The sequence below is a fragment of the Streptomyces sp. NPDC051662 genome (assembly GCF_040681655.1).
Lineage (GTDB): Bacteria > Actinomycetota > Actinomycetes > Streptomycetales > Streptomycetaceae > Streptomyces.
On record NZ_JBFAZD010000035.1, the window covers coordinates 1 to 57,671 of the forward strand.

The window sequence follows — 57,671 nt, forward strand, 5'->3', positions numbered from 1 at the left end:
GGAGGGTCTCCCCAGTACTGGACGTACTGGGGTGATCCGACAACGCGGCGAGCGTGCGTGCCGGGCGTCGCCGGGCAGGCGGGACTTTGAAGACACGCCCTAGATCCCGTTCGTCACACGGAGGGGGATCAGACCTGGGCCACGGGGCTTCAGACGGTGGCCCGGTCCCACACCTCGGCCGTGCCACTGACGTCGTGCGCGTCCCAGACCTGGATCAGGTCCCAGACGGTGAGCTCATCCCAGACCTTCAGCTCGTCCAGGTCCTCAAGCCGGTCCCAGACGGGACGTGCTGTGCTGTGCGTGTCGTGCATGTCATGTCCTTCCGAAGAGTGCGGTGGTCCGGTCCACCCAGGAATCACCGCCTCGCGTGGGGCCGGTGGGCATGTGCCGTATGCGCTCGGGCGGCGAGGCCGCTCACAAGGAGAGGAGCCATTCCTGGCCATGGCCGGTGAGGGCTTCGCTTCCGCCCCCGGTTCGGTGAGTGTCGCAGAGCGGTCCGACGCGCGTCTTCTCCCAGGTTGCTCGGACGGCGAGACGGGTCCCGCGGGCAGGGACGACCGTAGAACCGCAGGCCGAAGGGGCGGAGCTCGGTACCGCGACGTCCCGGCGACGGGACTCGGGCACCGGCCGCGACGCGTGGGACGTCAGGTCCTCCCGGCCCCGAAGGCGAGGACCACGTTGTGCCCTCCGAAGGCGAAGGAGTTGGAGAGGGCGGTGGTGAGCCGAGCCGCTCTCGGTTCCGCGCCCACCACGTCCAGTCCGAGTCCGGGGTCCACCACATCCAGGTTGACCGTCGGTGGTACGAGTCCGTGCAGCAGCGCCTCCACACACACCACCGCCTCCACGGCGCCGGCCGCTCCCAGGCTGTGGCCGGTCATCGACTTGGTCGCGGAGACCGGTATCCGTCCGGCGGCCTCTCCCAGGACGGTACGCAGCGCCTTCGCCTCCGACGCGTCGTTGTACCGCGTCCCCGTGCCGTGCGCGTTGACATACGAGATTCCGGAGCCCGACCAGCCGGCCGAGCGCAGGGCCCGGCGCATCGCGCGCGCGGCCCCCACCCCCTCCGGGTGCGGGCTGGTCACATGGTAGGCGTCGGACGAACGCCCGTAGCCGCTCAGGGTGGCGAGCACATCGGCTCCCCGGGCACGCGCGTGCTCCTCCGATTCGAGGACCAGCACCGCCGCTCCCTCCGCGAGCACGAAGCCGGCCCGGTCGGCGCTGAACGGACGACTGGCGCGCTCGGGCTCCTCGTTGAGCGTGGACAGCGCCTTCGTCCTGGCGAATCCGGCGACCAGCAGACGGGTGACCGGTGCTTCGGCGCCACCGGCCAGGACCACATCGGCCTCGCCGGAGACGATCATCTGGTGGGCACCGATCAGAGCCTCGCCACCGGACGCGCAGGCCGTCCCCACGGAGGTACTGGGGCCGGTGATGCCGTGCGCGAGGGCGATATGGGAGGCGGCGCTGTTGGACATCGACATGACCACGGACCGCGCCCCGATCCTGTTCGGTCCCGCCGTCTCCAGCAGGTGGGCGTTGGTCTCCCAGCTGCCCACTCCGCCCGCGCCCGTCCCCAGCACCACGCCCACACGGTCCCGGTCCTCGTCCGAGAGGTCCAGCGAGGCGTCCTGGAGGGCGAGCCCGGCCGCCGCGAGCGCGAGTTGGGTGCACCGGTCGGTGGACAGTTCCTCGCGCCGGCTCGGGGCGAGAGCACCGGGGAGGTCCACCTCTCCGGCGATGCGTACGGGGAGTCCGGTCGCGTCGAACCGGGTGATGGGGCGGATACCGCTGACCCCTTTGAGCTGGGCCTGCCAGAACTCGTGCCGGCCGACGCCGATGGGTGTGACCGGCCCGAGGCCGGTGACGACCACATGCCGCCCGCTCACGCCCCCTCTCCGGTCCCGGATGCGGAGAGGTAGTCGATGACATCGCCGATCGTGGTCATCGCGAGGGCCGTCTCGTCCTCGACGGGCGCACCGGTCTCGGCCTCCACGATCGTGAGCAGTTCCACCATGTCGAGGGAGTCGAGGCCGAGGTCCTCCTTGAACTTCGCCTCCGGGCTTATCTCTTCGGGGAGAAGGCCGAGCTTCTCCTCCAGCAGTGCTGTCAGCCGCTCCAGGATCGCGCCGGCAGCTGTGACTCCTGTGTTCACCGTGATCATCCTTCGTCGAGGTTCGGGGTGCCCGCCGGCCGGATGCCGATGACATCCGCGTGCAGGGCGAGGTCGTGGCAGACCGCACCGACCGCCATGACGAACCGGTCGGCCTGTTCGGTGGTCAGTGTCAGTGGGGGCTGGATACGCAGCACCCTGTTGTGGTTCGCCGTGAGGAATGTGAGTATCCGGTGATCACGAGCGAGCTGTCCGACGAAGCGCAGGCACATCGCGTCGCCCAGCGAGACCTCCAGGGCCCTGCCCACCCGGCTCATCGCCGTGCGTACGTCGTCGGGCAGCCAGTCGACGAGGGTGTGCAGATCACCGGGCAGCCGGGTGAGGATCTCGTCGGCCATCGCGCCTGCGGCGCCGGAGAAGTCGCCGTCGATCTCGATGGCGTTCATCAGGCCGATGCCACGCACCTCGCGGATGAATCCGTACGGTTCGCAGACCGCGCGCAGGGAGGTACGCAGATACGTCCCGATGTCGCGGGCCCGCTCGGGCAGCTTCTCCGCCGCCAGGACATCCAGCGTGGCGAGGGCCGTGGCAGCCGCGAGGTTGCCGCCGCCGAAGGTGGACGAGTGGAGCATGGCACGGTCACTGCTGCCGTAGGCGTCGTCCCAGAGACCGGCCCTGACCAGGGTGGCGGCGATCGGAACGAGTCCGCCGGAGAGCGACTTCGCCAGGCAGACGACGTCCGGCCGCAGGCCGTCGTGCTCGGCGGCGAACAGGGCGCCGGTCCGGCCCAGGCCCGTCTGGATCTCGTCGAGGACGAAGACGGCCCCGGCGCGGGCGCACAGACGCTGTGCCTCCAGCAGATAGCCCGGTGGCGGCAGCACGACTCCGCCCTCGCCCTGTACCGGTTCGACGATGAAGGCCGCGGCACCCTCGATGACATCCGCGAGAGCGTCGGCGTCCCCGTACGGCACACCCACGACATCGCCCAGCAGGGGGGCGAACGGAGTGCGGTGCGAGTCCCGGCCGGTGACGGACAGGGCGCCCAGTGTCTTGCCGTGGTAGCTGTTGTCGGCATGGACCAGCCGGGTGCGGCCGGTGGCCGCGCGGGCGACCTTCAGCGCGGCTTCGACCGCCTCCGTACCGGAGTTGCTGAAGAAGACACGTTCCAGCCCGCCCGGTGACACCGCGCTGAGCCGCTCCGCCAGCTCGGCCGTCTGCACCGGCATGGAGATGTACTGGGCGAAGGTGGGCGCGCCCAGATCCAGGAAGCCGCGCAGCCGGGCGACCACGTCCGGATGGTTGTGACCCAGGCCGAGAGCGCCGTAGCCGGCGACGAAGTCCAGATACTCGACCCCGTCGGCGGTGGTGAGCACGCACCCCTCGGCTCGTGTGAACACCCGGTCCATGCCATGGGCGGCGAACAGCCTCGCCATCGGCGGGTTGACATGGTCACGGAAGCGGCGTCCGGTCGCCTCGGTGATGTCCTGTGGCGGGGCGGGCCGGGGCCGCGGCCTGTGGTGGACGCCCAGCCGCGCGATGTCGTCGTCCGCGAGGGCGCGCCCGAAGGTGGCGAGCGGCTTCGGCAGGAAGCCGTGCCGCGCCGCGAGCGCGCCGATCCGCCGCACCCCCTCCCCATCGATCCGGCGGCCGAGCGACCAGCACTCGGCGCGGCCCTCCAAGGCCAGCACGACGGTCTCGGCGAGGCAGCCGTTGAGTTGCCGGGTGGGCGCCGGCGCGCCGCCGTCACCGACCACGACCGCCTCGACCGCGCTGACGAGCCCGCCGTCGACGACCAGCACGTCACGGCGTGCCGGCGCCGACGGCGCGTCCCGCGGCAGCGCGACGTCCACCACCACGGAACCGGGGTGCAGCCGGTCGGTGTCGATGACGCCACCGGACGAGGACGCGGCCACGTACAGACGGGGGGTCGCGTAGCACTCCGAGACGTCCTCGCGCAGGGTCACGCGCGCGTGGTCGGCGGGGTCGAGGTAGCCGAGCAGGGCGGCACGGGACCGGCGGCCCCGGCGGGTGACCAGCTCCAGCCGGAACCCGTCGGCGAGCAGCAGCCGGGCGACGGCGAGCGCGATCGAACCGGGGTGACCGACGACCACGACCGGGGTGTCCTCGACCGGCAGTGCGAGGAGCCGCGCACAGGCGAGAAGTGCCTGGTGGGCGGCGTAGGTGGTGAGGGAGTTGCCGCTGGTCACGGGGACGTCCACCTGGGACGCCGTCCAGAGTCCGCGGTCGCCCACGATCGAGGTGGCACCGCCGAGGCCGACGATGTCCGCGCCGGCGTCCCGCAGTGCCCTCACCTCGTCGGCCACCATCTCCCGGGCGGCGGTGGGGCGTCGCAGGATCTGTTCCGCGGTGTGGGCGAGAGAGCGGATCTCGCCGTCGCACCGGCTGCCGGTGAGCGAGGTGACGGAGCCGAACATCGGCAGTGGAACGTGGAGACGAGGGCCGGGGGCGCGTACGGTGCCCCGGTGGTCGTCCAGGAGCCGGCCGAAGAGATCGAGGCCGCGTATCTGGTTGCGGTGGGCCGGGCTGACCGCGTGGGCCAGGAAGCCGAACTTCACCGGAGCTCTCCTTCAGTGTGAGCGGGCGTGTGCGGCGGGGCGCACGTCAGCGTCCGGGACGAACGGGTACCCGCGCGGCGGGCCGGCGGGCCATGTCGAAGGTCAGCTCGGGGAGCCGGTCGCGCTGCCAGCCCAGGGCGGACAGCGGACTCAGCCCGTCTCCCTCGTTGTTGTGGGCCATCGGCACGGAGTAGAGGTCGACGGTGGCCGGCCTGCGCAGCCGGTCCACGAGTTCGCCGGGACGCACCTCGGTGAGGTGACGGTGGCTGACGGTCAGCTCCCCGAAGGTGCGCTCCCATTCGCCGTCCAGGAGATGCAGCAGCTGCGTCTGGCGGCCCGCCTCGCCGCCCTGGCGGCCCTCCCGGTAGGTGCGGATCACCGAGTGCCCGCCGTCGATGAGCCGGAAGACGCTCAGATTCCCCGCTATCCGGTGTCCGTTGACGGTCACCTCCTGCACCAGCGTGGGCACGATGTCGGGCACCATCGCGGCGGCTCCGTCCCCCACGAAGGCAAGGACGTTGTCGTCCCGGGTCAGAGCCACCGCGGGCACCGCCTGGAGGGCGTCGCCCATCAGGGCCCGTCCGTACCAGCCGGAGAATCCCGGCCCGGTGCGCGGCAGGTTACGGATGGCGGAAAGCCCGCCACGCCCGACGTCGAAGACGCCGGTGTAGGTGTACCCGTACGTGGTGATCAGGGTGTCGAGGACCGAACCGAGGCGAGCGAAGAAGTAGTTGGGGCTCATCGGAACCAGGGGCAGGGTGTGCACGATGTCGGAGGCGCTGTCCCGGCTCTCCCCGATGGCGCGATGCCGCCGCGACCGCAGCGGTTCGGCGACATCCAGCCGCCGGCGCAGCTCGCGCAGGAACTCAAGTCCTTCGCATCTCAGCCGGTGGTCGGCGAACGGCGCGAGATGCTCCTCCTCCCGCGTGATCTGCGCGATGCGCAGCGAGCGGGCGAGTGCCCGCGGGGAGAAGGGCGTCGCGGCCTCGGCGATCCGGCTCTTGAGGAAGAACAGGCACTGTTCGTCGCGCGGCCTGAGCCGCCCGCCGTGGTGCAGAAAGTCATGGATACGGTCCGAGTAGCCGAAGACGCCGAGTGTGCCGAGGTACTCGGGTACGACTCCGCCGTCCCGGTAGCGTGCGACCGAGCCGGGCCGGGTGAGCGAGTCGGCGAGGGCGATGCCGGCCCGGGCCGCGAGGTCGTGGACGAGATCGCGCTCCTCGGTACTGAGCCTGCCGCACTGCCACAGAAGCCTGTCAGGACCGCGGTTGACGATTTCCACGACAGGCGCCATGGCGTCCTCGTGGACGGTGAGCCGTGCGCGGGGCCGGGTTTCCCCGACGGGCCGGGAGGCCGACGCGGCGCCGGACCCCGCGGGGTGCCGCGCGGATGCGGTCCGCGCGGCGCCCGCCGTCGCGCGCAGCACCTCGGGTGTGGCCAGCAGTACGACCGGCCCGCGGTCGGCCTCGTAGGCCGTGAAGGCCTCGCTCAACCGGTCCGTCAGCCGCTCGGGGTCGTCGAGATAGAGAAACGGGATGCCCTTGGCCCGCAGTACCTCTCTGGTGTCCTCCGCGCCGTGCACCGTGCCCTGGAACGGAAACCACGCGTCCCGCGGCGACTCGGCGCAGACGATGAACCCCCGGGCGCGCGCGTCCCGGAGATTGGCCAGGGTGCCGCGGAACTCGTCGGCCATGCCGCTGGTGACGACGATCAGGAAGGGCGTCTCGTCCAGCTGCCACCGGGCGAGTGCCCCGCAGGCCAGGCTGTGTTCGCTGGGACCGCGCAGCACCGGATTGCCACCGCGTGCCGCACGCGCCTCCAGGTCCTCGATCAGACCGGACACCACGGAGCCCGTGTAGTAGTGCAGGCCCCAGCCGGAGCCGGCCCGCTCGTCCAGGAAACCGGCCAGCTCGTCGCAGAGCAGCGCGGGTGTGCTCGGGGCGGCACCACGCAGGGGGGCTCCGGCACGGCCGACCTGTACGTAGTCGGTGAACGCGCAGATGACATCGGCGGCCAGGACCCAGGGCAGGGCGGGCAGTCGCCGCCGGGTGTAGGGGTGCGCCAGCAGCGCGGGGCCCAGCGGCGCCTCGTCGTAGACGAAGACCGTGTAGGCACCGAACTCGCACCGGGTGCCCGCGGCCACCGCCTCGCGCAGTTGGGCGAGGCCCGCGCCGAGGCCGTCGCCGTCGTCCGGCGGGGCCATCGGTACGCCGCCGGGCCCCGTGTCCACCAGGACGAGAGCCAGGGCGTCGTCGCCGTCGCGCGGGTCGTCGGCCGTCAGCCGCCGTAGTTCGTGTGCGGCGTCGGTGAAGTCTTCGGCGCTGACCAGCTGGATCTCGGCGTCGGGCAGCGCACCGTCCAGGAACCTGCGGGCGCGGACCAGTGCGTGGCGATAGGCGTCCGGCGCGGGTTCGGGGGGTGCCGTGGGTGCCGGAGGAGGTCCGGCGGCCATGAGTTCCCGTACGGACGCTCCGGCGGCGTCCGCCGGATCCGCCGGTCCGGTCCGGCCGGCCAGCTCCGACAGGGCGGTGGCGATCGTCCCGTGGAACGCGGCACGCCCGCCCACCGCGACGACGAGGTACCGGGGCCGTTTGTCGCTGTCGCTTCCCACAGTCACTCCCCCGTCGGACACGCATGACCCACTCCGCCCAGCAGTGTGCCTCGCACCCGCTGAAGGGGATCTGCATAACCTCTGGAGAGATGTCAGCTGTCCGGTTGGTCGCCGCCCCTGATCAAATGCCGGCAGAGGCCCTCGTGGACCCAGTCCTCCCACTGCTCCTGCGTCCACTCCCGCTCGGAGGCGAGCAGGTGGTACAGCTCCGGGCCCAGCAGCGCGTAGCAGATGTCGAGGGCCCGTTCAGGTCCGAGCCCGTCGGGGAGCAGTCCCTCGTCCGCCAGAGCGCCTGTGAACTGCCGCTGGATGAGCCGCCGTTGCTCCTTGTTCGTCTGCCACATGTCCTCGCCGTCGTCCTCGGCGACAGCCGCGTTGCGCAGAACCTCCAGGAGCGGGGCCGCCTGCTCGTTGATCGCGCGGGTGAGTCGTACGAGATGCCCCAGCCGGGCACGCGGGTCTGCCATGGCGAGCGCCTCGGTGACCCCGGGGTAGGACTCCGCCCCTCCGGGGGTGTCGTCGCAGGGCAGATGAAGACTGATCAGATTCCTGAGCAGCTGTTGTTTGTTCCCGAACGAGAAGTAGACCGTCTGTACGGCGACTCCTGCCTCCCTGGCGATGGACGCGATGGTCGTCGCCTCGTAACCGTGCTCGGAGAAGAGCTCCATCGCGGCGTCGAGAATGCGCCGACGCGTCAACCGCGCGCGCACACGCCGGGTGTCCGGCAGTTTCGGACCCAGCACCACACCCCCCCTTGCTATAGTCCTCGTCTAGAGTTCTCATATATTCACATCGAAGACAAGGGGGGCAAGCGTGCCGGCCGATCCGAGCGAAAAAGGGCCGATACACACCGCACGTGTCCCGGCATCGCTCCTCGTGCTCGTCACGGGCGGCATGGGTCTCTCCATGTTCGTCCTCTACGCGATAGGCGCGCTCGGGCCTTTCCTCATCGAGGATCTGGACATTTCGAGCTCGCGACTGGGGTTGCTGACCGCCGTGACCTTCGGCACCGCGACCGTGCTCTCGCTGTACGCGGGTCAGGTGGCGGACATGCTGGGAGGCCGGCGCGCTCTCACCCTGCTGATGACCCTCGTCGCCGCCGACTTCGCTCTGCTGATCGCCACCAGGACGTACTGGTTCCTGCTCGCCGCGCTGGTGCTGGGCGGAGCGGCCCAGTCGCTCGCCAACCCCTCGACGAACAAGCTGATCACCACTCATGTACCGGCCGAGCGGCGGGCGGTGGCCGTCGGGATCAAGCAGTCGGGAGTACCGCTCGCCGCGTTCACCGCCGGACTGACCCTGCCCACCCTGGCCGAGGCGTTGTCCTGGCGCGGCGCCCTCGCCCTCGTGATCCCGGTCGCGTTGGCGGTCGCGCTGGGGGCCGCGCGGCTGCCCAGGGACACCGGACGGCCGGCGAGAATCCGGCCGGCCCTCCCCGCGGCGCCCAATCTCCCCACCCGGTGGCTGATGGCCGTATCGCTCTGCGTCGGCTGCGGACTCTCCGCCCTCAACACCTATCTGCCGCTCTACGCGCACCAGCGGCTGTCCATGGACGAACGGAGCGCGGGTGCGCTCATCGCCGCCATCGGCGTGTCAGGCATCGCCAGCCGTGTGCTGTGGTCCCGGCTCAGCGACCGGCTGGACGTCCCCAGGTCGCTTCTCATCCTGACAGTCGCCTCGGTGGTGTTCGGGGCTCTGCTCCCCGCGGCCACCGCGGCGACCTGGCTCGTATGGGCCGGAGCCGTGGGCCTCGGCTGCTCGGCCGCCGCGGCCAACGCGGTCACCATGGTGGCGGTGACCCAGGGCAGCGGCTTCGGCGGCACGGGCCACGCGTCGGCCCTGGTCTCCATGGGTTTCTTCGCGGGGTTCGTGGTGGGACCTGTCACCTTCGGTCTGCTGGTCGACGCGACCGGCGGCTTCACCGCGGGCTGGGCCCTGGTGACGGCCGTCTTCGCCGTCGCCGGTCTCTGCTCCTGGGGCGGCAGACGGATAGTCCGGGACAGCGTGTAGGGCGTCGCCGCACACCGTCCCGGACCGTCGTCGAGGCTCGGCCGCCGTGGCGCCTCAGGACATGAAGTCGTAGTACAGGTGGCTGTCCTCGGCGGCGTCGATCCAGGACCCGTAGCGGCGCATGCCGTACAGCAGCGGCAGCTGCAACTGCAACTGCGTGATGGCGACGACCCGCCCCATGACCACGGCGTGGTCCCCGACCAGCTGCACATCCTCGACCGCGCTGTCCGCGATCGTGTGCGCCGCCTCGTACAGATGCGGGCCTCCGATCGGGCCCATCGTCCGCCACAGGACCTTCTCGAAGCGGTCCTTCGCGCCGGAGGCGAAGAGCTCCGCCGTCGAACGGGCCTGGCTGTGCAGGAGGTTCACGGCGAAGGCCCCGCTGGCCTTCACCGCCTCCAGCGTCGGACTGCCCTGCCGCAGGCAGACCAGCAGCGTCGGCGGATCGAGCGCGACGCTGCACAGCGAGGTGCAGGTCATCCCCCACGGTTCCCCGTCGGGCGCGAGCGTCGTGACCACCGCGACGCCGGTGGGAAACCCGGCCATGAGCGGACGGATATCGGGCTGATCGGCTTCCGGCACCATGGTGCTGACCTCCTGCTGATAGGTCACGGGGACGTGTGGACGGGAGAGGAGGGAACGGTGGACAGGGGCAGCAGCGCGGCCCGTATCTCGTCGGCCATGTCCGCGGCGAACGCCTCGCGGGAATCGCCGAGGAAGTGGAAGTGCCCGCCGGGGTAGACGCGTTCGGTGAACCGACCGCGCGTCTGCCGGGCCCAGGCGGCCATCGACGCGATCGGCGCCCAGGAGTCGTGTGTGGCACCGAAGACGGTCAGCGGCGCGGCCAGCGGCGGGCGGTGCGCGTCGGGGCGGTACGCCGCGACGGCGCGCAGATCGCTGCGGACCACCCGGAGGAAGCGGTCGCGGAACTCCGGTACGGCGTCGAGCTGGGCCGGCATGCCGCCCATGTCCCGCAGCCGGGCCATGAGCTCCGCGTCCGAACCGTCGTGGTCGGGAAGTCTCGTCAGTACCTCGTGGCCCGGTGCCCCCCGGCCCGAGACACCGACCCAGCCGGGTCCGGCGCGCCGAGCCTCCAGCGCCCGCGCGGTCTCGTGGGCGACGACGGCCCCGAGGCTGTGCCCGAACAGGGCCAGCGGCGTCCCGTCGGCCCAGGGCAGGACGTCCTCGGTGGCCGCCGCCACGATCTCGGCCATGTCCTCAAGGGCGGGTTGCGCGTAGCGCTTGCCACGCCCCGGCAGATCGAGCAGCAGCACATCCCAGTCGGCGGGCATGTGCCGGGTCAGCGGAAAATAGGAGGCCGCCGATCCGCCCGCGTGGTGGAAGGCCACCAGACGGAGCGCGGGTCGCGCCGGGTTCCGGGGGCGTACGAAGTGACTCATACGTCCTGCTCCCGCCCGTCGGCACCGGCGGTACGGGCCTGGTCCGCGATGTCGTCGGCCAGTCGGCCGAAGAGCTCTCCGAGCGGCAGATCCAGGGGGAGTTCCTCCGCCGTCAGACCCAGCCGGTAGCTCTCCTCGACCTTGGTGATGAACAGGACCGACAGCAAGGAGTCACCGCCGGCGTCCAGGAAGGATCCGTCCGTGTCCGGCTCCTCGGAGGCGTGCAGGGCCTCGGTGAGCTCGGCCATGAGATAGGCGCGCACGGCTTCCCGGTCCACGGGCGCGGGTGCGCGGTGCCGCCGCCCGGCGACGGCCGTGTCCTCCCGGCCGCCGCCCGCGCCGACGAGCGGTTCGTCGATCCAGAAGCGCTTGCGCTGGAACGGGTACGTCGGCAGATCGCCGAGCAGCGGGGTGCCGGCCGCGCCCAGCTCCCCGAACCTCAGCTCCGCGCCGGCCCGGAAGAGCTCGGCGAGAGCGGCGAGCAACGACCCGGGCGCGGTGCCCCGCTCGTGCCCGACGAGAGGCGCCGCGCTCGTGCCGTCGGCGGTCTCCCACTCCAGACGCGCGGGTTCACCGGCGCCGGTGTCGCGCTCCGGACGGACGCGGATCCCGAACCGGCCGACGAGCCGGGCCAGCGCGCCGCCCGGCCCCCGCTCCGCCGCGGCCGGTCCGACGGCCGCGGCGGGGGAGGCAGCCGCGGCGGGGAAGGCAGCCAAGGCGGGGAAGGCGTCCGCCAGCTCGGCGACCCCTTCGGCCAGCCGTGTCTCGTCGCCGGAGAACCGCAACACGACCGTACGGACGGCCGATTCCCTGGGCGCGGTGGCGGGACCCCGGCTCCGTGCCGTCGCGAGTGCCTCGGCGAGTCCGTCGGCGAGTTCACCGGCCGTCGTCCCGGTGACGGCGATCCGGTGGGCGAAGGCGGCTCGCCCGGTGCGCAGCGTGTGGCAGAGCGAGGGGAGTTGGGCCTCGTCCATCGTCTTGAGGTACCCGCTCACGGCGCCCACGAGTTCCGCGAGGGCCACCGGGTCCCTGGCCGACAGGGTGAGCAGTTCCGGACGGCCGGTGGCGGCGGGTGCCGGGCCGCCGACCGGCTCGTACGCCTCAAGAACGACATGGGCGTTGGTGCCGCTCATACCGAACGAGTTGACCCCGGCCACCTTGCGGGGCAGCGGCCACGGCCGTGTGCGGCGCGGCACGGTGAGGGCCAGCCGGTCCCAGGGGATGTGAGGGTTCAGTTCCGCGCCGTCGTCCGGCAGCGCGGCGGGTATCTCACCGTGCTGGAGCATGAGCACCGTCTTGATGACGGCGGCGATGCCGGAAGCCGCTTCCAGGTGCCCCAGCCGGGCCTTGACGCTCCCGATGGGCAGCGGCACGCCCCGCTCGCGTACGGCCGCGCCGACCACCTCGTCGAGGGCGCCGACCTCGATGGGGTCACCGAGCGCGGTGCCGGTGCCGTGCGCCTCGACATAGCCCAGCTCACCGGGGCCGACGCGGGCGTCGGCCAGCGCGGCGCGGAACACCTCCTGCTGCGCGGGGCCGTTGGGCGCGGTGAGCCCGGAGGCCGCCCCGTCGTGATTGACCGCCGAGCCGCGGACGGTGGCGAGCACGGGGCGCCCCTCGTTCTCGGCGTCGTCCAGGCGCATCAGGACGAGGGCACCGACCCCCTCGCCCCGTCCGTATCCGTCCGCCGAGGCGAGGAAGGACTTCGACCGGCCGTCCGGGGACACCGCGCGGGTCTGGCACAGCGAGACCATCAGGCCGGCGGACAGCAGCAGATTGGACCCGCAGACCAGGGCGTAGCGGCACTCGCCGGCGCGCAGGGCCCGGACGGCGAGGTGCAGGGCGCTCAGCGACGAGGAGCACGCGGTGTCCACACTCAGCACCGGACCGCGGAAACCCATCACATGACTGATGCGGCCGGCTCCGAAGCAGAGCCCCCCGCCCGTCGTGAAGTACGGGTCGATGCGGGTCAGGTCGGAGCGGTCCGCCAGGCGCTCCCCGTACTCCGAGGCCATCATGCCCAGATAGACGCCGACGTCGAGCCGGTCGGAGCGGCGTACGGCGATGCCCGCCCGCTCCATGGCCTCCCACGCGGTCTCCAGGAGCATCCGCTGCTGCGGGTCGAGCAGCTTGGCCTCGCGCTGCGAGATACCGAAGAACTCGGCGTCGAAGTGGGCGATGTCCGCGAGGAAGCCCGCTCGCCCGACATAGGAACGGCCGGGCTTGCCCGGCACCGGGTCGTACGCCGCGCGCAGGCCGGGACGGTCCTCGGGAATCTCCGAGTCGGCCGTGCCCTCTCCGCGCAGGAAGTCCCAGTAGGCGTCAGGAGTGTCGAGTCCCCCGGGCAGCCGCAGGCTCATACCCGCCACGGCGAGCGGTGCGTGCCGCTCGTCCTCAAGCTCGTGAATACGGGCCTGGAGCCGCCGGGAGTGCTTGAGCTGATCCTCCATGAGCTGCCGGATCTGCGCGGGTTCCATGGTCTGCGCCCTCATTTCTCTGTCACCACATCTGCTTGCACGGCTTGGACGAGTTCCTCGAACGACAGGTCCTCCAGTGGCGTACCGGAGTCCGCCGGAGCCGCCGGTGCCGTGGGGGGTGCCGTGGTCGTCCGTTCCGCCGGCCCGGCAGGCGGTCCGGCGGGTCCGGAAGGCTCCGCCGGGAAGAGGAGCTCGGTGACGTAGGACACCAGCTGGTCGACGGTGGGGTGATCGAGCGCCACCGTGGCGGGCAGGTCCGCGCCGAGGACATGGGACAGCCGCGTCCGCAGGTCGATCACCATGATCGAGTCCAGCCCCGTCTCGGTGAACCCGAGATCGTCGACGATCGCGGTCTCGTCCCCCAGCACCTCACCGGCCAGGGCCCTTACGGCCTGGCGGAGGCGGTCCACAAGGTCGTCCCGGTCGAGCCCGGTGAGCTGTTCCGTCAGCCGGCCGCGAGCCGGCTCCGCTCCGGTGGGGCGGGCCTGGCGGCCGGCGAGGGACCGTACAAGGGCGGCCCTGGGATGGTCCGCGAGCTGCCCCGCGTACCTCTCACGGTCCATGGCCACCGCGACGAGCCGGCCCCCGGGTCCGCCGGACAGGACCGCCCGGATCACCGCTTCGGCCTCCTCGTCGGTGAGTGAACGCAGACCCCGCCGCTCCATGGCCCGTTCGACGGCGGCGGAAGCGGCCATGCCACCCCTGGCATCCGGTGCCCATGGGCCCCAGTTGACGCTGGTGGCGGGGGTGCCCGCCGCGCGTAGCGTCATGGCCAGTCCGTCCAGATATCCGTTGGCCGCGGCGTAGTTGACCTGCCCGGCGTTGCCGAGGACCGCGGACGCGGAGGAGAAGAGCACGAAGGCGTCCAGCTCATGGCCGGCCAGGGCCTCGGCGAGGTTCGCCGCGCCGTGCGCCTTGGCGGCGAAGACGGCGTCGAAGGAGCCGGCGCCCAGCCGGTCGAACGCCTGGTCGTCGGTGACACCCGCCAGATGCAGCACCGCACGCAGCGGCACCTCCTGTCCGGCCCTGGCCACCACCGCACGGCAGGTCCCGGGATCGGTGACGTCTCCTCGCACGACGCTCATCCGGACACCGCGGGCGGTCAGTTCGTCGATGACCGCCCGGGCCGCGGCATCCGGTGCCGAGCGGGCCATGAGCGTGATGGCCGTGAAACCGCGACGGGCGAGGAACCCGGCGGTGCTCAGGCCGAGCGCGCCGAGCCCGCCGGTGATCAGGGCCGCGGCACCGTTCGGGTACGCGGCCGGTTCCGGGCCCCGGTCGGCGTCGTACGGGACGAGCCGGGCGACCCGCACCTCGTCCCGGCCGATGGCGAGCCGCGGCTCGGGAACACCCTCGTCGAGCGACCGGATCAGCGCCTCCGTCAGGACCGAGGGGTCCCAGTCGGCGGTGAGCCCGACCCTGAGCAGCCGCCGGTCGGTCTGCTCGGCCTCCAGTGAGGCGAGCAGGCCCCACACCGCCTCGCGGACCGGCGCGCCCGCACCGCCCTCCGCGCGGTCGTCGCCCAGGTCGCCCAGCACGGCGTACGGAATGGTCCGGTCCACCGCGTGCAGGGTGCCGGTCAGCTCCCGCGCCGCCGCGAGCGCGTCCGCCGGTCCGGCGCCGCCCTCCCGGCCCGGTACGAACCGGGCGTCCACGACGAGGTCGGCTCTCACCGTGCCGGTCCCGCCGTCCGGTACGGGCTCCACCTCGTGGCCGTGCGCCGCGCAGGCCTCGCGCACCGCGCGGCCGAGCGCGGTGCCCGCGCCCAGCAGGGCGATCCGCCGGCTCCTCACCGGACCGGTCACGGAGGCGGTGGCCGGTTTCCGTACCGTCCAGGTGAGGCCGTACGTGTGGAGTACGCCCTCCCTCAGCGAACGCTGGAGCAGGTCACGCGGAGCGCGGCGGAACCGGAAGTCGTCCACCGCCAGCACCGTGGCACCACTGCTGTCGAACATGTGCAGGTCCGCGGATTTCACCTGCAGCAGGCCGTCGTCCGGTCCGGCCTCGCGCACCGCGCGGACATGTCCCCACAGTTCCCGGCCGGGGACCGGGCGGCGGGGGAAGGAGAGCCGGGCGATCGAGAAGGGGATGGCCAGTCCGTCCTCCTCCGTCACCCGTTCGCCGGTGACCGCGAACGCCACGGCGCTCTGCAGACACGAGTCGAGCAGGCCGGGGTGGATCTCGTAGCCGTCCGGGGACTCGTTCATCTCCGCGGGTTCGACGAACCGGATGAGTGCCTCGTCGCCACGGAGGTACGCGTCACCGATCCACCGGAAGGACGGTCCCAAGTGGTAGCCGAGCGAGCGCAGATGTCCGTAGAAGCCGGCTCCGGAGAGGTGTCGGTCGGCGCTCTTCATGAACGCCGCCGGGTCGGGTGGCGTCGCCGTGTGCCGGCCGGTGTCCGACCGGGTGCCCGCGTCCGCGACCCGCGCCACCAGATGCTCCTGCCAGCGTCCTGTCTCGCCGTCGAGCAGGCTGTGGACACTGACGCCACGGGTCCCCCGCTCCGGTGACTCCGCCACGATCTGGAGCTCGTAACGCTCCCCGTCCCGCAGCACGAGGGCGCGCGGGAAGTGGAGATCCTCCAGCAGAACGGGGATGCCGCCGCTGCCGAGAGCCGAGAGGACGGTGGCCGTCTGGGAGGCGCCGGGCACGGAGACCGTGCCGTAGAGCCGGTGGTCGGTGAGGTGTGCCGGATACGCGGTACTGCGCTCGGTGGCCCAGACCCGGCCGCCCAGGGCGGGCGAGTGGATCTCGGTCCCCCAGGCAGGGCCCCGGGTCGCGGGCCGGGGTCCCGTGGCGACGGCACGCCCGCCCGCACCGGTCCAGTACCGCGTCCGTGCGAAGGGATAGCGCGGTGCGGTGGCACGCGGCCCGGAGCGACGCGGGGTCACCTGTTCCCAGTCGAGGTTCTGGCCGCCCAGATACAACTGCCGGGCGGCGGCGAGCAGAGCGGCGCGGTCGCCGGTTCCTCTCCGCAGTGACGAGGCGAGCCCGGGGGTCTCCGCGAGTCCCGCGCCCTTGACGAGGTTGACCAGCGTGTGGTCCGGGCCGATCTCCAGGCAGATGTCGACGCCCAGAAGGGCGAGTTGGCGCGCGCCGTCGAGGAAGCGCACGGGCCGGCGTGCGTGCCGGCGCCAGTATCCGGCGTCGTACTCGCCGGGCGTGGCGGGGCGGCCCGTCACATTGGAGACGATGGGCAGGGCCGGCTCGGTGAACTCCAGCGGGGCGAGAACCGCGTCGAACTCCGTCAGCGCGGGATCCAGCAGGCTTGAGTGGAAGGCGTGCGACACACTGAGCTTGCGGGCCCGCACCCCCCGCGTCTTCAGCCGGGCGGCCAGGCCGTCGACCACGTCGGGCGCGCCCGACACCACCACGGACTCCGGGCCGTTGACGGCCGCGATGTCCAGTCCGGTGTCCGCCGTCCAGCTCCTGACGTCCGCCTCGGTGGCCACGACGGCCAGCATCGCGCCGCGTTCGGTGCCCTGCATGAGCCGGGCACGGTGCGCGATCAGCCGGAGGCCGGTGGGCAGGTCCATCACCCCGGCGGCCATGGCGGCCGATATCTCGCCGACGCTGTGTCCCATGACGACGGCGGGGCGGACACTCCAGGACGCCCAGAGGCTGACCAGGGCCATTTCCAGGGTGACAAGGGCGGGTTGGGTGACCCGGGTCTCGTTGACGGCGGTCCGGTCCTCGCCGTAGTACAGGAGGTCCGCGAGGGAGGCGCCGAGCAGGGGGGTCAGGATGCGGTCGCAGGTGTCGAACGTCTCCCGGAACACCGGTTCGTTCTCGTACAGTTCGCGGCCCATGCCGTAGTACTGGCTGCCCTGGCCGGTGAAGAGGAACGCGACACGCGGCGCGCGCGGGGCGGCGGCGGCCGGGGTGTCCAACTGGGCCGAGAGCTGCTGGGAGGTCGCGCCGAGCAGCGCACGGCGGTACGGGAAGTGGGCGCGCCCCGCACCGGCGGTGGCGGCCAGCGAGTCCAGCTCCTCCTCGGTGGCGTTCTCCAGCCTCCGGGCCCAGGCCGAGGTCAGACGCTCCAGCCCCTCGGGGTCGGGGGCGGACAGCGGGACGAGGCGCGAGGGCGGCTTCGGGCGGCTCTCCGCGTCCGCCGCGGGCACGGCGGGGACGGTGACCTGAGAGGGCACCGGGGTCTCGGCCGGAGCGGTGATCTGAGAGGGCGCCGGGGTCCCGGCCGGGGCGGTGACCTGAGAGGGCGCCGGGGTCTCGGCCGGAGCGGTGACCTGAGGGGGCGCCGGGGTCTCGGCCGGGGCGTCGGCGATCACCAGGTGGGCGTTCGTGCCGGTGAAGCCGAATCCGGACACACCGGCGACCCGGGGCCCGTCGCCGCGCCGCCAGGCGGTGGCGGTGTCCACGACGCGCACGTTCATCCCGGACCAGTCCACATGCGGGTTGGGCTCCCGGAAGTGCAGGTTGGCGGGGATCAGGTCGTGCCGCAGCGCGAGCACGGTCTTGAAGAGCGCCGCCATGCCCGCCGCCGACTCGCAGTGGCCGATGTTGCTCTTCACCGATCCCACGTGCAGCGGCCGGCCCGGCTTCCTCCCCGGGCCGAGGACCCGCCACGCGGCACCGAGTTCGACGGGATCGCCGAGCGCGGTGCCGGTGCCGTGCGCCTCCAGATAGGAGATCTCGGAGCCGGCGACACCGGCCTGGGTCAGCGCCGCCTCCAGCATGCCTTCCTGAGCCCGGCCGTTGGGGGCGGTCAGCCCGGACGAGGCACCGTCCTGGTTCACGGCGCTGCCGCGGATGACGGCGAGCACCCGGTCGCCGTCGCGCCGGGCGTCGCCGAGCCGCTTGAGGACGACGACACCGCAGCCCTCGGAGCGCACGAATCCGTTCGCGTCGGCCGAGAACGTACGGCAGCGGCCGTCGGGCGACAGCATGTGCGCCTGGCTGACGGCGGCCCATGAGGCCGGGTCGAGCATGATGTTCACCCCGCCGGCCAGCACCGTGTCGCTCTCGCCCGACCTCAGGGAGCCGACGGCCAGATGCAGGGCCACGAGCGAGGAGGAGCACGCGGTGTCCACCGCGACGGCGGGCCCGTTCAGCCCGAGCGTGTAGGCGATACGGCCCGCCGCCGCGTTGAGCGCGGTACCCGTGCTGTAGTACGCGTCGACGCCTTCCAGGCCGTCCTGGGTCAACAGCCGCGCGTAATCGGCGTAGCTGACGCCGACGAAGACCGCCGTGCGGGAGTCGCGCAGCGACGACGGGTCGATGCCGCCGTCCTCCATCGCGTGCCAGGCGGATTCGAGGAGCAGTCGCTGCTGGGGGTCGAGGTTCTCGGCCTCGCGCGCCGGGACGGCGAAGAAGCCCGCGTCGAAGCGGTCGATGTCGCTCAGGAAGCCGCCCTGGTCGGTGGTGACCGTACCCGGGCGGACCGCGGAGGTGTCCCAGCGCCCGGCGGGCACCGCGGTGACACCGTCACGGCCATCGCGGAGGAGTTCCCACAGTTCCTCGACGGAGTCGGCGCCGGGGAATCGGCCGGCCATGCCGACGATGGCGATGGGTTCCGCGGTGGTCCCGGCCGCGGTGGGGGCGTCCTCGGCCGGAGTGGGGGTCCCCTCGGCCGCGGTGAAGGTCCCTTCGATCGCCGTTGTCCGCGCGCTGACGCCGGGCGCCGCCACGGAGCCGCGCGCCGGGGAGTCCGGGGCCCCCGCGGCCGGCACGTGCCGTCCCCCCGAGGGCGTCAGGGCTCCGTCGCCCCTGGACAACAGGAACGCGGCCAGTTCGGCGACCGTGGGGTGGTCGAAGACATCCGCGACCTGAACGGTCGTCCCGAACACCTCGGAGAGTCGCGCCGTCAGATCGACGGCCATGATCGAGTCGAGGCCGAGGTCGTAGAAGCCGACGTTCTCCCGCACGGCGGTGCTGTCGGCGTGGCTGAGCTGGGCGGCGAGCAGACGGGTCACCGTGGCCCGGGCCGCGGCCGGACGCTCGCCCGGTGTCAGTCCGTCGAGGAAGGAGTGCGCACCCACCGCCGGTGCGGCGGACGTGGTGTCGTGCGTGCCGAACAGGCCGCGTCGGCGGAGCCCGGCCATCACCTGGCGGAGCCGGGGCAGATCCAGCGGACAGACCACCAGCCGGCCATCGGCGCCGGGTGCCCGCATGGTCAGGGCGGCCCGGCCCGTATCGGCGTCGAGGGTGCCGACGCCCATACGCGCGGAACGCTCGCGCAGTGCCGCGTCGGCCATTCCCTCGCCGCCCAGCGCCCAGGGACCGTAGGCGATACTCACCGCCGGGAGCCCGAGTGATCTGCGATGCGCCGCGAGGGTGTCGAGGGCGCCGTTGGCGGCCGAGTAGGCGGCACAGCCCTCGGTGCCCCAGAGGGCGGAGACCGAGGACGTGAGAACGAAGAAGTCCAGCGGCCAGGCGCAGCCGGCCAGATGGAGCCACCAGGCGCCGGCGGCCTTGCCGCTCAGGGCCGCCGCGAATTCCTCCGCGCCCGTCTCCCCGACCGGACTCCGCCGCAGTGTCCCCGCGGCGTGGAGCACACCTCTCACCGGCGGCAGGCCGTCCAGCGCCTCGCAGGCCCGTTCCAGCGCCTCCGGTGTGTCGCAGCCGCCGCCCCGGTAGACGGTGCGGTCGGTGTTCCGGGCGAGGTTCGCCAGCAGTGCCGCGGCCTCGGGGCCCAACTCACCTTCCGGGCGGCGGCCGATGAGCAGCAGGTTGCGCGCTCCGCGGCGTACGAGGTCCGCGACGAGCTCCCTGCCCACGGCGCCGAGCCCGCCGGTGACGACGTATGTCGCGTCCTCGCGGACGGTCAGCTCGGCGGTGTGCCCGGCGGCCTCGGTCAACCGGGCCACCAGCACCCGGCCGTCGCGGATCGCCGCCAGGTCCTCGGCGCCGGGTACCTCCGACGCGAACTGGCCGGCCACGAAGTCGATGAGGGCGCCGGTGTCGTCATCCCCGGGGGCGAGGGGCAGATCGATGATCCCGCCCCAGGCGGTGCCCAGTTCCAGTCCGAGCACCGGGGCGAGCCCATGGAGGAGTCCGTGTCCCGTGCATACGGTGCGATCCCCGTCCGAGGTGCGGACCGTGGCCCGGGTGAGCACGAACGCACGGCCTCCGTACCGCGCGGCGGCGCATACGGCGGCCGTTACGGCGGCGCAGAGGGACGCCCCGTCGGCCAGGGGGTCCACCGAGGAGTCCGCGGTGCCGGATCCGGCGTCTCCGGGCGCGTCGGTGTCCGGACCGACGGGCAACCTGTCGCCCTTCATGACCAGCAGGAGGGCTTCCGGCTCCCGGTCCTCGCGGTCCGCCCAGAACCGCTGCCAGGCCCGGGCGTCGGAGGGGAGTTCCGCGGTGGTCCAGCCGTCGGCGCGCCCGGGAGGCACGGGAGTGAGCAGGGTCCCCCGCACCCCCCGGGCAGTCGCTTCGCGTACGAGCGTCTCCAGGAGCTCCTGGTCGTCGCCCGCGAGGATCAGGGAGTCGGGGGGCGCGGCGCCGGACGGTTCGGCCGTCTGCCACACCGTCCGGTGCACGGTCGGCAAGGGGCGTTGCTCCGCGTCGGGGCGTTGCTCCGTGTCGGCCGGGGCCGCCTCACCGTCCGGAGCAGCGGGCGTCACCGGCCCGGTGGGCAGGATCTCGGGCGCGTGGCGCGTCCGCTGCCAGGGATAGGCGGGCAGGTCGATGACGTCGCGGGGCAGCGCGTCGCCGAGTCGGCCGGCCTCCGGGGCCGTCCCCTCGGCGAGGGTCACGTCGGCACGCGGCTCACCGGCGGCCAGCGCCCGCAGGGCACCGGCCGCCGACTCGACGTCTCCGCAGGTGAGGCGGGCCCGAAACGCGTGCCCGGTCCGTCCTGCCCCCGCCGAGTGGGCGAAGGCCGCGTAGGACTCGGGGCCGAGCGCCGACACACGGTCCGCGTACCGGCCGGCGAGGGCGCGCAGCGCCTCGGGCGTCTTCGCGGAGATCTCGAACCCCTCGACCCGGGGGCCACCGCTCTGGGGGCCACCGGTCGGGAGGCCACCGGTCTGGGGGCCACCGGTCGGGAGGCCACCGGTCTGGGGGCCACTGGTCCGGGAGCCACCGTCGCGCCGGGTGTCCTCGGGAGGTCCGAGGATGACATGCGCGTTGGTGCCGCTCATGCCGAAGGAGCTGACACCCGCGTAACGCCCGCTGCCGGGGGCCCAGTCGGTGAGTTCCCCGGGCACCGTCATCCCGGTGCCCGAGAGGTCGACCCTGGGGTTGAGCGTACGGAAGTGGACGACCGGCGGGGCCTTCCGGTGACGCAGGCACAGCATCGCCTTGACCAGTCCGGCGACACCGGCGGCGGCCTCCAGATGACCGAAGTTGCTCTTGGCCGCTCCGACGGCGAGGGGGGCGCCGCCGTTCGCCCGGCCGAGCGCCGTCGCCAGCGCCTCCATCTCGATGGGATCGCCGAGCGCGGTCCCGGTGCCGTGGGCCTCGATGTAGCCGATGTCCGAGGGCGCCAGGCCGGATTCGGCGAGTGCCTTCTCTATGAGGGCCACCTGGGAAAGCACGTTGGGGGCGGTGAAGCCGCCGGAGCGGCCGTCCTGGTTGACGGCGGTGCCGTGGATCACGGCGTGCACACGGTCCCCGTCGCGCAGGGCGTGGTCCAGGCGCTTGAGGACCACGACACCGCACCCCTCGCCGCGGACGAATCCGTTGGCGCGGGCGTCGAACGCCTTGCAGCGGCCGTCGGGGGCCAGCGAACGGGTCTCCTGCACCAGCCTCATGGACCGGGGGGACAGGATGAGGTTCGTGCCCGCGGCGAACGCCACGTCACAGTCTCCCCGCCGCAGCGCCTGTGCGGCCAGGTGTACGGCGACCAGCGAGGACGAGCAGGCGGTGTCGACGGCCATCGCCGGCCCGTTGAGACCGAGCGCGTGCGCGATACGGCCGGCCGCGAAGTTGTGCCCGTTGCCGGTCGTCCAGTAGGCGTCCGGCTCGCCCACGAGCCAGTCCCGGTAGTCCTGCCACATGATGCCGAGGTACATGCCGGTCTGGGTGCCGGAGAGCCGGTCCGCGGGCAGGCCCGCGTTCTCCATCGCTTCCCAGGCGACCTCAAGGAGGAGCCGTTGCTGGGGATCGAGATGACGCGCCTCGCGCGGGCTGATGCCGAAGAACGCGGCGTCGAAGTCGAGCACTTCGTCCAGGAAACAGCCGCGCTGGGGGAGTTTCTCCCACTCGGCGGTGAACGGCTCCTTCCGGTTCTGCGGAATGGGGCGGACCAGGTCGCGCCCGGCCGCCAGCGCCTCCCAGTAACCGTCGAGGTTGTCGATGCCGCCGGGCAGACGCAGGCCGACGCCGACCACGGCGACGGGCCGGCTGCCCTCCTGCTCCTCGATGCGCTGCCGCAGGGTACGGATCGTGGCGAGTGCGCGGGTGAGTGGCGTCTGCCTGCTTCCGTCGGATGTAGCGGATGTAGCGGTCTCTGCGGTCTCTGCGGTCTCTTCCATGGAGTGGTATTCCTCGCGGTCGTACGACGGGACGTCGTGGAAAAGGCTGGGGCGGGCCGGACGCGGGACCGGGGTCAGCCGGTCTCCGACGGATCGGGGAGCCGCTCGCACAGCGCGTCGGCGAGCGCCCTCGATGTTCCGTAGGACCACAGAAGGGTGGGCGACAGCTTGAGCCCGAACGAGGCCTCCAGGCGGTTGCGCAGTTCCAGGCCCATGAGCGAGTCCAGGCCGAGTTGCTTGAACGGGATGTCCCCGCGGACCTGTTCGGCGTCGAGCCGCAGGACCCGCCCGGCGAGCCCCCGGACCTCTTCCTCCGCCGCGGCCGGACGCGCCTCCGGCGGGAGGGCCAGCAGCCGCGCCAGGAAGTCGCCGCCCGGGCCGGCCGCGCCGGCGCCGTCGCGCGCGGCGACGAGCAGCCGCTCCCAGCTGCCGAGTGCGGCGGTGTCCGGATAGGCGTCGAACCACTGGCGGAGATGGATCGGCACGTATCCGGTCACCGGCTCGTCCCGCTCCAGCATCCGTACGAGCGCGGACCATGCCTCGTCGGGGCCGAAGCCGCCCATGCCGCGGTCTTCCAGGCGCGCGCCCCGCTGGTCGTCGCTCGCGGCGAGGCCGATCCCGGTGAACGGCCCCCACTGCACGCTGAGTGCGGGCAGGCCCCGGCGGCGCCGGGCCTCGGCGAAGGCGTCGAGATAGGCGTTGGCCGCCGCGTAGGCGGCCTGCCCGGCGTTCCCGACCAGGGCCGCCGCGGAGGAGAACAGGACGAAGAAGTCCAGGGGATCGTCCGCCGTGGCCGCGTCGAGGGCGCGGGCACCCGCGGCCTTCGGCGCCAGGACCCGGGCCACCTGCTCGGCCGTCAGGTTGCCTACGGTGGAGTCCGCCAGCAGACCCGCGGCGTGCACCACCCCGCGCAGCGGCGGCAGTTCGTCCCGTACCCCCGCGAGGACGGCGCGTACGGCGTCCTCGTCGGCGACATCGCACCGCTCGGTACGGACCATGACGCCCGCGGCGCGCAGGGCCTCGATCCGGGCGGCGGCGGCCGGGGCGGGGGCGGAGCGCCCCAGCAGGACGAGCGATCCCGCGCCGTGTGCCGCGAGGAATTCGGCCAGGCTCAGGCCCAGCGCGCCGAGGCCGCCCGTCACCAGATAGCTGCCGTCGGCGCGGAACCGGCCGCCGGGCATCGGCAGCGGTGTCACGGCCTCGACGCCTGACGGGTCGACCAGGACGGTGCGCGGCCCACGCGGTGCGCCGTTCACGGTTTCACGGAGGGCGTCGACCACTTCGGCCATGGCGCGGGTGCGGACGGGAAGCGGCTCCAGTTTGCCGTTGACGACCAGTTCCCAGGCCGCCCGCAGGGCGGTGGCGAAACGGCGCCCGCGCTGTTCCAGCAGACCGGGCAGCGCGACCGTGGCGAGACTGACGCCCCGGCTGAACGCCTCGGCGCCGAGGGCGCGGCTGCCGTTCCCCCCGAACGCGATGTACCGGCCGCCGGCGGCGAGCGCGTCCAGTCTTCCGTCACCGGGCTGCCCGGCGGGCGAGGCCAGGACGAGGTCGACACCGCGGCCACCGGTGGCGGCACGCACCGCCTCCGCCCAGTCGGGGCCCGTGGGGTCGACGACGACATCGGAGCCGGGGTCGGTGTCGTCGCCGGTGGCCGTGGTGATGATCCGGGCACCCAGCACCCGGGAGATCTGTTCGACGGCGGCTCGGGCCGCGACCCCGGCCGGAAGGTCGATCAGCACTGTCTCCCCGGCCTCCAGCCGCCCCAGATCCGACAGGGCGTGCCAGGCGGCGGCCATCGGAAGCGGCAGCGCCGCCGCCTCCGCGTCGCCGAGCCCGTCCGGAACGAGCGCGGTGTGGTCCGCCCGCACGGTGACATGGCTGGCGAGGACGCCGACGGCGCAGGCCGCCACCCGGTCACCTGGCGCCACGGCCGTGATGTCGGGGCCGACCGCCACGACCCGGCCGGCGCATCCGGAGCCCAGCGGCAGCGGGCCCGCGCCGCCCTGCCGCGGCCCGAACACCCGGAACGCGTCCCCGTGGTCCAGGGCGACCGCGGCGATCTCGATCTCGATCTCGCCGGGGCCCGGCGAGCGCCGGGCGAGCGGCAGGAACTCGACCGGTTCCGGGGCGCCGGGGCGGCGGGCACCGGCCCGGAACGGCTGTCGCGCCGAGCGCGGGGCGGGCAGCGCGGCGGCGGCTCCACCGGCCGGGACGCCACGGGTGAGCCGGGCCGCGAGGCGGCGGCCGGCCCGCAGGGCCACCTGGTCCTCGGAACCGTCGCCGAGGAGTTCGGCGGCCCACTCCGCCGGGCCGTCGGGGTCCGCGGGGTCGACGTCGACGAGCCGGGCGAGCAACTCCGGGTGCTCGCGCCGCAGGACGCGGGTGAATCCCCAGTAGAGCGCGCCTCCCGGATCGGGGGTGTCGCCGGGCTCCGCCGCCTGCGCCCCCGCGGTCACCACGGCCAGCGGCGGTGGTACGGGCAGCTCCGAGCAGGCACGGGCGAGTCCGGCGAGCCGGCTGAGCCCTTGTCGTTGGGCTTCGTACCCGGCATCGGCGTCCGGCGCGACGAAGACCACGTTCCCGGGGAGCGGCGACGCCTCGGGGACTCCGTCCGTGACGGTACGCGTCACTCCGGCGCCCGCGGCGGTCAGCGCGTCGGCCAGCCTGCGGGCCAGGCCGGTGTCGTCGGCCGCCCCGCAGACGAGCCAGTGGCCGGTCTGTGCCACTTCGGCGCGGGGGGCGGCCGGATCGGTCCATTCGACACGGTGCAGCCGCTCGGCGTCGGAGTCCGCTCCGGAACCCGCGCCGGGCAGGGGCGACAGTTCCAGTCCCGCCATGACCAGCAGTGGCCGGTGACCGCTGTCGAAGATCTCGATGTCGAAGACGCCTTCCGCCCGCCGGACGGCGTGCGACCACACCTCGGTGACGGGCTCCTCCGGGTCGTCCAGCAACTCGACACGGTCGACGGCCGTCGGCACCAGAGCCGTTCCCGGGGCGTAGGCGTCGCACAGTGCGAGGGACACCTGGAGGGCCCCGTCCCACAGGGCGGGGTGCGGCGCGCGCCCGCGGTTGCCGGCCCGCAGCCGGTCCGCCAGCACCACCTCGGCCAGGGCGTGTTCACCGGCCGGGTCGGCGTAGAGGGTACGGATTCCGCGGAAGGCGGGGCCGTATTCGAGGCCGCGCGCGGCCCAGCCGCGGTAGAAGCCGTCGGGGTCCACCGGATCGAGACCGGTGTGCCAGTCGGGGAAGGTTACGGTGCGGGGCGATTCCCGGTGGTCGACCCGGGCGGTGGCGTTCTCCTCCCAGCCGGCGCCGCCCTCGGACAGCGACAGCAGCCGGAAGGCGCCACCGGCGGTTCCGCCGCGCCACTCGGCGATGAGCCTGGTCATGTCCTCGGTGACCGCCACCTCCTTACGGAAGCGGACCTTCTCCAGGCGGCGGGCGGCGGGTCCTGGCAGGGCGCGGGCGGTGTTGACGGCGATGGCGAGCATTCCGGCGCCGGGCAGCACGGGCGTGCCGTACACCTGGTGGTCCTCCAGCCAGGGCGGGCCGCTGAGCGACAGCTCCAGGGCGCCGTGCCGGACGTCCGCCTCGCCGGGCGCGGGAAGGAGCGGCGTGTCGAAACCGCGGGCCGCCCCGGCGCCCCGGGGGCGTTCGGCGGTCCAGTAGCGGTCCTGCCGCAAGGGGTATCCGGGCACGGTGGTGCCGGAACTCCTGGGCAGTTCACCGAACGGCTCCAGGCCGGCGACATAGCCCCGGGCGAGGGCCTCCGCGACGTCCGCGGTGCTGCCCTGGTGACGGCGCATGGTGGTCAGCACGGCGGCCGGACGCGGCTGTCCGGCCACGAGCTGCTCGATGGCGGGTGCGAGGACGGGATGCGGGCTGATCTCCACGACATGGGTGATGCCGTCGTCGAGCAGGGCGCTCATCGCGTCGGCGAACCGCACGGGGTTCCTGAGGTTCTCCACCCAGTAGGCACCGTCCATCTCCGGACCGGCCAGCCGGCTCCTTCGTACGGTCGACATCAGGCCGATCGCGGCGTCGCGCGGCCGGACGGGGGCCAGGGCGGCCAGCAGATCGTCGCGCAGTGGGTCCATCTGGGGGCTGTGCGAGGCGTAGTCGACATTGACCAGCCGGCAGTAGACGCCCTCGGCGTCGAGCAGCTCCTTGAGGGTCAGTACGGCCTCCTTCTCGCCGGACAGGACACAGGAGCTGGGACCGTTGTGCACCGCGAGGGAGACGCTGTCCTCGAACCCCTGGAGCGCGGCCAGGGCGGCGTCCCTGTCCAGGTCCACGGCGAGCATCCGGCCCTGTCCGGAGGCACGGCGGGCGATGGCGCTGCGCCGCGCCATGACCAGGGCGGCGTCCTCGTAGGAGAGGACCCCGGCGAGGGTGGCCGCGGTGATCTCGCCCTGGCTGTGGCCGAGTACGACGTCCGGCTCGACCCCGGAGGCGCGCCAGAGCTCGGCGAGCCCGAGCGACATGGCCCAGAGGGTGGGCTGGAGCATGTCGATACGGCTCATCCATTCCTCGTCGGCCTTGCCGGCGAAGATGTCCAGCAGGTTCCAGTCGGTGTGCGGGCGCAGTCCGTCGGCGCATCGGGTGACGACATCGGCGAACAGCGGGCTGTCCCGGAAGAGTTCGATCCCCATGCCGCTCCACTGGGAGCCCTGCCCGGGGAAGACGAACGCGGTGCCGCCACGGGGCACGGCGCTGCCGACCGTCACTCCGGGCGACCCGGGCTCGGCGTCCGGTGCGGCGGCGAGGCCGAGCAGACCGGTACGCAGCCGGGCGGATTCGCCGGGTGCGACGAGGGCGGCACGGACCGGGAAGTGGTCGCGGCGCCAGGCGAGGGCGCCGGCCTGGGTGACGATCTCCTCGGCGGTGTCCGGGACCAGGGGCGCCAGTTCGGCGGCGCGTAGGCCGAGGGCGGGAGCGTCCTTGGCGGAGAGCGGTACGACGGCCGGCAGTCCGGTCGCCGGGACGGACCGCGCGACGGGCGTCGGTGTGCCGTCCGCGGGTGTCCCTGGCGGGCTCATGACGACCACATGGGCGTTGGTGCCGCCCCAGCCGAAGGAGTTGACCCCGAGGTAGAGAGGGCCGCTGCCGGGCAGCGGTGTGGGCTCGCGGACGACCCGCAGGTTGATGTCCTCGAACGGGATGGCGGGGTTGAGCTCTGCCGAGTGCAGGCTCGGGGGCACGACACGGTGCTTCAGCGCGAGGAGGATCTTGATCAGGCCCGCCAGGCCCGCACTGGCCTCCAGATGTCCGATATTGGTCTTCACCGAGCCGATGAGCAGCGGGTCGTCGGCACGGTCCCCGCCGAGGACGCGTCCGATCGCGGCGGCCTCGATCGGGTCGCCGCGCCCGGTACCGGTTCCGTGCGCCTCGATATACGCGGGGGCGCCCTCCGGTACGACTCCCCCGCCGTAGGCGCGGCGCAGCAGGTCCTCCTGGCCCTGGGGGCTGGGGGTCACCAGGCTGTCACCGCCGCCGTCGTTGTTCACGACCGTGTTGACGACGACGCCGTGGACGCGGTCGCCGTCGGCCAGGGCGCGTTCCAGTGTCTTCACATAGAGGGCGGCGACTCCTTCGCCGCGTACGAACCCGTTGGCGGACGCGGCGAACGCCTTGCACCGTCCGTCCGGTGAGAGACCCCCGAAGTGGGTGAGCCCGACGGTCACATGCGGATCGAGCATGAGGTTGGTGCCGCCGACGATCGCCGCGTCGATCTCGCCCTGGCGCAGGGCCTGGGAGGCGAGGTGCAGCGCCACGAGCGAGGAGGAGCAGCCGGTTTCCACGGTCATGCTGGGGCCGCGGACCTTGAGGAAGTACGAGAGACGCGCGGCGATCACGTCGAGGGCGTTGCCGACGAGGCTGTGCGGGGTGGGCTGGGCCTCGCGTCCCTTGCGCAGAAGCTCGTAGTCGTGCCAGGAGGCGCCCACGTACACGCCGGTGCGCGTGCCGGCGAGGGCGTCGGCGCGCTGGCCGGCGTCCTCCATGGCCCGCCAGCCCACTTCCAGCATCAGACGCTGCTGTGGATCGATGGCCTCGGCCTCGCGGGGCGAGATACCGAAGAAGCCGGCGTCGAATGTGTCGACGCCGTCCAGGAAGCCGCCGACCGCCTGGATCTCCTTCTCGGGATCGAGCTGCGCCGTGCTGTCCCAGCGGTCGGCCGGAATCGGGCCTATCCCGTCCTCGCCCGCCATCATCAGAGCCCACAAGCTTTCGACATCCGGCGCGCCCGGGAACTTACCCGCCATACCAACAATGGCAATCAGGTTCGCCGGGTCGCGTTCTGCGTTCGCGTCCATTCGTCGCCCTCTTGTCTCGCAACTCAATTCCGTAGCAATCCAGTTGAATTTATATCAACGTGGAAGTGGGGAACACCCCTGACCTTTCAGGGGTGTTCCCCACGGGCGCCCCCTAGAGCTGATCCGGGGTCACTTGAGATCCTTTAGACGGGTCCTGACCAGCCCCTTACTCGCATTGATCATGCGCGGCCCGATCTCCGGCGGTGCCTCCCTGCGGGACCACACCGCGTTCATCGCCATCTTGCCGGGACTCATGGCGAAGCAGCGGGTGCTCTCGTTGCCGAGCCGGAAAGAAGGCGAGATGAAGTCAGCCTGCTCGATATGCCGAAGAATGCGCTTCGCCGCCTCCCCCGGAGAAATCGTTCCCGCTTCCACGGATTCACAGAGATCGCGGGTGAGAATTCCCATCTCATTGAATCCAGCGCTCACCGGCAGCGGCGAACCGGGGTGCTTGCTCTGTTCGAGGTCGAGGAAGACCTGGGTGTCGCCGGTGGTGTCGAACCGGTAGTAGGCGTCTTCGAGCATGACGTTGCCGAGCATGGTGCCGAGCATCCAGGTCCGGTTGACGGCGTTCCACAGTTCGTAGTCCCTGAAGCCCACGAAGGAGCTGTAGACGAGGTTGTCGTGGAAGTCGAAGAGCCCCTGCTGAAGGTTCTCCAGGTACGAGAACCGGTCCAGCGACCAGTCGCCGTCGCGCGAGGCGGCGATCAGCCGCCAGCCGAGCGCGTTGACCAGTTCCATCGTGTTGGTCAGCCCGCGCGAGTAGAGGGCGTCGATGAAGCCCGCCGCGTGCGAGGTGAGGCAGAACCGCTCCCCCACGACCTGCTTGGCCGAGTACTGGAGCCGCCCGGTGGACACCCAGGGCCGTACGGCCTTGGCGCCCTCGAACTGCCAGGCGATCTCCGGGAATCGCTTGAGGAAGTCGTCGAACTCCTGCTCCGCCGTGGCCTCGCCCTTGGGGAAGACACGCGGGTCGAGCGTCAGCCCGACGCTGCACAAGGGGTTGAGCGAGTCCTCGTGGTTGTCGAACGGGATGACCCACAGCCAGCCGCCGTCGAAGACATGGTGCAGTGTGCCGTTGTGCCACGGGTTCGGCTGCTTGTGCCGCCTGCCGTTGGGGGAACGGTCGTACGGACGCACGCCCACCATGTGCGTGAACAGGCTGCGCGAGTGCGTGCGCGCCCGGGTCGGCGTCTCGCGCAGGCCGAACTTCTCCGCGAGCGGCGAGCGGAAGCCGCTGCCGTCGACGACGTAGCTCGCGCGGAACTCCTTGCCGGCCTCGGTACGCAGCACCGCGCCGGTGTCCGGGTCGATCTCGATGTCCGCGATGCGGGTGGCCAGTTGGGGAACGGCGCCGTATTTCACCGCGAGGTGGAACAGGTACGCGTCGATGTCCTGCCGGAACAGATGCGTCTCGGTCCTGATGGCGGAGGGAACGACCAACTGGTTGACCTCCGCCGGGTTCTGCGGACGGCCCTCACGGTGGTACACGAAGCCGAAGTTCTGCTTCTGCCCGCAGTTGCGGGAGACTTCCTTGCGGATCCCCTTGAAGCTGGACAGTGCCTTCAGTTCGGGAACCTGGTACCGGTCGGCTATCAGCCGGGTCATGCCCGAGGTGTACGGAATCGTGGATTCGCCGACGGCGAATCGCGGGTGGGTACCCGCGTCGAGCAGCAGAACCTTGACGCCGTTGCGGGCGAGTACCGCGCCCAGCATGCCGCCGGCCATTCCGCTGCCGAGGATCGCCACGTCGTACTGGTCGCTCGGCTTGTGTTTCGAGTCCTTGCGCGGCAAGTCGCTCACCTGTCTCTCTCCGATATGCAGTGGTGCCTGCTCATCTCGCTGCCGCTTCCGGGAAGTGCTTCCTCGGCAGTTCCTTACGGGTCCGGACACCGAGCTTCCGGAAGGCCTTCGTGAGGTGCTGTTCGACCGTGCTCACCGTGATGGTCAGCGCGTCGGCGATCTCCTTGTTGGTCCGGCCGTGCGCGGCGAGGGCGACAACCGGGCGCTCCGCCCCGCTCAGCCGGCCCAGCGTCGTCTCATCCAGCGTGGACGTGAGGCTCCATGCCTCGGCGTGGGACGACCTGCCGGCCCCGCACTCCCGCTCCAGGCGCCTCGACTCCTCCTGCGCGGCCCGGGCCCGGGAGTCCCGGCCGGCGAGGGCGTACGCCCGAGCCAGCTCACCCAGCGCACCCGCCAGCTGGAACCGGTCACCGCAGGAGCGGAGGTTCGCCACCGCCTCCTCCAGCAGCCCGGTCCGCTCACCCGGCTCGCGGGTGGCGGCGCACACCCGCAGCGAGATGCCGCGCGCACGGGACAGTCCCTCGCCCGCGAGCGCGACCTGCTCGTCCGCGAGTTGGCGGGCCGCCCGGACATCCGAGAGGGCGAGATGCGCGCGCGCCGCGCTGCTGCGCCACGGCACCAGGGTCGGCTGGTCGAATCCCCAGCTCGTCATGGATTCCCCGCACCGCGTGAAGTCGTCGAGCGCCGCGTACGGGCGTCCGGTCTCCAGCTGGAAGCAGCCCCTCGCGTGCAGGTAGTAGAGCCCGAACCGGCTGGAGAACATCCCGTCGGGCACCGGCTGCGCCACGTACTCGGCGGCGGCTTCGAAGTCACGCGTGTCGGTCGCCGCCTGGATCAGATTGGCCAACGGGCCACCGATGCAGACGCCCCAGCTGTCGGCGGGCACCTGTGCGAGCGCGGCCTCGGCCAGTGACCTGGCATGGGTCAGCTCTCCCAGCCGCAGCGCGATACCGGCCCTGAGCGACGCGAACTCGGCCGTCCACAACGGGACCTTGCGGGCCCGTGCCTCCTCCAGCCAGTGGTCGCACCACCGCGCGGCCGTGTCCGGCCGGTCGGCGAACGACAGCGCCGCGACCGCGCACATCAGCCACTCCTGGGTGTGCCTGCCGAGCCGCATGGCGCGCAGGGCCGATTCCGCCTCCGCCACGGCGCCCTCGCTGGGGCCGTGCGCGAGTACCCGTGACAACGCCATGGCGCTCAGCGTGCGCGGGTCGCCGTTCACCGGCTCTCCCCGGGCGGGGGCCAGCACCACCGGGTAGGTGACGGACAGCAGCTCCCAGGTGGCCCGCACCTCGGTCGCGTACTCGGGGTCGGCCCGCTCGTCCCGGTCGTCGATCTGGGCGACGGCACGCACCGCCTCGTCGAAACGGCCGTGCCACAACAGGTACTTGGCCAGCATCAGTGTGTGCCGGGTGGACAGCCGGCCGTCGCTCAGGGCAATCGCCAGCTCGCCGAGGTGGGGCGTGCTGATCGACGGGTTGAGCATCCATGAGGTGGAGGCCAGCAGGGCGCGCAGAGCGACCCGTTCACCGTCGTCGGCCCCGAACCGCAGCGCCGCCTCCAGACAGGAGTGGGCCTCCGCCACCCTGTTGCCGTTCAGGTGCCGCTCCGCGGCTTCCCGTAACAACGGCACCGCCCACGGCAGCGATCCGCCCTCACCGGCGCAGTTGCGCAGATGCCGGGCGGTTCGCGTCGCGGCGACACCTTCCTCGTAACACATCAGGGCCGCTTCGCGGTGCAGGGTGCTCCGCTCCGCCGCGCTCAGTCCCTCCAGTACGGCCTGCGCGGCGACGGGGTGACGCAGCCGGATTCCGTCCAGCAGACCGGCGGCCTCCAGCGCGTGGGTGCCGCGGACGACGGCCGCCGGCTCCAGGCCGGTGAGCCGCGCGAGATGTCCGGGGGAATGGATGTCGCCGTCGAGCACCGCCAGCGACCGGGTGAGCCGCAGCAGCGCCGGGCGCCCTCGGTGCAGACAGCTCAGAAGGGTGTCGCCGTAAGTGTCCCCCACCACCGGCATGGCCGGGTCGGAGGCACGGCGGGAGTCCTCCCACAGGGCCCGGACCAGCAGCGGGTTGCCGCCGCTGACCCGATGGCACCGTTCGGCGAAGGCCGGATCCGGGGGCGCGCCCCGGTGAGCGGCGAGCAGGGCCGTGACCCCGGCCGGCGACAGCGTACCCAGCGTCAGACCACGGTAGTTGGGCTGCCGGAGCAGCTCCGCGTGCAACTGGGGATCGGCGGGCCGCGACAGGGGGCACTCGGTGAGCGCCAGGACCACCCGTGCCTGCCGCAGCCGGCGGATCAGATGGAGCAGCCAGTGCAGGGACAGCGGGTCCGTGAACTGGACGTCGTCCACGCACAGCAGTACGGGGGTGTCCTCCGCGGCCCGGACGATCTCCGCGCACAACTGGTGCAGGACGTCCGTATGGGCCGCGTCGAGCGTCCACGGCCGGTCACCCGTCTCGTCCCCGGCGGCCGGGCACGTGCCGTGGACGCTGTCGAGGAGCGCGACGGCTCCCGGCGGAGCGCCGGCCGACCGCAGCAGCTGTCTCAGCGCGCTGCCCGGCGACCGGCGCTCCGGCCAGGTGCCGATGGCGTCGAGAACCAGAAAGCCCTGGTTGGACGCCTCGCTCTGCCAGGCGGTGAGCAGCTCCGTCTTGCCACAGCCCATGGCACCGCCGATCACCGCGGCGCCGCCGCCATCGCCGCGGACGCAGATGCGGAGCAGCTCGGAGAGCTCGGACAGTTCGCGGTCAAGTCCGACCAACCGCATGGTCTTTCCTCCCCTCCTACGTCGAAGAAGAGGTCACGGGTTCCGGCTCCGCGGACTGCGGAGCACGGGGGACCTCGACGGGCTTGCGATAGACGCGTGACAGCAGCGGACCGGTCATCGCCGTGGTGACCACGGCCATCACGACCATCAGGGAGTACAGCCCGGTGTCGAGCAGGCCGAGTTGGAGGCCGATGCCGAGAATGACCAGTTCGGTCAGTCCCCGGGTGTTCATCAGCACCCCGAGAGCCGCGGCCGGGCGTGACGGCAGACCCTGGCTGCGGGCGCCGACGTACGTTCCGCCGAACTTGCCGGCGACCGCGACCAGCAGGATCACCCCCAGTTCGAGGAAGTCACTGCTTCCCATCGAACTCAGGTCGACCTTGAGGCCGGCCACCACGAAGTAGACGGGCAGCAGCAGTGAGGTGACCTGCCCCGTCCGGTCGTGGATCTCGTTCCGCAGAGCGAGGGTCCTCTCCCGCGGCATGATGGTGCCGAACAGGAAGGCACCGAAGATGAAGTGCATTCCCATCGCCTCGGTCGCCGCCGCAGACAGCAGCACCCCGATGAGGACCAGGGCGAGGTGCCACGGAGCGAAGGCGACCGCCTTGCCGTCCTTGACGAACACGGCGCGCAGCAGGGGCCGCACGACGTACATCATCACGAGGATGAACGGGAAGGCGAGCGCCACGCGCCAGTGCTCGCCACCGCCGCCCGCCGACGCCTGGACCGCCGCGAGCGCGGTCCAGGCGACCACGTCCACGGACGCGGCGGTCGCCAGGGCGATCCCGCCGAGCGCGGTCTTGCTGATACCCCGCTCGGTGAGAATCCTGGCCAGCACGGGGAAGGCCGTCACCGAGACCGAGAGCCCGATGAACACGACGAACGCCGCGGTGTCCTGGCTCTCATGGGTGCGCAGCAGATAGAAGGCGAGCCCGATTCCGAGCAGGAACGGCGCGATGGTGGATCCGAGGATCGCGCCTCCGGTCACCCGGCTCCTGCCCCGCAGCGTGGCCCCGTCCAGCTCCAGACCGACGGCGAACATGAACAGGGCCACACCGACATCCGCCATGCCCGTGAGCAGCGGGCGGATGTCGCCGGGGAAGAGCAGATCGGAGATCGCCCCGTTGAACAGGGTCGGCCCCAGCAGGACGCCCGCGACGATCTCGCCGACCACGGCGGGCTGGTTGACCCGGGCCGCGAGATGGCCGAGCCCTCTCGCCAGAAAGAGGATCAACCCGAGATCAATGAAGAGTAGTTGCACCTGGTGACTGCTCATGGCCTGGGTGTCCCGCTCATCCTTGGCTCGTCGTGGGTGGTGTTCAACTCTGCTCGGCGGCCGGCCCGGCGCCCCCGTCGACGAGGTCGTCGATCGTGAGGGTGAGCATCGGGTGCTTCCCGCTCAGCCCGGAGATCAGCTGAACGAAGTTCGCCGACGGCGTGCGCTCGTGATCGGGGTCGACCATCTCCTGCGCGAGGCTGTGGTAGAACTCCTTGTACCTCGTGCGGTCGTAGAAGCGCTCGACGAAGGTTCGGATCTCGTCGAAGAAGCCCCGGTAAGCGGTGACATAGCGCTTGAGGGCCTGCTCCTCGATCTCCGGGTGCTTGATGATCTGGTCGACGATCTTCGCCAGGGTGCTGCCCGCCAGCGTCGCCAGCGCGACACCGGTGGAGAACAGCGGGTCGACGAAGGCGGCGGAGTCACCGACACACACCCAGCCGTTACCGGTGAAGCTCTGGCTGGTGTACGACCAGTCGCGCGCGGTCCGCCAGCCCGCGGACTGGTTGGCGCCCGCGAGCATCTTCTTGAGCTTGGTCGACTTCGCCATCTCGGCCTTGAACAGGTCCTCCAGGGACTTGCCGTCCTTGTTGGCGTCCTCCGACCGAGTCACATAACCGACGCTGATGGTCCCCTTGTCGATCGGGATGGCCCAGAACCAGCCCTCGTCCAGGCCCTCGATGAGGATGTTGGTGTACTCGTCGCCCGGCAGCCGCTCGCAGTTGTCGAAGTACGTCCAGACGGCGACGTTGCGCAGCTCCTCGTGCCAGGTGACGTCGGCGTACTTGCGGCTGAGGAGCCGGGCCTGGCCCGAGGCGTCGATGACCAGCTTCGCCCGCGCCTCGTGCATACCGTCCGTGCCGCGCAGTGTGTAGCGGACACCGGTGACACGGCCGTCGGTCTCGATGGGCTCCTTGACGGTGGCTTCCTCGATGATGAACGCGCCCAGTTCACGGGCCCGGTCGAGGATCAGCGAGTCCATGTCGGCGCGCCGGGTGTGGTACGCGTACTCGTGTGCGGTGCCCTCGATGAACGAGAAGTTCCACGGCACCTGCGCGTTGCCCCAGACCAGTGTGCCGCCGTACTTGCGCTCGAAGCCCCGGGCGTCCATGCGCTCGGTCAGGCCCAGTTCCTTCATGGGACGCATGAAGGCGGGGATGAGCGACTCCCCGACGTGATATCGGGGAAACCGTTCACGATCGAGTACGAGGACACGGTGGCCACGCTTCGCGAGAAGTCCCGCGGTGGTGGAGCCGGCCGGGCCGCCACCAATGACGATGATGTCGAATTCTTCAGGCACCCCGAAGAGAGTGGACGACATAGGAGATCCTCCCCTTACTTCAACAGACGTGCACCGCATTACGCGGGGCGCGCACCGGCATTCCTCATATTGTGGTGCCCGACCCATGAAGGTCTTCTGGAGTATCTCTGGATGTCCTGTCCGACAGATACAGAGAGTTGATCGGGCATTCGGAATTCATCTCGCGAAAATCAGGGGTCGACGCAAAAGTGAACGGGCGCATGAAGCACCGGGTCGACTTGATTCAACGTTCACGCAAAATTGCTTATTGGCGTTTCCGCCCCATCGGCGGTGCTTTTCCGGCCGGCTCCCGTGTTGTGCCGCCTGAATTCCCCACCGGTATCAGGCCGTCGGCGGGTATCAGGTCGTCAGCAGATACACACGCGCGTGGTCACCGACCATCAGCCGGTGGTGTCGTCCGTCGCCGTCGGCGGAGACCACCTGTGCGGACCGGCCGATGACGGAGCCGTGCAGATCCTCGACGCCGCTGATGGTCGCGGTGTCGAGGACGATCGAGTAGGACACACCGGCGCCGCTCAGCACGCAGTCGTCGCCGATCGTGGTGTCGGGCCCGACGACGCTGTCCTCGATGACGGTCCCCCGGCCGATGCTCACGGGGCCGGTGATACGCGAGTTCACCACCCGGCTGTCCGCCCCGATCTCCACCGGTCCGACGAGTTCACTGGCCTCGTCCGCCTTGCCCGCCACGGAAGGGGTGAGCGTCCGCAGCAGCTCACGGTTGCACTCCAGCATGTCGTCGACCGTGCCCATGTCCCGCCAGTAGCCCGTGTAGTGGGACGCCCGGACGTCATGGCCCGCGGCGATCAGCCACTGGACGGCATCGGTGATCTCCAACTCCCCGCGCGCACTGGGCACGATGGCCGCGACCGCCTCGTGGACCCGCGGGGAGAAGACATAGACACCGATGAGCGCCAGATCGCCCACCGGGTGGGCGGGCTTCTCCACGACCCGGGTCACCCGTTGCCGGTCGTCCAGCTCGGCCATGCCGAAGGCCCGTGGATCATCGACCGGTTGGACCGCGAGCTGGGCGTCCGCCCCGCCTGTGCGGAAGTCGGCCACGATGTCGGCGATGCCCCGCGGCAGCATGTTGTCGCCGAGGTACATCACGAAGTCCGCGTCACCCAGGAACTCCCGGGCGATCAGCAGACCGTGGGCCAGCCCCCGGGGCGCGTCCTGGTGGAGATAGGTGATCCGCAGGTCGAGCGCGGAGCCGTCGCCGAGCCTCGCGGCGATGTCATCCGCGTAACCCCCCACGACGATGCCCACCTCGGTGATCCCCTGTGCGCGGATGTCGTCGAGGACATGCACGAGCACCGGCTTGTTGGCGATGGGGATGAGCTGTTTGGGCATGGTGTGGCTGAAGGGCCGAAGCCTGGTTCCTGTGCCGCCGGCCAGGACGAGCGCCTTCACGACTCGGCCCTCGTCACCGGCTCCGGCTTCCCCGCCGGCTCCGTCCCGGGCCGGGCCCCGTCCCGTGCTGCCTGTTCCGCTCCCCGGTCGGCGGGCCCCCCGTAGACGAGCCGGCGCAGCAGCGCGTCCAACGGCCCCCTGCGCCCGGCACGCTCAAGCGCGACGGCCACGACGAGCACGGTGAGCCAGACGGATACGGCGATGACGGCCGCCCCGGTGGCATGGATCCGGTCGCCGACGCCGAAGGCGACACGGGCGAGGATCAGCGCGAGCAGCGAGGACTGCAGCAGGTAGCACGTCAGCGAGCGTCGGCCGACCGCGGCCAGCGCGCCTGCCACGGGCCCCGGGGTCCGGCCCCGGTCCTGGAGGCGCGCCACCAACAGCCCGAACGCGGCGGCGTAGGCCAGGCCTCCGGCGAAGCCCGTGATCACATGCAGCGCGGTCACCGAGCCCGTGGCCAGGTCACCGGCCTGCCAGGAGCCGGCGCCCACCAGCGCCAGCGGCACACCGCCGAGCACCGACACGAGACCACCGATGAGCACCACGCGCTTGAGCAGGGCGCGGTGCCGGGCGGGGTCGTCGAGGTAGCGCCTGCGCGCGGCCACGGCACCGATCAGGATGGCGGTGGGGATCGGCCAGCCCAGCAGGATGTGCACCGAGGCGAACGGCACCTGCGAGAGCCGCTCGACCACCGCCTCACCGTAGTTGTGGGCCCAGACGGTGCCGCGAACCTCCTCGCCGCTTCCGCTCTCCTCCATGGCCACGGCGATGGACAGCAGGGTGGCCAGAACGGTCGCCGCCGCCGCGCTGATCACCACACCCCTGCCCAGCGCGCGGTCACTCCGGGTGAGCAGCCAACCGAGGGCCAGCGCCGCGACTCCGTACGGCGCGAGAATGTCCGCCGGGAAGATCAGCACGAAGTGGACGAAGCCGAACAGGATGAGGAACACTCCGCGCCGGCGCAGCAGCCGGGCCGCCGCGGGCGCCGACGTACCCGCCGCACGCTGGCGCATGACAAGCATCGCCATGCCGTATCCGAAGAGGGCGGCGAACATCGGGTACGCACGGTTGTCGACGAGGTCCAGGCTGAGGAACGTGACCGCGCGGTCGAGTGCGTCGCCCCCCTTCGGGTGCGTCACCACGCCCGGGTCACTGGTCGTCACGTACATGGGCGCGTGAGCCAGGGCGATGAGCAACAGCATGAAGCCCCGCGCGATGTCGGGTGCCGGGGAACGTTCGGCGGGGGTCACCCCGCGCCGTCCGACCGACGAGTTCACAGTCCTGCGGGTCGACATGCGGTCCTCCGAGAGTGTCTGTCTCCGTGTCCGGCCGGGCCGGCCGAGCCGTTCCGCGTCCTCCGGCGGGGGTGTCCGGTCACCGGGTCAGCTCCTGGCAGGTGGCGTAGTCGGGGAGCAGACCGGCCGCCCTTGCCTCGGCGAGCGTCGGTGCGGCCATGTCCCGCTCGGACACGACGGGGTCGATGCCGGCGGGGATCGGGAGCCCGAGCGCGGGATCGAAGGCGGAGAGGGCGAGTTCGTTCTCGGCGACATAGCCGCTGGTGAGCATGTAGGACATGACGGTGTCGTCCGCCAGCGCGACAAAGGCGTGACCGACACCGACGGGGAAGTACATCGCTCGGAAGTCGACCGGGTCGAGCAGCACGGCGTCCCACTGTCCGTACGTCGGTGAGCCGACCCGGATGTCGACGACGATATCGAGCGCGGCGCCTTGTGCGCAGTAGACGTACTTCGCGGTGCCGGGGGGTGTCACGGTGAAGTGCACCCCGCGGACGACGCCGCGGCGGGACCGGCTGTGATTGGTCTGCGCCGCCCGGAAGAGACGGTGCCCGACGGCCTTCTCGAAGGCCGCCTCCTGGAACGGCGAGACAAAGAGACCGCGTTCGTCGGGGAAGACCCGCGGAGTGAACTCCACTGCTCCCTCGACGGCGAGTTCACGTATTTCCATGGCTCCTCCTGAGCGGGTCCACTGGGGGCGGGCGGGGCGGCGCGCTACAGCGCGGCCAGCACCTCGCGCAGCGCGCCGATCACCCTGTCCTGGGTGTCGGGAGACAGCGACGGGTACATCGGCAGCGAGAAGATCTGGTCGGCGAGCGACTCGGTCACCGGCAACGACCCCGCCCGCAGGCCGAGATGGCTGAACCCGGTCATGGTGTGGACGGGCCACGGATAGCTGATGTTGAGTTCGATGTCGCGGTCCTTGAGCGCCGCCAGGATCCGGTCCCTCTCCGGGTGGCGCACCACATACACGTAGTACACGTGGTCGTTGCCCGGCGCGACGGCGGGCAGGACGAGGCCGGTGCCCGCGAGGCCGTCGACATAGCGCTCGGCGATGGCGCGCCGCGCGGCGATATAGCCGTCGAGCCGGGGAAGCTTCCGGCGCAGGATCTCCGCCTGGACCTCGTCGAGCCGGGCGTTGTGCCCCGGGGTCTCGACGACGTAGTAGCGCTCCTCCATGCCGTAGTAGCGCAGCCGGCGCATGCGCCGGGCGGTCTCCTCGTCGCGGAGGAGAGTGGCGCCGCCGTCGCCGTACGCCCCGAGCACCTTGGTCGGATAGAAGGAGAAGGCCGCGGCGTCCCCCGTGGTGCCGGCCAGTCCGCCGTGGCGGGTGGCGCCGTGTGCCTGGGCGCAGTCCTCCACCAGGAACAGGCCGTGTTCGGACGCGAGGCCCAGGAGCGGCTCCAGGTCCACACACTGCCCGTACAGATGGACCGGCAGCAGGCAGCGTGTCCGGTCGGTCAGGACCGCCTCCACCTGTGCGGTGTCCATGAGGTAGGTGTCGGGATCGATGTCGACGAAGACCGGGGTGGCGCCCATGGCGTCGATGGCCACCACGGTCGGCGCGGCCGTATTGGCCACGGTGACGACCTCGTCGCCCCGTCCGACACCGAGAGCCTGGAGCGCGAGCTTGATGGCGTTGGTGCCGTTGTCGACACTGACGCAGTGCGGCACCCCGTGGTAGGCCGCGAACTCCCGCTCGAACCCGTGCATGCTGCTGCCCAGCACGAGCCGGCCCGAGCTGAAGACGGTGTCGACGGCGTCGAGGATCTCCTTCCGCTCCGCCTCGTACTCCTCCAGATAGCCCCAGACTCTGGTCGTCATGGACGCTCCGCTCCTTCTTTCACGCCGAGGAACAGGCCCCGGCCGGACTGGGCATCGTCGATGTACTCGGGGGTCAGACCCGCGTCGCGCAGGGTCCGCTCGTAGAGGTCGCGCGGGAACAGCTGATGGAGGTAGGTCTCGGTGAAGTACCGGGCCCCCTCGGCGTCGGCGACGACGTAGTGCACCTCCATGCGTGAGGCCTCGCCCTCGCGCCGGGTGTGCGACACCCGCGAGATGGTGCGGTGGTCCGGTGTGAGGACATCGGCCGCGACATAGCCTTCTAGGAAGGACTCGGGGAACCACCAGGGCTCGACGACGACCACACCACCGGGGCGCACGTGCCGCGCGAAGCAGCGCATCGTACCGGCGAGTTCGTCGGCGCTCTGATGCGCCACGGCGGCGAACATGCAGACGACGGCGTCGAAGGTGCGGCCGATGTCGAACGCGCGCATGTCGCCCTGGTGCAGGGGTACGCCGGGCATCCGGTCCCGGGCGACGGTCAGCATCGACTCGGCGAGCTCCACCCCCTCGACATGCTCGAACAGCTCGTCGAAGTAGCGCAGATGGCCTCCGGTGCCGCACGCGACGTCGAGCAGCGAGGAGGCCTCGGGCAGCCGCCCCCGGATCTGCTCGGTCACATACTTGCTCTCGGCCGGGTAGTCCTTGCCGCGCAGCGCGTACACCTGGTCGTAGATCTCGGCGAACTCCGGTCCGTACACAGCTGTCCCCTCACGTCGCATGGGCTTCGGCCAAGGCGGCCACGGTCCGCTCCAGTGCCACACGCAGCGGTATCCGAGGCCGCCAGCCGGTGACCGACCGGAACGAGGAGGAATCGATGGTGACGCTCCGGAAGTCGGTGGCGGGCGCGCTCTCGGGCGGCGCCACGGAGACCACCGGTACCGGCGGTTTCCCCAGCCGGGCCGCCACCAGCTCGGACACGGTGCGGCACACATCGCCGAGGGGATCGCCCCGACCCGCGCCGAGCAGCCAGTGGCCGCCGGACAGCGGGTCCGGATGGTCGAGCGCGGCCACGAACGCCTGGGCCACATCGTCGACATGCACCAGGTCCCGCTTGACCGTTCCGTCGTGCCACAGGGTGAGCGGCTCGCCGGCCAGGGCGCGGCGGATCATGAAGGCCACGACGCCCCGGTCGGCGACGCCCTCCGCCGCGACATGCCCGAACACCGTCGGCAGCCGCAGGCTCGCGCCCCGCACCGCCCCCGCCGCGGTGGCCTCCTTCAGCAGCCGTTCGGCGGCCAGCTTGTGGTGGTCGTACGCGGTCCCCGGGTGGTCCGGTTCGCTGCCGTCGATGGGGCGCTCGGGCGGCAGGCCGATCTGGGAGGCGGCACCCGCGTACACGATCGGCGGGGCGGGTGATTCCCCTCGGCCGCCGCGCAGGACCGCACAGAGGTTCTCCATGACACCGACATTGACCGCCCGGCTGGAGGAGTCGTTCTCGGCCGCCCGCCAGCCACCGCTGTGTGTGACGAGATGGATCACCGCGTCCGCGCCGGCGACGGCTTCGGCCACCGCCCCGGCGCGGGTGAGGTCCGCCGTACGCACATCGGTGCGGGCCGGCACTCCGCCGGGCACCCGACTCGGCCGCCTGGCCACCGCCCGTAGCCGTACGGGCAGACGCGCGAGCGCCGAGGTGACCGCCGATCCGACGAATCCGGACGCTCCGAGTACGACGACAACGGGCAGCTCGCCCGGGCCCGGTCGCTGCGAGGTCATACGCTCTCGACTCCTCGCGCGGGCTCGCGGGCCGGGCCGGCCGAGGCGGAGAGCGCGTGCAGACACGCCAGCAGACTCCGGGCCTGCATGTTGAGGTAGTGGCTGTGGCGTAACAGCCCGGAGAGCTGTGCCGGTGTCATCCATCGGAAGTCGGGATGGTCCGGCCGTTCGTCCGTCTCGATCAGAAGATGCCGGTTGCGCGTGTGGTAGAGCCTGCCGCCCTCGTCGGACAGGATGACGTCGAACAGGATCCGGTCCGCCTCCGCCGTCAGCACCTCGTCGAGGAACAGCGGGCGCCCCTCGGGCGGCAGCCGGTCATAGTTGCGCGCGGTGCACTGGACGGTGGGACCCAGCTCCACCACGTCCACGAACCCCGGTTCCGCGCGCTGGTGCACCAGCACATGCAGTTCGCCGTCGAAGCGGGCGGCGAGGAAGGCGACGAGACCGATCCCGTGCGCGGCGATCATCGGCTGTGCCCACTCCCCGACCTCCCGGCCGGCGGCCTTCACCTGTACGCCGATCACATCGAAGAACCGGCCGCTCTCATGAACGATGGCGGCGGGTTCGCGCCGCCACTGATCGAGCTTCCCCAGCGGCACCTGCTCGGTACGCACCTCGATCCGGCTGCGCGCGGCGGTGATCCAGCTCAGGATCTCCTCGGTGGTGGTGGGGCCGCAGGGCGACATCGGCCGCGTCACATGCCGCTCCCCGCCGAACGGCATGCACGCCAGCACGCTGCGCAGATCCATGCTGATCAGGTCGTCGATCCTCAGCAGCCCGCGTGCGTCGGTGAGCCTCAGCCAGTGGAACCCGTCGATCGCCTCGACGTCCTCCCGGACCTCGACGATCATGTTGCGATTGCGCTTGCGCAGGAACCACGACGCCTGTTCGGACTGCCGCACATCGGCGATCACCCGGTGCGGGGCGGCGTTCTGAAAGTACGCCAGATAGGGTACGGACTTTCCGCGATGCACGCCGCTGAAATTGCTCCGCGTTGCCTGCACCGTGGGTGAAAGCTGAAGTCCGTTTATGTTTCCCGGTTCCGCCTTGGCCTGCACAAGGCAGTACAGGACACCGTCGACGCGCTTCACCAGAATTCCGAGGATTCCCGTTTCTGGCTGATTTATTATCGGCTGATCCCAGCAGGGGACAACGCCTCGGGAATGATGTGTGCGAAGCCCTTCGACTGAGAAGAACCGACCGCTGCGATGGGTCATGGCCGGCAGGTCGGGCGAGCAGTCCCACCCGTGCACGGATGCCAGCGGGACCCGCTCCACCTGCGTGTAGATGGTCCTGCGAGCGGCCTCGAACCACTGGTGGAAACTTGCCGGAACGTACGGCGTATCGGCGAGAAATTCCGTCATCAGCAACTCTCGGACTAGGTCGGGTCTGACGCGTCACTTTCACTCGTCGCCCATTTTCGCCCAGCCCGCCGCCCGGTGGCGTCTCCCAGATTGCTCATAACGCCGGCCGACGACTCACCAATTCAGAGGTGATGCCGTCAACAGCTTCGCCGTGGCCATCGCCGACGAAACTCGAACGCCGCGCGCCCCGATGGATCAGGCCGGCTCACCGATCAGATGGAGGCAGTGCCCCTCGTACACCCACTGCTCCCACTCCTGGGGCGTCCAGCCGCGTTCGGACACCAGGAGATGGAAGAGCTCGGGACCGAGCAGCACATACGAGATGTCCACGGCCCGCTCCACACCGAGTCCCTCGCGCAGCGCCCCCTTGCTCTCCAGCGACTCGACGAAACGCCGCTGGACGACCAGTCGCTGACGCTTGTTCGCCTCCCACAGCTCGGCCCCGTCCCCGCTGGTCGCCGCCGCGTTGCGCAACACTTCGAGCAGCGGACCGACCCGCTCGAAGACAAGGCGCGTCAGATGCACCTGGAGCCGCAGCTGCCGATGCGGGTCCTCCGTCTCCAGCGCCTCGACCACCTGGGGCCGCTCCAGCGTCGGTACGGGATCCTCGTCGCCCGCGATGTGAACGTCGATGAGTTCCTTGAGAATCCGCTGCTTGCTCCCGAACGAGAAGTAGATCGTCTGGACGGCGACGCCTGCCTCACGGGCGATGGACTCGATGGTCGTCGCGCCGTAACCGTGCTCGATGAACAGTGCCATCGCGGCTGCCAGCATCCGGTTGCGGGTCTGCTGCGCCTTCAGCCGGCGGCCGGGGGTTTCCTTCACCATTCTCGATCACTTCCTACTCACTGCTGCGGCATGTCAGGCGCCGCTGGGCGGACCGTCCGAAGGACCCGTCGTACACGGGCACCCGTCCACTCCAGCAAGCCAGGCAATTATGACTGCCGCCCCGGGCCGCCGGGCACGCGGTCATGCCGGCGACCGCGTCACCGGCGGAACGGGAATCGCCCGCACCGGCCACGGGGAAGACCGGTACGGGCCGCTGGGCGTTCCTCCGGTCCGGAGGAACGCCCCGGTCAGGAGTCGGAAGCGGCGGTGGCCCCCGGTCCGCCGGCCGCGGGGTGGGCCGGTGACCGGCGTGCGGCTATCAGCGACCGGACCACCCTGTCCGGACGGACGACCGACGCCGTCCCGGCCAGCAGATGCTGCACATCGAGCATGACGCGGTGCGCGGGTACCGACACATGACTGGCCAGCATGACCTGCCGTACGTAGCGGTTCACGACATCTGTGCCGATGCCCTTGGCCCCGGCCGTCTCGGGATACATGAAGTCACTGCTCGTCGACATCCGCCACGGTGTGTCGATCACCCGCGACGCCGCCCGGTAGAACCTGCGCGCCATGGCCGGTGTGGCCGCGCCGTACCGGTCCAGGCACCGGCCGAGTGCCACCGCCTCCAGCGTGGCGACCGTCATGCCCTGTCCGTACAGCGGGTTGAAGCTGCAGATCGCGTCCCCGAGCGCCACGAAGCCCTCGGGGACCTTCCTCAGACGCTCGAACCAGCGGCGCCGCGCGGCCGGGTACAGAAAGCGCTCCGCGTTGTCGTCGCTGACCGGTTTGGTCCGGGCGAGCAGATCGGACACATGCGGGCTGGGCAGGGCGTCCGCGAACGCGGCGAAGCCCTCGGGGTCCACCGGCGCGTGGGCGCGGTGCCAGCCGCCGAGGGTGACCATCCATCGGTTCCCCTCCACGGCGAACACCGCGGCGGCCCGCTTGTCGTCCGGCGGCACCGCGGACATCAGATAGAGGAGGGCGTCGTCGTGGAGTTCGCCACCCGCGCGGTGCATCACACGGGTGGTGTATCCGACATCGATCCTGACGGTGGTGGTCTTCGGCGCCGGGCATTCGAGCCGTCGCAGCCAGCGGTCCGTCCGGCCGGCACTGCGCCCGGTGGCGTCGACGACGAGGGAGGCACCGAGCCTGCGGCCGTCGTCCAGCTCCACCCCGAGCACCCGGCCGGGCACACCGAACAGTCCGCTCACGGCGGTCCGGTCGAGGATCTCGACGTTGGGCAGCGCGGCGACATGTCGCCGGATGGTGTGTTCCAGGTAGGCACGGGTGAGGCTGATGCCGAGCCGGCCGCTGGTGAACCGGGTCCGCAGCGCGCCCATCTGATGGAACAACAGGTCGCGGCCCGGATCGAAGGGCACCGCGCCGCCGGTGATCAGCTCGTCGGTGAGACCGGGGAAGAGCTCCTCCAGTTTCTGGCGCCCGCTGATGAGCAGGGCATGAGCGTGCGGGCTCTGGGGCACTCCCTTGCGGTTGTCCGCGCCCTCGGGGAAGGTGTCCCGGTCGAGCACGGTCACCGACTCGAATCTGCGGGAGAGAACGCGGGCCCCGACCAGTCCCCCGATCGAGCCTCCGATAATCACCGCGTGTCCGCCGACCACGCCCACGTGCCCTCCTCAAAAGACAGCAACTGCGGTGCGGACCGCACCGTTGTGCCATTGTTGAGGCGGCAGGTCAAATATGTCTTCTCCAGGATTGCTCAACCCGGCGCAATACTTCCTTCAGGACGCGAAGAGCTCCGGAAGCGCGGCGCCGATAGTGGCCCGCTCGGCATCGAAGACACGCGTTTGCGACGGGCATTTCAGAACGAGATCCACTGTGATCACAGAGCCCGGCGCGATATAAAAGGGGCCGACGCTCTCGACGACGATGGGGCGCTTTCCGCCGCCGCTCCGACGCGATACGGCCTGAAGGTACCAGGTCCCCTCGGGAACGTACTCAATGTTCCAGTCCCCACTGCCGTGCTCGGTGCGACAACAGCGCGAAGGACGTTCATAACGCGCCAGCGGGGGAATCGCCGCCACAAAGACGGGCTCATCGTCCAACCCGTCGCTTCTGTAGACCCTCCCCCGGAACGACCCGTAGGCGAAGGGCGCGTCATCCGTCTTCCCCGCGGTGAAATCAATGGCGGTCTGCCCCAGCTGCGCAAGCCGGCGGAACCGGCCGGGCGGGACACCGACACTCCTGGTGAAGCGCGTCGTGAAACTCCCCAGGCTGGAGTACCCCACCTGCACCGAGATATCGGCCACCCGGTCCGAGGTGTAGAGGAGCTTTCGCTTCGCGACCTCCTGCCTCACCGCGGAGAGGAAGCGCGTCGGCGGAAGCCCGGTCTCCTGCCGGAAGATGCGCGACATATGGAACGAACTCAATCGCGCCATGTCCGCGAGGACGCAGAGGGAAAGATCCTCGTCGTACCGATCGCGTATGGCTTCGACAACACCCTCGATCTCAGGCCGCATCAGGACTCCCCCGTGAGTTGAACGGCGCGCCACGCGTCCGCCCCCGCCCACCTCGAAGCCGAAGCGGACTGAGGGAAACAGATGGCCGGGCGACTGCCAAGCGGCCTCCTGCCCGCCGGAATTGAGCAACCAGGACACTTGACTCTTCAACGTAGTGTACATCTAGAGTACCACATGAGATAGGCACTCTAGAGAGGGACTTGGCATGACGGTTGTCCGGATCACGCGCTTCAAGACCGACCCCGCCAACGACCAGGCGATGATCGACAAGCGGGCGACGCTGATCGCCGCCGTCCGGGAGTCCTTCCCCGGGCTCACCGAGGCGCGTCTCGGTCGGCTTGAGGACGGATCATGGGTGGATCACTGGTACTGGGAGTCCGCCGCGGCCATGCAGAAGGCCCTCGCCGCCGCGCCGACGATCCCGGAGGCCGGCCCCGCGTTCGCGCTCACGACCGACTCCACCGCGGAGACGGCCGAGATAGTGGCCGTGGTGTAGCGGCAAAGACGCATTCCGCGCTTCAGGGCCTCTGCCCGTGTCGCGGCGATTCGGATCCGGGTCGCCGCAACGCGGGCGGAGGCCCTTTTCTGCTCTACGCGGGGAAAGGCCACCCACTCACCCGCCCCATTCTCGGAAGCGATCATTCCGATCGGAGGGCCGCCCTCCAAACAAACGGAGGAAAATCATCCAATTCAATTGATGCGACCTTTACCGTAACCGCAAAAACGAAGAAGACAGAGGCTTGTTCTGTCTGCAACCCTCTGCTGAAGACATCCGCCACCATTGAGAACGGGCCACACCGCAACAACGGACACCGAGCCCTCGCCACGACACAACCCCTGAAACACCTGCGATTCACCACACATCGAATCGCACATTCAACGCGCAACACATCGCGTTACACGGATTTTCCGCAGGCGAAGTATTCACGGGGGAGCACAATGGAACACGCAATTCAGTGTGCAGTGCAAACGATACGCGAAAGGTATTCAGAACCGCTCACACTCGACGACTTAGCCCATACCGCGATGGTGAGCAAGTTTCATTTTCTGCGAACGTTCCGGCGCATCACAGGTGTCACGCCGGGCCGATTCCTGAGCGCCGTGAGGCTGCATGAGGCAAAGATACTGCTGGTCTCGACCTCACTGAACGTGAGTGACATAGGTGCGCAGGTCGGCTACAGCAGCACGGGCAGCTTCACGCGCCGTTTCAGCGAATCCGTGGGATTCTCGCCGACGCAGTACCGGCACAATGCCCTGGGGAACACGCAACCGTCACCGCGCCGGATCTCACTCGCGCCGAACGAGACACGGCCGGACGAAACACGGCCGGACGAAACACGGCCGGACGAGACACGGCCGGACAGTGGCGGATCGATCTCGGGTGTCGTGAGAAGCCCGTACAGAACCGACTCCGGCATTTACCTCGGAGTGTTCGAGAGCCCCATCCTGGAGCGGTCTCCGGCCGCGCGGGCGACGATCGCCCACTCGGGCCAGTTCCGTATCAAGGGCGTGCCGCGGGGAAGCTGGTATGTGCACGCGGCGGCGCAGGGGCCGCTGCCGGGCAACGCGTCGACGGCACATCCCCTGCTCGTCGGTACGGCGGGCCCGGTCACCATCGGTCCGGAGACCGATGCGGCGGTCCAGATGACGCTGCGCCCGCTCGGCTGGGCGAACCCGCCGATTCTTCTGGCGCTGCCGGTCGAGTGGTCGGTGCACGCGTCCTGATGACAGGGGACTGGCGAGCGGGCTCGCCAGTCCCCCGCCCTGTTGTCAGAAGCTGTGGGATCCGAAGCGGCCCCAGACGACGAAGACGGCCAGGGCAAGCAGGACAACGTTGACGACGATGGCCGAGCTCTCCTTGCGCCTGGCGTGGACGACAGCGGCGCCGACCATGGTGACGGCCAGCCCCGTCGCGGCGAGCGGGACGAGAACCACGGCGATGTCGAGTACCGCGGGCAGCACGAGCCCGATCGCGGCGAGCACTTCCACCGCCCCGATCGTCTTCACCGCGCCGGACGAGAAGTCCTCGGCCCATGTCATGTTGCCGGCCGCCAGTTCGGACTTGGGCTTGGAGATCTTCATCAGGCCGACAGCGGCGAACAAGAAGGCCAGAACTCCCGCGACGATCCACAGGGCAACATTCATGACAGTGGCTTCCTCAGCTTTCCATGTCTTGATCACGGGTTACGAGTCCCGGCGTCGACAACGCGTGGGGGGACAAGGAGGGTTGATCGGCAGCCTATCGGCGACGGGGGCCGGCGGTCGCGTGTTTCTCTTGATTCACTTGCTGTGTACGGGAGTTGGTGTGGATTCTGGCGCGACCGGCCGACCGCTCATCGGCTGTCACACCCTCCCGTCGATGTGAGCGCGGACGAACTCGTGGGCGCGGTCGCCGATCCTGCGCCCCATGTCCCAGGACGCCTCGATCGCCGGCATGAAGTGGACACCGCCCCAGAACCTGCTGAGTCCGCAGTCGCGCGTCCAGTCGGTCCAGGAGTCCCAACTCAGCACCATCTCCTCGTGCGGTGTGACACCTGGTTCCACCAGGGACGAGCCCTTGGGGCGCGGAATACGGATGCTGACCTCGTCGGTGCCGAGGAAGCGCCGTACCGCCTGCGCCTCAGCCGCGCACAGGGCGGTCGAGCCGGAAGGGTACTCGGGGTGGTCCGGGACGTTCAGATAGCTCCGCCACTGGTCGGCCGGGATCCTGACGGTCCCCCTGCCCGGCCCGCCCCACGCCGTCACCGGCCGGTCTCCGTACACATGGCGGATCGCGGTGGCCGGGCGGACCGCGTCGTAGACGTTCTTGTTGTACCAGGCCGCGATGCTGGCGTCGAAGGTCGCGGTGTCGGCGACCGCGTGGAGATGGACCCATCCGTCCAGGTCGAGTCCGGCGTTCTCGGACGCGGAGCCGACGGCGGCGCCGAGGCTCGTGAACTTGTCGTCGAACATCTCGCACTTCATCTTCTGCTCGTCGGTCAGGCTCGCCGACATGGCGAGCATGTCGTCGGCCTGACGCGTGTACGCCCTTCGGTTGTGGTGGTCACTCGCCGTGGGCTTCGCGACGCGGAACTCACTGGGATCGGCATACGAGTAGGGACGGACCAGCCGCAGTTGGGGCGTCACGAACTGCTGGACGTGGAAGATGCCACCGCCCTTGGTCACAACGGCCGGTTGCCAGCGCGAGGGATCACGGAGTACGTAGGCGGTGTTCACCGGCCGGTATCCGGTGTAGTCCGCGAACGGCTGCCGGTTGTACTCCCGCCCACCGTGGTCGCCCAGCTGATTCATACCGTCGTGCGCCCGGCTCGCGATCACGCCCCGTGCCGCGAGATTCCCGATCCCCACGGGTGTCTCGGTGTTCTCCTGGGCGTCGTCGGGGTCCAGTCCGACCGATGTCATGGCATCGCGCCAGATGGTCGAGTACTTCGGCAGCAGCGCCTCGTACATGCCGTAGGTGGCGTACATGAGAGCGACGTTCCTGAACTTGTTGGTCGCCCTCTCGCTCGCCGGACGGCGGCCGAGGTCCGAGTGGATACCGATCGCGCTCGGATGGTACGGGGCGATGGCGTCGAACCAGGCGTGCGCCACGAGATTCGAGAAGCGGATGATGAGCGAGGCATCGTTCGGCTCGATCGCCGCCCGCACCGGCCCTCCGGAGACGGGGCCGAAGACCTCCAGGGGGGCGTTGCCCCTGTCGAAGTCGAAGTGGTGGCGGACCTCTCCGTGCGCGGCGGCGGCCGGCGAGGCCGCGAGACCCAGGCCGTCGGTCGCGAGGATCCCCGCGCCTCCGGCAATTCCGAGCAGCACCGAACGCCTCGGTGCGCCCTGTCTGAGTGAATCTCCGCGGTGATTCATGTCAACTCCCCCTGGGTTATGCGATGACAGCCATCGCATCGGCACGATGACTCTCACAGACCGGCCTCGTACCGTCGCCTCCTGAATTGCTCGACAAGGGTTCGCGCGCATGATTTCCGAGGTTCTCAGGGGGCGTTCCGCTTCCGTTTTCCGCGGGCGCGGGATACCTGCCCACATGATCGGACGCCATTGCTCGGAACAATTCTTGAAGAGCGCCTCATAATCGCGTCACCCCCTGGTTGTGGCATGGCCGGAGATACCCCGGGAACCGGTCCGTGCGGCACAGAGGATCACCGCCGGAGTCCGGTTCCTCCGCCAGGTCTGCCCCTCTCTCCGGTGACGCCCGCCCACCCGCGCCGGGTGGGCGGGCGCCCGACGACTTGTTGAGAAGAGGGAGACACTAGAGCTCTCATATAGTAATCTCTGCGTCCATCGGGGGGAAACCCGTGCCCACCGCGGAACGCCGCGGCTCGAAGGGGACGGACGGCTCCCGGCCGGCCAGTCCGCGTGTCACACCCCGCCTCGCACCGCTCCCGCACGGTCAGGCATCAGGAATCGCTCCGTCAGTGCGGGACGGCGGCCGAACCACGCCGACGAGATGGACGTAGACCACTGACGAGTTGACCCCGTCCAGCGCCAGTGCCTCGTTCGCGGTGTCGTCGTAGAACCCGCCGAGCCCCACCGAGGACTTGCCCAGCCACGTCGCGACGAGCGCGAGATTCTGCGCGAGGTGGCCGCTCTCCTGCAGGACGAGACGATAGGAGCGCAGGCCGTAGTGAAGTCGCTGGAAGGTCAGGTCGGCCACGGTGAAGACCCACAGCGGGCAGTCGTCGACACGCAGCTTCCCGCCCGCCTTGGGCGGGAAGACCACGCGCGGATCGGTGGCGGGCGCCATCCTCATCAGATCGGCGCGGATGTCCCTGTCACCCAGCTGTTCGAGCGCGTGCCCCTCCGGGTCGTAGAGATAGGTGCCCCGGGCGAGTCCGTCGACGGCGTGGCAGTACAGCAGGACGCGCAGCGGGTAGCGAGTGCCGCCGCTCGGGTACGGCCTGACCGGGTAGGAGCTGTCCGCCCCTGGCATGGTCTTCCGCGCCGTGACACCCGCCGAGAAGTAGAGCAGCGCGCCGAGTTGGCCAAGGGTGACGGGGCCTCCGTACGAGCCGTACGCGCTGCGGCGGGCGAGAAGGACCTCCTCGAACCTCGGGGCGTCCGGACCAGGCGCCCGGGGTCGTCCGAGTTCGACGCGCGCCAGCACGGGCGGGAGCTCCTGGCGCCCCTCGGCCGTCGCGCCGGCCATATCGGGGCGCTGGTCCATGAGACGGGCGTCGAAGTACTTGCTGTGCTCGTGCATGAGGCGGTCGACGGACGCCTGGGAGTCGGCGAAGAAGGGCTCGCGCGGTCCCGGCGAGACGAGGTCCATGGACACCAGCCAGGCCACGTACGCCTCGTCATGCGCGCCGAGGCCCAACTGACCGAAGAGCAGCCGTACGAACGCGCGGAGAACGTCCCCCGGGGTCCCGTCGAGCCGCCCGGCCTCCCGCAGCCGTGTCAGCGACGTCCACACGGCGCACTGCTGCCGGTACCAGGCCCCGGTCGTGGTCGTGGGCAGAGCGGTCTCCGCGCGGGTGACGGCGTGCCGGGACCGCCACTCGGCCTCGTTGCGGAAGTGGTCCTCCTCGGCACGGGTTCGCGCGTCGGCGACGTCCGCCGTGCCGGCGAGCGAGGACGCCTGTCCGCGCAGCCACTGAACGGCCTCGCGCGGATCGGGCCCGATGGCCAGAGCCGAGGCCAGCAGCAGAGCGGCGGCCGCGCGCAGACGCTTCTCACGCGACGGCGTCGCCCTGATCGTCTCGACGGCGGTACGCGCGGCCTCCCCGAAGTGCTCCGCGCACACCGCGATCCCCTCGGCGCCGCCGAACAGGGCCGCGTCGGGCACATAGGGAAGCTCGGCCGTCTCCGGGGCCGAGCCGGACGCGTTCGGTCCTGCGGACCGGATCGCCTCGATGAGCCCGGCCGTGATCCGTTCGTCCGCGCTCAGGACGTGCACGCGCAACTCTTCCCCGTGCCCGCCCGCGCGCTCGGGGAACCAGCTCGCCACGGCGCGGTCGGCCAGCTGCCCGGCCGCCCATGGCGCGACCACGGTGAGCAGCAGCCGCTCCGCGTATGTCTCGTCGTCGAGGGATATGCGCAGGGAACGCCAGGAGAGCGGCGTACCGCCCGCTCCGTCAATGCCTGCCATTGTCGTCATTCCGTCATCCGTCCTCGGTCCGCAGATTTGTGCAGAATTAATCGGCCGCGCGCAGGAATTGGTGACGATAGCCGCGCCGATGTCTCGACCACAAGCCCTCCGGATCACCGGAAAGAATAGCAATTTGGGATATTCTCGCGAGAGTTCCGTCATGCGAAACTGCTCGTCAAATCACCTGGGGACGGCCTTTCTCCGAGAAAGACGAAGACCGCGGCAGCACGCGAACGCCGAGAAAATCGGCGAACGCCCTGGACCGGTATCCGTGCCCCATTGGCCGCTCTTACGCGCTCTCGTGCCCGGTGGCGACGACCGTGGCAGAAAACAGCCCTCCCGGCTCTCCATGAGAGCCGGGGACAACAGCTCGGGAGGGACTCGGACATGAAGTCGATCAAGGTACTCATCGCCGGCGGGGGGATCGGCGGACTCGCGCTCGCTGTCGCCCTGCGCGAACGCGGAATCTCCGCGGAGGTGTTCGAGCGCGCGAAGGGGTTCGGCAACACGGGATCGGGGATCGAGTTGACGCCCAACGGGGTCAAGTCGGTGGACCGCATCAGCCCCCGGCTCGGCGAGGCCGTGCGGAGCGCGGGATGGTCAAGCGATCGGCATGCCTCCGACATGCCGATCATGTCCTGGGACGGCAAGCTCCTGAAGAGCCGTGAGGTGGGCAACTTCCCGGCGAAATGGGGAGCCCCGATGATCGGCATCCTCCGGGCGGATCTGCACCGGATCCTGGCCGAGGCGGTGCACCGGCCGGGGTCGGCGCCGGTGACGGTCCATCACCAGGCCACCGTGGTGGCGGCGTCCAGCGCCGGTGACACCGCCACGGTGCGGCTGACCGACGGCCGCACCGTCACCGGCGATCTGGTCGTCGGGGCCGACGGGGTGCGCTCCACTCTGCGGTCGCTGGTCGCCGGTGAGGTGCCGCCGCGCTATCTCGGGTTCACCTCCGTCCGCGGCATCTCCAAGAGACCGGCCCAGCACGGTGACGGCTTCGTGTTCGTCGGCCCCGGCGGCCACTTCTTCGCCGAGGCGTTCGACGACACACGCCTCTTCTGGACGGCCACCGTCAATGCCCCCGAGCACAGCTGGCCGGCCAAGCCCGCCGAGCGGGCCAAGGCCGATCTGCTGGAGCTGTGGGGCGAGTGGTCCGCTCCCTTGCCGGAGACGGTCGCCTCCTGCGCGCTGGAGGACATGGTCGTCACCGATGTCCATGACTGCCCGCCCCTGAAGCGCTGGCACACCGGCAGGGTCACACTGCTCGGCGACGCCGCGCACCCGATCGGACCTGTCCTGGGCCAGGGCGCCAACATGGCGCTGGAGGATGTCGCCAGCCTGGCCTGCCTCCTGTCCGAGCATGATGTGCCCGCCGCCCTGCGCCACTACGGGCGCGTCCGCTCGCGGCGCGCCAACAAGATCGTCCAGCACTCGCGGCTGATCGCGCGACTGGGGCACACCACCAACCCCCTCGTGGGCCGGCTCCGCGACGCGCTGATCAAGTCCATGAAGCGTCGCGAGGAGACCTACCGGGACAAGGAACTGTTCAGCTACAGCCCCTGACCGTCCCCGACGACCGCAGCGTTCCATCCCACCGCCGGCTCCACCACCACAGAGGAAGACGATGACCAACCTCGCCGACTACGTATTCCACAACGTCCCCGCCCAGTTGAGCCCGCTTGAGGAGTTCCTCGACCCCTTCACCCGCGCGGAGCTCGGCGAGATAGCGCCGGGCGCGGGCGGCCACTACCTCGATCTCGGCGCCGGTGGCGGATCGGTGACGAGGATGCTGTCCGAGCTGGCCGGTGAGACCGGTCGGGTCGAGGCCATCGACCAGGACACCCATATGGTCCCCCAGGGGCCGAACATCGGGATCCACACCCAGGACCTGAGCAGCGGTGAACCGCTCGCGGCCAAGGGCCCGTTCGACCTCATCCACGGCAGACTGCTGACCCACCACCTGGAGAACCGGGTGGAGTTCGTACACCGTCTGGCCGGCTCGCTGAAGCCGGGCGGCTGGCTGCTGCTGGGCGAGTTCGTCCGCTCGACCCCACGGGTGGTGTCCGCACCGAGCGAGGAGCACGCCGCGGTCTTCAGGCGGGTCCTGGACGGACTGTACGACGTGATGACGGCTCGTCACACGCATGGCGGCTGGGGCCACGAGGTCCACCGGACCATGCTCGACGCCGGTCTCTCCTCCGTGCGCACCCGCTGGCACTTCGAGAGCTGGACGGGTGGCGACTACGGCTGCCGGCTGTACGAGAACAACGTCAGCCAGAAGCGCGACGCCATGATCGAGGCCGGCTTCGACGCCGCCGACATCGACCTCTTCCTGACGGACCTGATGCACAACAGGGCGATGGTCGTACGGAGCCACGAGTTCGTCTCCATCCGTGGCCGGCGGGTCTGAGGGAGGTCCTGTCATGGGCAGCAGCAGCCGGCACATCGCCTTCTTCAACGTCCCCGCGCCCGGGCATCTCGCGCCCACTCTCGCGGTCGTCGAGGAGCTGGTACGCCGAGGACACCGGGTGAGCTATCCGGCCACCGCGGCGTTCGCGAAGGAGGTCGCGTCCACCGGCGCGACCGTCATCCCGTACGAGTCCACCATCGACGTGCAGCGGGACTTTCCGCCGGGTACGGAGAACTGGCTGGCCAAAGTCCTGCTGAGCGGGGTGCGCGAGGGCATCGCCACCACATCGCTGTTCGACGCCCACTTCGCGGACGACCGCCCGGACGCCGTCGTCTACGACGGCTATGTGCGGTGGATCGGCGAGCTGCTCGGGGAGAAGTGGGGTGTCCCGGCGGTGCGGCTCTTCCCGGTGGGGTGTGTCAGTCAGCACGTCACACCGGCCGCCATCGGCGACGCCGCCTACGCCGAACTCCGCGGCGAGATGCGGCGGTACGCGGAGCTGAACGGCGTCGACCCGGAAGTGGCCTTCCATCAGCTGACGGGCGACCCCGAGGCGCTGAAGATCGTCTTCTATCCGAGCAGGTTCGGCTATATCGACGCCGAGACCGACGACAAGTTCGTCTTCGTCGGACCGTGTCTGCGCGCGGCGGACCCGGAGGGGACCTGGCGGCCTCCCGCGAGCGGGAAACCGGTCGCTCTGGTCTCGCTCGGCACCAGCTTCAACCAGCAGCCCGAGCTGTTCCGGATGTGCGTCGAGGCCTTCGAGGGGCTGTCGTGGCACGTGGTGATCGCGGTGGGTCCTGGAGTCGACCCGGCCGACATCGGGCCGCTGCCGGCCGATGTCGAGACACACACCTGGGTGCCGTTCGGGTCCGTGCTGGAGCACGCCCGGCTCACCGTCTGCTCCGGCGGAACGGGGACGGTGATGCACGCGCTGCACGCGGGCACCCCGCTGGTCGTGATGCCGCAACTGGCCGCGGCGGACGGGCTGGCACGCCAGCTCGCGGATTTCGGTGTCGCACGCGTGATCGGCCGGGACGAGACGTCCGCGAGCGCGATTCGCGCCGCTGTCCTGGACATCGAGGCCGACGACACCGTACGGGCCGCGACGCGGGACCTGCGGGACCACATCCGTGAGTCCGGCGGGGCGGTGCGCGCGGCGGACGAGATCCTGGCCCATGTCGGCCGCGGGACCGCGGTTCGTTCCTAGACGAGTAGGTCCAGTTCGGTCCGGGCATATCCGGTCCGGCCGTGCGCGGTCCCGGCCGTGCGCGGGACGAGGTCTCCTGAAGTCGGCGGAACCGGCTTCAGGAGCTCTCGTACGCGGTGCCCGACAGCTGCTGCGCGAAGTTGATCAGCTCGGTCTCGAAGAGAGCGCCGCTGTCGGTCACCGCCCAGGCCATATGCCCGAAGATCTCCATCGCGATGATGCCGTAGAGCCTGGCCCAGACCGCGAGGAAGGCGAAGATCACCGGGAGGCCGAGCCCTTCCTGGCCATCGAGATAGTCCCGCAATCCCGGTGCGAGCCGGCCCTCGATGAGCTCGACCGACGGGACCCGCAGGGCGCCGCGCCGGTCCAGCTCCGCGATCTCACCGAGGAAGGTGACGCCCACACACGCGGGCGCGTAATCCGGTTCGTCCGGGTCCTGACCGCCCTCGCCGCCCGACGGAGGCGGGCCGAGCATGAGACCGAACTCCGCGCGGTGTTCGAGCCCCCAGGCGCGGAACGCGCGCGCCATCGCCATCAGCCGCAGCAGCGGATCGTCGCCGGCCACGGCGTCACGCGCCTTCGTGGTCGCCTCGCCCAGCTCCTCGAAGAGATCGCTGCGCATACCCGCCAGCAGCGCGTCCAGGCTCGGGAAGTAGCGATAGAGCGCCGAGGGCGTCATCCCCATCTCGCGGGAGATGGCGCGCAGGGACACGGCCGTCACCCCTCCCTTGACCAGGAGTTGTCGGGCCACTTCCTTGATCTCCGCCACGGCGGACGCCCGCCGTTTCTCACGCCAGTTCGATGACATCCGCCTGCCCGCTTCTTCGTGTCCGACCTGCACCCAGCATTCCACGAGAACACCCTTGACTTTAGAGTACAGCACATGCAAAGTAAACGATGTT

The 57,671-nt window shown here is 70.8% G+C and carries 35 protein-coding genes; 6 read left to right on the forward strand and 29 right to left on the reverse strand.

The features are described from left to right. Positions 1-149: 149 nt before the first annotated feature. The 6 genes from AB0M67_RS36450 to AB0M67_RS36475 form a co-directional block, all read right to left on the reverse strand. Positions 150-311 (reverse strand): hypothetical protein, encoded by a 162-nt coding sequence (locus tag AB0M67_RS36450; RefSeq protein WP_365751902.1) that lies wholly within the window; start codon positions 309-311, stop codon positions 150-152. 333 nt (positions 312-644) lie between these two features. Further along, a complete protein-coding gene (gene fabF / locus AB0M67_RS36455; RefSeq protein ID WP_365751903.1) occupies positions 645-1,886 on the reverse strand; it encodes a beta-ketoacyl-ACP synthase II in 1,242 nt (413 codons plus the stop codon). Further along, positions 1,883-2,152: an acyl carrier protein gene (locus tag AB0M67_RS36460; RefSeq protein WP_365751904.1), complete on the reverse strand. Its 270-nt coding sequence runs from the start codon at positions 2,150-2,152 to the stop codon at positions 1,883-1,885. Before AB0M67_RS36460 ends, fabF begins: the two co-directional genes overlap by 4 nt. Positions 2,153-2,157: 5 nt before the next feature. Next, positions 2,158-4,686 (reverse strand): aminotransferase class III-fold pyridoxal phosphate-dependent enzyme, encoded by a 2,529-nt coding sequence (locus AB0M67_RS36465; protein WP_365751905.1) that lies wholly within the window; start codon positions 4,684-4,686, stop codon positions 2,158-2,160. Between the two features lie 46 nt (positions 4,687-4,732). After that, the gene (locus AB0M67_RS36470; protein ID WP_365751906.1) at positions 4,733-7,297 is read right to left on the reverse strand and encodes a hypothetical protein; all 2,565 of its coding nucleotides are present in this window, start codon (positions 7,295-7,297) and stop codon (positions 4,733-4,735) included. A 92-nt stretch (positions 7,298-7,389) separates the two neighbouring features. Continuing rightward, positions 7,390-8,040 carry a helix-turn-helix domain-containing protein gene (locus tag AB0M67_RS36475; protein WP_365751907.1) on the reverse strand — a complete coding sequence of 217 codons (651 nt, stop codon included), beginning with the start codon at positions 8,038-8,040 and terminating at the stop codon, positions 7,390-7,392. A gap of 133 nt (positions 8,041-8,173) precedes the next feature. Here AB0M67_RS36475 and AB0M67_RS36480 point away from each other — a divergent pair, with 133 nt between their 5' ends. Next, positions 8,174-9,307 (forward strand): MFS transporter, encoded by a 1,134-nt coding sequence (locus AB0M67_RS36480; protein ID WP_365751908.1) that lies wholly within the window; start codon positions 8,174-8,176, stop codon positions 9,305-9,307. A 54-nt stretch (positions 9,308-9,361) separates the two neighbouring features. Here the strand turns inward: AB0M67_RS36480 and AB0M67_RS36485 are convergent, their stop codons facing one another. The 19 genes from AB0M67_RS36485 to AB0M67_RS36575 all read right to left on the reverse strand — a co-directional run bounded on the left by AB0M67_RS36485 (position 9,362) and on the right by AB0M67_RS36575 (position 47,187). Further along, positions 9,362-9,919, reverse strand: coding sequence for a flavin reductase family protein (locus AB0M67_RS36485; protein ID WP_365751910.1), 558 nt, complete (start codon positions 9,917-9,919; stop codon positions 9,362-9,364). Next, positions 9,916-10,707, reverse strand: a complete 792-nt coding sequence (locus tag AB0M67_RS36490; protein ID WP_365751911.1) for an alpha/beta fold hydrolase — start codon at positions 10,705-10,707, stop codon at positions 9,916-9,918. The genes AB0M67_RS36485 and AB0M67_RS36490 overlap by 4 nt, the downstream gene beginning before the upstream one ends. After that, positions 10,704-13,184 (reverse strand): beta-ketoacyl synthase N-terminal-like domain-containing protein, encoded by a 2,481-nt coding sequence (locus tag AB0M67_RS36495; RefSeq protein ID WP_365751912.1) that lies wholly within the window; start codon positions 13,182-13,184, stop codon positions 10,704-10,706. Before AB0M67_RS36495 ends, AB0M67_RS36490 begins: the two co-directional genes overlap by 4 nt. Positions 13,185-13,195: 11 nt before the next feature. Beyond that, positions 13,196-22,627 carry an SDR family NAD(P)-dependent oxidoreductase gene (locus AB0M67_RS36500; RefSeq protein WP_365751913.1) on the reverse strand — a complete coding sequence of 3,144 codons (9,432 nt, stop codon included), beginning with the start codon at positions 22,625-22,627 and terminating at the stop codon, positions 13,196-13,198. 74 nt (positions 22,628-22,701) lie between these two features. Next, positions 22,702-28,944: an SDR family NAD(P)-dependent oxidoreductase gene (locus AB0M67_RS36505; protein ID WP_365751914.1), complete on the reverse strand. Its 6,243-nt coding sequence runs from the start codon at positions 28,942-28,944 to the stop codon at positions 22,702-22,704. Between the two features lie 129 nt (positions 28,945-29,073). Next, positions 29,074-30,747, reverse strand: coding sequence for a tryptophan 7-halogenase (locus AB0M67_RS36510; protein ID WP_365751915.1), 1,674 nt, complete (start codon positions 30,745-30,747; stop codon positions 29,074-29,076). Positions 30,748-30,778: 31 nt separating this feature from the next. Continuing rightward, the gene (locus AB0M67_RS36515) at positions 30,779-33,517 is read right to left on the reverse strand and encodes an AAA family ATPase (protein ID WP_365751916.1); all 2,739 of its coding nucleotides are present in this window, start codon (positions 33,515-33,517) and stop codon (positions 30,779-30,781) included. 16 nt (positions 33,518-33,533) lie between these two features. Beyond that, entirely contained in the window at positions 33,534-34,793 is a 1,260-nt protein-coding gene (locus AB0M67_RS36520; RefSeq protein WP_365751917.1) for a cation:proton antiporter, read from the reverse strand. A 43-nt stretch (positions 34,794-34,836) separates the two neighbouring features. Then, positions 34,837-36,114 (reverse strand): NAD(P)/FAD-dependent oxidoreductase, encoded by a 1,278-nt coding sequence (locus tag AB0M67_RS36525; protein ID WP_365751919.1) that lies wholly within the window; start codon positions 36,112-36,114, stop codon positions 34,837-34,839. A 339-nt stretch (positions 36,115-36,453) separates the two neighbouring features. Beyond that, entirely contained in the window at positions 36,454-37,524 is a 1,071-nt protein-coding gene (locus AB0M67_RS36530; protein ID WP_365751920.1) for a glucose-1-phosphate thymidylyltransferase, read from the reverse strand. Further along, positions 37,521-38,819 (reverse strand): DUF418 domain-containing protein, encoded by a 1,299-nt coding sequence (locus AB0M67_RS36535; RefSeq protein ID WP_365751922.1) that lies wholly within the window; start codon positions 38,817-38,819, stop codon positions 37,521-37,523. Before AB0M67_RS36535 ends, AB0M67_RS36530 begins: the two co-directional genes overlap by 4 nt. A gap of 79 nt (positions 38,820-38,898) precedes the next feature. Further along, positions 38,899-39,489 carry a dTDP-4-dehydrorhamnose 3,5-epimerase family protein gene (locus tag AB0M67_RS36540; protein WP_365751923.1) on the reverse strand — a complete coding sequence of 197 codons (591 nt, stop codon included), beginning with the start codon at positions 39,487-39,489 and terminating at the stop codon, positions 38,899-38,901. 44 nt (positions 39,490-39,533) lie between these two features. Then, complete coding sequence (locus AB0M67_RS36545) at positions 39,534-40,643, reverse strand: DegT/DnrJ/EryC1/StrS family aminotransferase (RefSeq protein WP_365751924.1); 1,110 nt, start codon at positions 40,641-40,643, stop codon at positions 39,534-39,536. After that, entirely contained in the window at positions 40,640-41,362 is a 723-nt protein-coding gene (locus tag AB0M67_RS36550) for a class I SAM-dependent methyltransferase (RefSeq protein WP_365751925.1), read from the reverse strand. The genes AB0M67_RS36545 and AB0M67_RS36550 overlap by 4 nt, the downstream gene beginning before the upstream one ends. Positions 41,363-41,372: 10 nt before the next feature. Next, positions 41,373-42,377, reverse strand: a complete 1,005-nt coding sequence (locus AB0M67_RS36555; RefSeq protein WP_365751926.1) for an NAD-dependent epimerase/dehydratase — start codon at positions 42,375-42,377, stop codon at positions 41,373-41,375. After that, entirely contained in the window at positions 42,374-43,741 is a 1,368-nt protein-coding gene (locus AB0M67_RS36560) for an NDP-hexose 2,3-dehydratase family protein (protein WP_365751927.1), read from the reverse strand. Before AB0M67_RS36560 ends, AB0M67_RS36555 begins: the two co-directional genes overlap by 4 nt. Positions 43,742-43,936: 195 nt before the next feature. Beyond that, positions 43,937-44,569, reverse strand: coding sequence for a helix-turn-helix domain-containing protein (locus AB0M67_RS36565; RefSeq protein WP_365751928.1), 633 nt, complete (start codon positions 44,567-44,569; stop codon positions 43,937-43,939). Between the two features lie 248 nt (positions 44,570-44,817). Further along, positions 44,818-46,197: a hypothetical protein gene (locus tag AB0M67_RS36570; protein WP_365751929.1), complete on the reverse strand. Its 1,380-nt coding sequence runs from the start codon at positions 46,195-46,197 to the stop codon at positions 44,818-44,820. Positions 46,198-46,311: 114 nt separating this feature from the next. After that, positions 46,312-47,187, reverse strand: a complete 876-nt coding sequence (locus tag AB0M67_RS36575) for an AraC family transcriptional regulator (protein WP_365751930.1) — start codon at positions 47,185-47,187, stop codon at positions 46,312-46,314. Between the two features lie 67 nt (positions 47,188-47,254). Between AB0M67_RS36575 and AB0M67_RS36580 the strand changes: the two genes are divergently transcribed. Next, the gene (locus AB0M67_RS36580) at positions 47,255-47,545 is read left to right on the forward strand and encodes an antibiotic biosynthesis monooxygenase (RefSeq protein ID WP_365751931.1); all 291 of its coding nucleotides are present in this window, start codon (positions 47,255-47,257) and stop codon (positions 47,543-47,545) included. Positions 47,546-47,988: 443 nt separating this feature from the next. Continuing rightward, on the forward strand, positions 47,989-48,774 hold the full coding sequence (locus tag AB0M67_RS36585; protein WP_365751932.1) for an AraC family transcriptional regulator: 786 nt from the start codon (positions 47,989-47,991) through the stop codon (positions 48,772-48,774). 45 nt (positions 48,775-48,819) lie between these two features. On the opposite strand, the gene AB0M67_RS36590 is transcribed toward AB0M67_RS36585, so the two are convergent. The 3 genes from AB0M67_RS36590 to AB0M67_RS36600 form a co-directional block, all read right to left on the reverse strand. After that, positions 48,820-49,194 carry a DoxX family protein gene (locus AB0M67_RS36590; RefSeq protein ID WP_365751933.1) on the reverse strand — a complete coding sequence of 125 codons (375 nt, stop codon included), beginning with the start codon at positions 49,192-49,194 and terminating at the stop codon, positions 48,820-48,822. Positions 49,195-49,392: 198 nt separating this feature from the next. After that, on the reverse strand, positions 49,393-50,907 hold the full coding sequence (locus AB0M67_RS36595; RefSeq protein ID WP_365751934.1) for a vanadium-dependent haloperoxidase: 1,515 nt from the start codon (positions 50,905-50,907) through the stop codon (positions 49,393-49,395). Positions 50,908-51,448: 541 nt separating this feature from the next. Further along, positions 51,449-53,146: a SagB family peptide dehydrogenase gene (locus AB0M67_RS36600; protein WP_365751935.1), complete on the reverse strand. Its 1,698-nt coding sequence runs from the start codon at positions 53,144-53,146 to the stop codon at positions 51,449-51,451. Between the two features lie 387 nt (positions 53,147-53,533). Between AB0M67_RS36600 and AB0M67_RS36605 the strand changes: the two genes are divergently transcribed. The 3 genes from AB0M67_RS36605 (at position 53,534) to AB0M67_RS36615 (ending at position 56,769) form a co-directional block, all read left to right on the forward strand. Further along, complete coding sequence (locus AB0M67_RS36605; protein ID WP_365751936.1) at positions 53,534-54,712, forward strand: NAD(P)/FAD-dependent oxidoreductase; 1,179 nt, start codon at positions 53,534-53,536, stop codon at positions 54,710-54,712. A 61-nt stretch (positions 54,713-54,773) separates the two neighbouring features. Beyond that, the gene (locus AB0M67_RS36610; protein WP_365751937.1) at positions 54,774-55,559 is read left to right on the forward strand and encodes a methyltransferase domain-containing protein; all 786 of its coding nucleotides are present in this window, start codon (positions 54,774-54,776) and stop codon (positions 55,557-55,559) included. 13 nt (positions 55,560-55,572) lie between these two features. After that, on the forward strand, positions 55,573-56,769 hold the full coding sequence (locus tag AB0M67_RS36615; RefSeq protein ID WP_365751938.1) for a macrolide family glycosyltransferase: 1,197 nt from the start codon (positions 55,573-55,575) through the stop codon (positions 56,767-56,769). Between the two features lie 97 nt (positions 56,770-56,866). Here the strand turns inward: AB0M67_RS36615 and AB0M67_RS36620 are convergent, their stop codons facing one another. Beyond that, the gene (locus tag AB0M67_RS36620; RefSeq protein WP_365751939.1) at positions 56,867-57,577 is read right to left on the reverse strand and encodes a TetR/AcrR family transcriptional regulator; all 711 of its coding nucleotides are present in this window, start codon (positions 57,575-57,577) and stop codon (positions 56,867-56,869) included. Positions 57,578-57,671 lie beyond the last annotated feature (94 nt).

Bases quoted from the DNA above. Each gene is read 5' to 3' on its own strand.
- AB0M67_RS36580 (WP_365751931.1), top strand. From the start codon at position 47,255: ATGACGGTTGTCCGGATCACGCGCTTCAAGACCGACCCCGCCAACGAC.
- AB0M67_RS36595 (WP_365751934.1), bottom strand. From the start codon at position 50,907: ATGAATCACCGCGGAGATTCACTCAGACAGGGCGCACCGAGGCGTTCG.
- AB0M67_RS36515 (WP_365751916.1), bottom strand. From the start codon at position 33,517: ATGCGGTTGGTCGGACTTGACCGCGAACTGTCCGAGCTCTCCGAGCTG.
- AB0M67_RS36535 (WP_365751922.1), bottom strand. From the start codon at position 38,819: ATGTCGACCCGCAGGACTGTGAACTCGTCGGTCGGACGGCGCGGGGTG.
- AB0M67_RS36540 (WP_365751923.1), bottom strand. From the start codon at position 39,489: ATGGAAATACGTGAACTCGCCGTCGAGGGAGCAGTGGAGTTCACTCCG.
- AB0M67_RS36560 (WP_365751927.1), bottom strand. From the start codon at position 43,741: ATGACGGAATTTCTCGCCGATACGCCGTACGTTCCGGCAAGTTTCCAC.
- AB0M67_RS36505 (WP_365751914.1), bottom strand. From the start codon at position 28,944: ATGGACGCGAACGCAGAACGCGACCCGGCGAACCTGATTGCCATTGTT.
- AB0M67_RS36565 (WP_365751928.1), bottom strand. From the start codon at position 44,569: ATGGTGAAGGAAACCCCCGGCCGCCGGCTGAAGGCGCAGCAGACCCGC.
- AB0M67_RS36500 (WP_365751913.1), bottom strand. From the start codon at position 22,627: ATGGAAGAGACCGCAGAGACCGCAGAGACCGCTACATCCGCTACATCC.
- AB0M67_RS36615 (WP_365751938.1), top strand. From the start codon at position 55,573: ATGGGCAGCAGCAGCCGGCACATCGCCTTCTTCAACGTCCCCGCGCCC.
- AB0M67_RS36450 (WP_365751902.1), bottom strand. From the start codon at position 311: ATGCACGACACGCACAGCACAGCACGTCCCGTCTGGGACCGGCTTGAG.
- AB0M67_RS36620 (WP_365751939.1), bottom strand. From the start codon at position 57,577: ATGTCATCGAACTGGCGTGAGAAACGGCGGGCGTCCGCCGTGGCGGAG.
- AB0M67_RS36525 (WP_365751919.1), bottom strand. From the start codon at position 36,114: ATGTCGTCCACTCTCTTCGGGGTGCCTGAAGAATTCGACATCATCGTC.
- AB0M67_RS36545 (WP_365751924.1), bottom strand. From the start codon at position 40,643: ATGACGACCAGAGTCTGGGGCTATCTGGAGGAGTACGAGGCGGAGCGG.
- AB0M67_RS36490 (WP_365751911.1), bottom strand. From the start codon at position 10,707: ATGAGTCACTTCGTACGCCCCCGGAACCCGGCGCGACCCGCGCTCCGT.
- AB0M67_RS36585 (WP_365751932.1), top strand. From the start codon at position 47,989: ATGGAACACGCAATTCAGTGTGCAGTGCAAACGATACGCGAAAGGTAT.
- AB0M67_RS36495 (WP_365751912.1), bottom strand. From the start codon at position 13,184: ATGGAACCCGCGCAGATCCGGCAGCTCATGGAGGATCAGCTCAAGCAC.
- AB0M67_RS36600 (WP_365751935.1), bottom strand. From the start codon at position 53,146: ATGGCAGGCATTGACGGAGCGGGCGGTACGCCGCTCTCCTGGCGTTCC.
- AB0M67_RS36610 (WP_365751937.1), top strand. From the start codon at position 54,774: ATGACCAACCTCGCCGACTACGTATTCCACAACGTCCCCGCCCAGTTG.
- AB0M67_RS36605 (WP_365751936.1), top strand. From the start codon at position 53,534: ATGAAGTCGATCAAGGTACTCATCGCCGGCGGGGGGATCGGCGGACTC.
- AB0M67_RS36590 (WP_365751933.1), bottom strand. From the start codon at position 49,194: ATGAATGTTGCCCTGTGGATCGTCGCGGGAGTTCTGGCCTTCTTGTTC.
- AB0M67_RS36555 (WP_365751926.1), bottom strand. From the start codon at position 42,377: ATGACCTCGCAGCGACCGGGCCCGGGCGAGCTGCCCGTTGTCGTCGTA.
- AB0M67_RS36520 (WP_365751917.1), bottom strand. From the start codon at position 34,793: ATGAGCAGTCACCAGGTGCAACTACTCTTCATTGATCTCGGGTTGATC.